The 49375-nt window shown below is 69.8% G+C and carries 37 protein-coding genes; 28 read left to right on the top strand and 9 right to left on the bottom strand.

Annotated features, from left to right (window positions below):
* Positions 1–129 precede the first annotated feature (129 nt).
* From AC07NX_RS18355 to AC07NX_RS18345, 3 genes are all read right to left on the bottom strand, one after another.
* On the bottom strand, positions 130–1509 hold the full coding sequence (locus AC07NX_RS18355; RefSeq protein WP_494643720.1) for a glycoside hydrolase family 28 protein: 1380 nt from the start codon (positions 1507–1509) through the stop codon (positions 130–132).
* 82 nt (positions 1510–1591) lie between these two features.
* Complete coding sequence (locus AC07NX_RS18350; RefSeq protein WP_494643719.1) at positions 1592–4801, bottom strand: alpha-L-rhamnosidase; 3210 nt, start codon at positions 4799–4801, stop codon at positions 1592–1594.
* A 3-nt stretch (positions 4802–4804) separates the two neighbouring features.
* Positions 4805–7069 carry a glycoside hydrolase family 88 protein gene (locus AC07NX_RS18345; protein ID WP_494643718.1) on the bottom strand — a complete coding sequence of 755 codons (2265 nt, stop codon included), beginning with the start codon at positions 7067–7069 and terminating at the stop codon, positions 4805–4807.
* 381 nt (positions 7070–7450) lie between these two features.
* Between AC07NX_RS18345 and AC07NX_RS18340 the strand changes: the two genes are divergently transcribed.
* The 11 genes from AC07NX_RS18340 (at position 7451) to AC07NX_RS18290 (ending at position 24498) form a co-directional block, all read left to right on the top strand.
* On the top strand, positions 7451–10417 hold the full coding sequence (locus AC07NX_RS18340; RefSeq protein WP_494643716.1) for a TonB-dependent receptor: 2967 nt from the start codon (positions 7451–7453) through the stop codon (positions 10415–10417).
* A gap of 54 nt (positions 10418–10471) precedes the next feature.
* On the top strand, positions 10472–11590 hold the full coding sequence (locus AC07NX_RS18335) for a pectinesterase family protein (protein WP_494643715.1): 1119 nt from the start codon (positions 10472–10474) through the stop codon (positions 11588–11590).
* A gap of 214 nt (positions 11591–11804) precedes the next feature.
* A complete protein-coding gene (locus tag AC07NX_RS18330) occupies positions 11805–12515 on the top strand; it encodes a LamG domain-containing protein (protein WP_494643714.1) in 711 nt (236 codons plus the stop codon).
* A 48-nt stretch (positions 12516–12563) separates the two neighbouring features.
* The gene (locus tag AC07NX_RS18325; protein ID WP_494643712.1) at positions 12564–15782 is read left to right on the top strand and encodes a glycosyl hydrolase; all 3219 of its coding nucleotides are present in this window, start codon (positions 12564–12566) and stop codon (positions 15780–15782) included.
* Between the two features lie 1276 nt (positions 15783–17058).
* Positions 17059–18489 (top strand): DUF1593 domain-containing protein, encoded by a 1431-nt coding sequence (locus AC07NX_RS18320; protein WP_494643711.1) that lies wholly within the window; start codon positions 17059–17061, stop codon positions 18487–18489.
* A 153-nt stretch (positions 18490–18642) separates the two neighbouring features.
* The gene (locus AC07NX_RS18315) at positions 18643–20433 is read left to right on the top strand and encodes a thiamine pyrophosphate-binding protein (protein WP_494643710.1); all 1791 of its coding nucleotides are present in this window, start codon (positions 18643–18645) and stop codon (positions 20431–20433) included.
* The gene (locus AC07NX_RS18310; protein ID WP_494643709.1) at positions 20427–21203 is read left to right on the top strand and encodes an SDR family oxidoreductase; all 777 of its coding nucleotides are present in this window, start codon (positions 20427–20429) and stop codon (positions 21201–21203) included. Before AC07NX_RS18315 ends, AC07NX_RS18310 begins: the two co-directional genes overlap by 7 nt.
* Positions 21200–22042: a sugar phosphate isomerase/epimerase family protein gene (locus AC07NX_RS18305; protein WP_494643707.1), complete on the top strand. Its 843-nt coding sequence runs from the start codon at positions 21200–21202 to the stop codon at positions 22040–22042. Before AC07NX_RS18310 ends, AC07NX_RS18305 begins: the two co-directional genes overlap by 4 nt.
* On the top strand, positions 22039–22809 hold the full coding sequence (locus tag AC07NX_RS18300) for an SDR family NAD(P)-dependent oxidoreductase (RefSeq protein WP_494643705.1): 771 nt from the start codon (positions 22039–22041) through the stop codon (positions 22807–22809). Before AC07NX_RS18305 ends, AC07NX_RS18300 begins: the two co-directional genes overlap by 4 nt.
* Before the next feature lie 10 nt (positions 22810–22819).
* The gene (locus AC07NX_RS18295) at positions 22820–23644 is read left to right on the top strand and encodes an SDR family oxidoreductase (protein WP_494643703.1); all 825 of its coding nucleotides are present in this window, start codon (positions 22820–22822) and stop codon (positions 23642–23644) included.
* Positions 23641–24498: a class I SAM-dependent methyltransferase gene (locus tag AC07NX_RS18290; protein ID WP_494643701.1), complete on the top strand. Its 858-nt coding sequence runs from the start codon at positions 23641–23643 to the stop codon at positions 24496–24498. Before AC07NX_RS18295 ends, AC07NX_RS18290 begins: the two co-directional genes overlap by 4 nt.
* Here AC07NX_RS18290 and AC07NX_RS18285 read toward each other — a convergent pair.
* From AC07NX_RS18285 to rfbH, 3 genes are read right to left on the bottom strand one after another with little or no spacing between them, the layout of a single operon-like run.
* A complete protein-coding gene (locus tag AC07NX_RS18285) occupies positions 24495–25592 on the bottom strand; it encodes a class I SAM-dependent methyltransferase (protein ID WP_494643699.1) in 1098 nt (365 codons plus the stop codon). The genes AC07NX_RS18290 and AC07NX_RS18285 overlap by 4 nt on opposite strands.
* A 4-nt stretch (positions 25593–25596) precedes the next feature.
* The gene (locus AC07NX_RS18280; protein WP_494643698.1) at positions 25597–26727 is read right to left on the bottom strand and encodes a glycosyltransferase family 2 protein; all 1131 of its coding nucleotides are present in this window, start codon (positions 26725–26727) and stop codon (positions 25597–25599) included.
* 18 nt (positions 26728–26745) lie between these two features.
* The gene (gene rfbH, locus AC07NX_RS18275) at positions 26746–28014 is read right to left on the bottom strand and encodes a lipopolysaccharide biosynthesis protein RfbH (RefSeq protein WP_494643722.1); all 1269 of its coding nucleotides are present in this window, start codon (positions 28012–28014) and stop codon (positions 26746–26748) included.
* A 221-nt stretch (positions 28015–28235) separates the two neighbouring features.
* Here rfbH and rfbG point away from each other — a divergent pair, with 221 nt between their 5' ends.
* The gene (gene rfbG / locus AC07NX_RS18270) at positions 28236–29324 is read left to right on the top strand and encodes a CDP-glucose 4,6-dehydratase (RefSeq protein WP_494643697.1); all 1089 of its coding nucleotides are present in this window, start codon (positions 28236–28238) and stop codon (positions 29322–29324) included.
* On the opposite strand, the gene AC07NX_RS18265 is transcribed toward rfbG, so the two are convergent.
* Positions 29288–30244, bottom strand: coding sequence for an NAD-dependent epimerase/dehydratase family protein (locus AC07NX_RS18265; RefSeq protein WP_494643696.1), 957 nt, complete (start codon positions 30242–30244; stop codon positions 29288–29290). The two genes, rfbG and AC07NX_RS18265, sit on opposite strands and share 37 nt — an antisense overlap.
* Before the next feature lie 163 nt (positions 30245–30407).
* Between AC07NX_RS18265 and AC07NX_RS18260 the strand changes: the two genes are divergently transcribed.
* Positions 30408–31340 (top strand): N-acetylneuraminate synthase family protein, encoded by a 933-nt coding sequence (locus tag AC07NX_RS18260; protein WP_494643694.1) that lies wholly within the window; start codon positions 30408–30410, stop codon positions 31338–31340.
* A gap of 19 nt (positions 31341–31359) precedes the next feature.
* Here the strand turns inward: AC07NX_RS18260 and rfbF are convergent, their stop codons facing one another.
* On the bottom strand, positions 31360–32142 hold the full coding sequence (rfbF, locus tag AC07NX_RS18255; protein ID WP_494643692.1) for a glucose-1-phosphate cytidylyltransferase: 783 nt from the start codon (positions 32140–32142) through the stop codon (positions 31360–31362).
* A gap of 362 nt (positions 32143–32504) precedes the next feature.
* Between rfbF and AC07NX_RS18250 the strand changes: the two genes are divergently transcribed.
* From AC07NX_RS18250 to AC07NX_RS18180, 15 genes are all read left to right on the top strand, one after another.
* Positions 32505–33341, top strand: coding sequence for a hypothetical protein (locus tag AC07NX_RS18250; protein WP_494643690.1), 837 nt, complete (start codon positions 32505–32507; stop codon positions 33339–33341).
* Positions 33342–33874: 533 nt separating this feature from the next.
* Positions 33875–34558, top strand: a complete 684-nt coding sequence (locus AC07NX_RS18245) for a carboxypeptidase-like regulatory domain-containing protein (RefSeq protein ID WP_494643689.1) — start codon at positions 33875–33877, stop codon at positions 34556–34558.
* 1 nt (position 34559) lies between these two features.
* On the top strand, positions 34560–35783 hold the full coding sequence (locus AC07NX_RS18240) for a phage tail sheath family protein (RefSeq protein WP_494643687.1): 1224 nt from the start codon (positions 34560–34562) through the stop codon (positions 35781–35783).
* Positions 35784–35808: 25 nt separating this feature from the next.
* Positions 35809–36279, top strand: coding sequence for a phage tail protein (locus AC07NX_RS18235; protein ID WP_018062583.1), 471 nt, complete (start codon positions 35809–35811; stop codon positions 36277–36279).
* Between the two features lie 3 nt (positions 36280–36282).
* Positions 36283–37836 (top strand): hypothetical protein, encoded by a 1554-nt coding sequence (locus AC07NX_RS18230; protein ID WP_494643685.1) that lies wholly within the window; start codon positions 36283–36285, stop codon positions 37834–37836.
* Entirely contained in the window at positions 37824–38600 is a 777-nt protein-coding gene (locus AC07NX_RS18225) for a CIS tube protein (RefSeq protein WP_494643683.1), read from the top strand. Before AC07NX_RS18230 ends, AC07NX_RS18225 begins: the two co-directional genes overlap by 13 nt.
* Complete coding sequence (locus AC07NX_RS18220; protein ID WP_494643682.1) at positions 38597–40111, top strand: phage baseplate assembly protein V; 1515 nt, start codon at positions 38597–38599, stop codon at positions 40109–40111. The genes AC07NX_RS18225 and AC07NX_RS18220 overlap by 4 nt, the downstream gene beginning before the upstream one ends.
* 2 nt (positions 40112–40113) lie before the next feature.
* Entirely contained in the window at positions 40114–40458 is a 345-nt protein-coding gene (locus AC07NX_RS18215) for a hypothetical protein (protein ID WP_035081941.1), read from the top strand.
* A 2-nt stretch (positions 40459–40460) separates the two neighbouring features.
* Entirely contained in the window at positions 40461–40898 is a 438-nt protein-coding gene (locus tag AC07NX_RS18210) for a GPW/gp25 family protein (RefSeq protein ID WP_494643681.1), read from the top strand.
* Entirely contained in the window at positions 40898–43429 is a 2532-nt protein-coding gene (locus AC07NX_RS18205; RefSeq protein WP_494643679.1) for a baseplate J/gp47 family protein, read from the top strand. Before AC07NX_RS18210 ends, AC07NX_RS18205 begins: the two co-directional genes overlap by 1 nt.
* 2 nt (positions 43430–43431) lie before the next feature.
* On the top strand, positions 43432–44010 hold the full coding sequence (locus AC07NX_RS18200; RefSeq protein WP_494643678.1) for a hypothetical protein: 579 nt from the start codon (positions 43432–43434) through the stop codon (positions 44008–44010).
* A 24-nt stretch (positions 44011–44034) separates the two neighbouring features.
* Positions 44035–45423 (top strand): PASTA domain-containing protein, encoded by a 1389-nt coding sequence (locus AC07NX_RS18195; protein ID WP_494643677.1) that lies wholly within the window; start codon positions 44035–44037, stop codon positions 45421–45423.
* 60 nt (positions 45424–45483) lie between these two features.
* The gene (locus tag AC07NX_RS18190; protein WP_494643675.1) at positions 45484–46560 is read left to right on the top strand and encodes a PASTA domain-containing protein; all 1077 of its coding nucleotides are present in this window, start codon (positions 45484–45486) and stop codon (positions 46558–46560) included.
* 51 nt (positions 46561–46611) lie between these two features.
* Positions 46612–47589, top strand: a complete 978-nt coding sequence (locus AC07NX_RS18185) for a hypothetical protein (RefSeq protein WP_494643674.1) — start codon at positions 46612–46614, stop codon at positions 47587–47589.
* 9 nt (positions 47590–47598) lie between these two features.
* Positions 47599–48243 (top strand): hypothetical protein, encoded by a 645-nt coding sequence (locus AC07NX_RS18180; RefSeq protein WP_494643673.1) that lies wholly within the window; start codon positions 47599–47601, stop codon positions 48241–48243.
* On the opposite strand, the gene AC07NX_RS18175 is transcribed toward AC07NX_RS18180, so the two are convergent.
* A complete protein-coding gene (locus tag AC07NX_RS18175; RefSeq protein ID WP_494643672.1) occupies positions 48244–48936 on the bottom strand; it encodes a hypothetical protein in 693 nt (230 codons plus the stop codon).
* Positions 48937–49375: the final 439 nt, after the last annotated feature.

Here is a 49375-nt window from a genome sequence, read left to right as displayed (position 1 = left end):
TCAGGTCTAGCCGAAACGCACACACTAAACCTCACGGTCATCCGGGCTCGGCCCGGACCGCTCCGCGCCTCCCCATCCCCTCGCCAGCGAAAGCCCGAGGCCGAGAAATCGTGTCCGCCGGGAACGGCCTCAGGCCGCTGGACGCGCCTCCAGCCCCGCCACGCCCGACGAGTCCACGACCTCCGGCGCCTTGCCGTCCAGGGTGTCGACCAGCGTGCGCTTGAAGGTCCAGTCCCTGGCGTTGGCGATGCGGCCGCCGGTCTGGGCGTCGAGGTCGAGGTTGTCGAAGGCGAAGCGCTCCAGCGGCGCCTCGGGAAAGGCGGCGACCTCGAAGGCGGTCTTGGCGCCGATGGCCTTGATGTCGCTGACCCGCACGTCGCTGAGACGGGCGCGGCCGCGCTCGGGCGGCACCGGCTGGGTCATTACCCGCCAATAGTCCGGCACGCTGGTCATGCCCTCGGGAATAGTCGCGTAGCTGTAGCTGGGGTTCCAGTTCAGGTTGACGCGGAACACCGTGAAGACGTCCTGCAGGCGCAGGTCGCGGATGTCGATGTCGCGGATCACCCCGCCGCGGGTGTGGGCCGACTTGAACAGGATGCCGACCGGCGTGGGGTGCAGCACGGTCAGGCCCGAGACCTTGATATCGTGGAAGCCGCCCGAGGTCTCGCTGCCGAAGGTGATGCCGGCCGAGGCGTCGCGGATCACGCAGTCGCGGATCGAGACGTTGTAGGTCGGCCGCGCCACGCGCAGCCCGTCGGCGTCGCGGCCGGCCTTGAGGCACAGGGCGTCGTCGTTGCAGGCCACGTCGATCCGCTCGACCAGCACGTCGTGCGAGGAGTCGATGTCGACGCCGTCGGTCGAGGGGCCGCGCCCGCCTTCGTTGTTGCGGATCTCGAGGTCGGCGACGTGGATGTCGTGCGAATAGCAGACATGCACGGTCCAGAAGCCGGCGCGGCGCAGGCGGGGGCCGGCCAGCTCGACCTTTTCGGAGTCGAAGATCTGGATCAGGCGCGGCCGCTTGCAGTCGTAGTCGGCGGCCCAGCGCAGGCCCTTGGGGTCGTACTTGCGGCGCAGGGCCCAGTAGCTGTCCCAGAACACCTTGCCGTCGCCGTCGATCGTTCCGTCGCCGACGATGCGGACGTTCTTCTGCCGGTGGACATTGATCAGGGCCGCCGGCCAGGTCAGCTCGATTCCGGCGACCCGGGTCGGCAGTTCGGGATAGTCGGCCAGGTTCTGCGAGCCGAGGATCGTCACGCCCCTGTCCAGCCGCAGGGTGACGCCGGACTTCAGGAACAGCGAACCGGTCCGGTAAACGCCGGGCTTGAAGGCGACGGTCCCACCCGTCTTGGCGGCCTCGTCGATGGCGGCCTGGATGGCCCGGGTGTTCAGGGTCCTGCCGTCGCCGACGGCGCCATGGGCGTTCGCATCGACCGCGCGGTCGGCGGCCAGGGCCAGGGTCGGGGCGGCGGTGGAGACCAGGCCAAGCTGGAGGAGGGCGCGTCTGTGCATCACTGAAATCTTTCAATATCCGATGTCATCCTGGGCGTAGCGAAGACCCGGAATGACAACCTTTTGGGATGGATGGCGCCCGTCATCGCCCCACCGTGAAGCTGTAGGCGCCGGACCCGACCTCGATCACCGCGATCGCGTCCGTCCGCTCGGCAATCCGCGCCGCCCGGCCGCCTTCGCGGATCATGGCGCCGCGCCCGGCCGGCAATTCGACCCGCGCTCTGGTGTTGGCCGGCGCCACCAGGTCCAGCCGCAGGCCGTCCGTCGTGATCTTCCAACCGCAGGAAATCCGACCAACCACGCTGTCATAGTCCGCCGAGGCGCTGGCCACGCGCGGATCGACCAGCGGCCGGACGGCGATGGTCTTGAAGCCGGGCTCCAGGGCGTCGATGCCGATCACCCGCCGCCAGACGAAGCCGCACACCGCGCCGAACGCATAGTGGTTCAGCGAGCCGGTCACCACGCCGTCCTTCATCCCGTCCCAGCGCTCGAACACCGTCGTCGCCCCCTGGCCGACCTGATAACCCCAGGACGGCAGGCCGGTCTGCAGCAACAGGCCATAGGCGAGGTCGGCGTGGTCGTGGTCGGCCAGGGCGTCGAGGATGTAGGGCGTGCCGATGAAGCCGGTCGACAGCTTCACGCCGCGTCGCCGGATGTCGGCGGCCAGCCGGCCGGCCGAGGCCGCGCGCAGGGCCGGCGGGACCAGGCCGAAGCGCAGCGCCAGGACGTGGCTGGTCTGGCTGTCGTTGCCGACCCCGCCGTCCGGCCGCACGAACTCGCGGACGAAGGCCGCGCCGATGGCGGCGCGCAGGGCCTCCAGCCGCGTGGCGTCGCCGGCTCGGGCGCTGGCCCGGGCCATCTGGGCCAGCAGGTCGGTGGACCAGGCCCAGTAGGCGGTCGCGACCAGTTCCTTGGGCGTGGTGACGTCCGACCGGCTCCGGGCGTCGACCGACAGCCAGTCGCCGTAGTCCATGCCCCGGCCGTGGCGCCAGACATGGTCGGGATTGGTCGCCAGCAGCCGGCGGCTCCAGCGGTCCATGGCCGTCCAGTTCTCGTCGATCACGGCGGTGTCGCCATACCGCCGCCAGACCGTCCAGGGCAGGATGACGGCCGCGTCGGCCCAGCCGGGGGTGTTCTGGCCCAGGGCCCAGAACGGCGCGGTGTCGGGCATCTCGCCGGTCGCCGACTGGCCGGCGCGGATGTCGCCCATGAACCGCCGGGTGAAGGCGTCGACATCCATGTTGAAGGCGGCCGCGTCCCAGAAGATCTGGGCGTCGCCAGTCCAGCCCATGCGCTCGTCGCGCTGCGGGCAGTCGGTGGGCACGCCCAGGAAGTTGCCGCGCTGGCTCCACAGGGTGTTGCGCCAGAGGGCCTGGATCAGCGGGTGGTCGATCCGCGCCGCGCCGGTCAGGGCGGCGTCGCTGTGCAGGACCACGCCCTCGACCGCGTCGGCCGAGAACGCGCCAGGCCAGCCGGTGACCTCGACATAGCGGAAGCCGTGGAAGGTGAAGCGCGGCGCGAAGGTCTCGCCGGCCGGGTCGCCGCGCAGGATGTAGGTATCGGTCTGCAGGGCCCGGCGGTTCGAGGTGGTGTTCAATGTCCCGTCCGGGCGCAGGGCCTCGGCGAAGCGCAGCCTGACGGTCGCGCCGGCGGGTCCCTCGACCCTGATCCGGCACCAGCCGGCGAAGTTCTGGCCGAAGTCGAGGACGCGCACCCCGGGCGCGGGCTCGTCGACCTTGCGGACCTTGAGGGTCTGGATCGGCCGGATCGGCGGGGCGACATGAGCCGCCAGGCGGCACGGCGGCGTCTCGCCCAGGCGGGCCGGGGACCAGCCGCCGTCATCGAAACCCGGGGCGTCCCAGCCCGGCTGTTCGAGACGCGCGTCGCAGGTCTCGCCGTCATAGATCTCCGACAGCACGATCGGCGACGGCGCCAGGCGCCAGCCCTGGCCGTCGGTCTGGATCCGTGTGCGCGTCCCGTCCGTATGCTCGATCGCCAGCAGGGCCGAGAAGCGGCGCGGCGGCGGGCCGAAGGCGTAGCGCAGGTCCAGGAAGCCGAACGGACTGGCGAACCAGCCGTCGCCGACGATCGCGCCCAGCACGTTGTCGCCCGTCCGCAGCAGGTCGACGACGTCGTAGGTGCGATAGAGAGCGCGGGTGCGGAAGTCGGTGGATTCCGGCGCCAGCACCCCGTCGCCGACCTTCCTCCCGTTCAACCGCGCCTCGTACCCGCCCAGGGCGGTGGCGTAGAGCCGGGCGCGGGCGACGGGCCTGTCCAGCCGGAAGGCGCGGCGCAGCTGCACCGCCGGTCCGGTCACCCAGGGATGGCAGGGCGGGTCGACCCGCGCCGGGACCGCCTTGGGCCAGGCGGTGTCGTCATAGGCCTTGGCCTTCCAGTCTCCGGGGGCGTCCAGGATCGTGCGCCAGCCGTCCCTGGCGTGGATGCGAACCTCGCGGCCGTCGGCCGGGGTCAGGCGCAGCATGGCCGCCAGGGCGCCGCCGATCACCGGGCGGGGTTCGTCCAGGCGCAGGCCGACCTCGACGGCCAGGACGTGCGGACCCGGCGACAGGTCGGGCAGGGCGAAGCTCGGACCCTGGCCCCAGGCCGTGCGGTCGCCGGGGCGGATCAGCGACACGCCGTCCAGCCACAGGCCCGCCAGGTTGTCCTTGGCCGAGACCGTGACCTGCGCGGCCTTCACCCCTTCGGGCAGGTCGAAACGCCAGCGGAACCGGCGCGGCTCGGCGTCGTCGGTCTGGCCCCAGACCCAGCGGACGCCCTCCAGCCGCGCCTGGCGCATCGCCTCGGGTTCGGCCTCCAGCCAGCCGGCGGTCCAGTCGGCCGGGTCCAGCAGCCCCATCTCCCACCAGGCGGGGGCGCTGGGCCGCGCGGGCCGATCGCCCTGGATCCAGGCCTCCACCTTCCACCATCGGCGTTGGCCGGAGGTCAGGGACGGACCCTCGTAGGCGATGTCGAACGACCGGTCCGAAGCGACCTTGCCGCTGTCCCACAGCAACGGGCCGCCGGCGCGCAGGGCTTCGGGATTGGCCGCCACGGTCACCCGATAGGCGGTCTGGCGGATGTCGCGCGCCGCGCCGGCCTCGAGAGTCCAGGAGAACCGGGGCCTTCGATTGTCCAGGCCCAGCGGGTTTTCCAGATAGTCGACGCGGGGCGTCGCGACCCGAACCCGCGGCGTCGCGGCCCGGGCGGCGGTGATCGACACCCCCGCGCCCAGGCCGGCGGTCGCCAGCACCTGGCGGCGGTCCAGGCCTGACCGGGAGCGAGCGGCGGCCATCGGCTATTTCGCTGGATCGAACGACGGCTTCTGGGCCTGGACATAGGCCTCCCACTCGGCGCGCGAGTGGAAGTCCAGCCCTTTGTCCCAGGCCGCGCCCATGTAGTAGACGAACGGCTTGCCCGGGGTGGCCTTCAGCAGCACCAGCCAGTCGCTGTCGGTCTCGACGACGTCGACGATCTGCTTCGGGTCCAGCAGCAGGGCCAGGCCCATGGTGCCCTTGTCCGGATCGGTGACGTCCCAGAACGTCGCCACGCCCTTGGCCTTGTCGATCGTGAAGGCGCCGGGGGTCTTGGCGGTGGGCTTCTTGGTGATCCCCACCGCCACCGTCAGCGGACCCTTCCGGTCGGACTGGAAGGTCGAGACCAGTCGCGTGAAGTTGGTCCCCATCGGCAGGGTGAAGGTGCGGCTTTCCCAGACCTTGCGATCCGTCCCCACCTGCCAGGGCGCGTAGTCGACCTTGAACGACGCGACGTCCGGCCCGTCCTCGAGGATCCTGTAGGACTTCCAGTTACGCGACACCCACAGCTTGCCGCCATCCCAGACGCCCAGGCCGCCGGCGCCGCGGAAAGTTCCGACGTTGTAATAGTCGATGCCCTCGCCATGATAGGCGTGCTGGTCGCCGGTGCGCAGCTGGCGGGTCATGAACGGCCAGCGGACGCTCTTGCCCCAGGCGTCGACGCCCGAGGTCGAGGGCGGCTCGGCCAGTTCCAGGGCAGGACCGTAGATGCGGTGGGCCGTGCGGTCGTTCTCCCACAGGATGTCGTCCAGGCGCTCGGGCGCGTAGCGGACGGTGGCCCGCGGCTTGTCCTGGCCGGCGGGCGGCGGGGCCATCCGGTAGATCATCTTCGGCGGCGTCGGCTGGCCCGGCGCGGCAGGCGGGACGGTGGCCGGGGCCAGGCCCGGGCCCTCGATGGCCGGATCATAGGCCAGGGCGGCCACGGCCTTCATCTCGGCGGCGTGGCGGGCGGTCTCCTCGGGCGAGCCTTGCACGGTGCGGGGCAGGGCGGGCGTCGGGGTGGTGGCGACGATGAACTCCGGCGCGTCCCGGGCCGGTTCGGCCAGGGGCAGGGCGGCCGCGGGCTTGCCCAGGTTCATGACCTCCAGCCCCGCCAGCAGGAACGCGCCCGTGCCGTAGGGGCCGATGTCGCCGGGAGCGGTGGCGACGGGCTGGTCGCCGGTCTTCTGCACCGCGCCGATCATGCCGTTTGGCAGCACCTGGGCCTCCAGCGCCGCCCAGCCCCTGGTCACGTGGGGGAGGTAGGTCGCCCGGTCGAGCACGCCGTGATTGATCCCCCAGGCCAGGGCGTAGACGAAGAAGGCCGAACCCGAGGTCTCGGCTTCCGGAAACTGGTCCGGCTGCATCAGGCTGGAGGCCCACAGGCCGTCGGCCCGCTGCAGGCCGGCCACCCGCTTGGCCATGGCCTGGAACGTCGTCACGTAGCGCGGGCGCGAGCCGTAGTTGGCGGGCATCGACTCCAGCACCCGCGCCATGCCGGCCATGACCCAGCCATTGCCGCGCGACCAGAACAGCTTGCGGCCCTGGTCGTCACGCCGATCAATGAAGCGTTCGTCGCGGAAATACAGGCTCTCGTCCGGATCGTAGAGGCGGGCGAAGGTGCGCCACCACTGCTTGTCCACGGCGTCCAGATAGGTCCTGTCGCCGGTCTGGGCGCTCATCCGCGCCAGGACGGGCGGGGCCATGAACAGGGCGTCGCTCCACCACCAGACCAGGTGTTGCGGGATCGGCGTGCGGGTCAGGTGCGGGACCGACCAGTCCAGCCGCTGACGCAGCGGCATGATCACGCCGGGCTGCGCGCGGCGGGCGTAGAGCTCCTCGTAGAGGTCGCCGATCGCCCATTCGTCGGCGTTCAGCATCAGCTTGGGCGAGCGCGATCCGCGCAGGCCGTAGTTGAAGTGCTCGGCCGCCTCGCTGAGGAAGACCAGGGTGTCGCGATCGTTGGTCACCCGGGCCAACCGCGCCGCGCCGACATAGTAGGTGGCCGACACCCAGTTGGACGACATCTCGCGCACCGCGCCGCCGGTGGAGACCGGGATCGGCTCGGCGCGCATGGCCTGGATCTGGGCGGCGTTGGCGCGGTTCAGCACCGCCAGCACCGCGTCGGGGGCGGGGATGGCGGCGGACTTGCTGGCGACGGCCGGCCGGGGAGCCGCAATGGCGGCCTGGGCGGCGATTCCCGACCCAAGCGTGACCCCGGTCAGGGTCGCGGCCACCAGGCGGGCCAGGGGCGAAGGGGGCTGGAACATCACGACTTTCCTCCGCGAAACGCCACTGCAACCGGTGTCATTTTCATTATATGGGCTTCTATGCCATAAAATGGTATTTGGCAAAAGCCGATCTGGGGCGCCATGGAGGGCGTCCGTTGGGCCCGGAGGCTCTCGGCCGATCCGTCGCCAACGTCGTTCCGGCGCACCTCTCGGCGAGCGTGATTTATCGAAACTAGACAACAGGCAAACCCACCGCCCGTCGTCGGCGCGTCCGCTGTTCAAGCGTGGTCTGGTAACCTGTTCGCGCAGGTCCGGGCGCATGCCCGTGCTTTCGTCTTGAAAAATATGGAAAGCAATCGCAACATGCGGGAACAATGATACCGGTGTCATAAAGAACGCCAAGCCCTGGGAGGGACGACCATGCGGAAATCATCCGGTTCCTTGCGCGCGCGCCTGTTCGGCGGCGGCGCCAGCCTCGGCCTGCTGCTGGCGATCGGCGGCGCGGCTCAAGCCCAAGCCCAGACCCAGGCCACGCCGCCGCCCGTCGAAGACGACAGCACGGTCGAGGCGGTCGTCGTCACCGGCTTCCGCAACAGCCTGGCCCAGGCGCTGAACGTCAAGCGCACCTCGGCGGCGGCGGTGGACGCCATCTACGCCGAGGACATGGCCAAGTTCCCGGACCTGAACCTGTCGGAATCCATCCAGCGCATCCCGGGCGTGGCGATCACCCGCGACGCCGGGGAGGGTCGACAGATCTCGGTGCGCGGCCTGGGCGCCCAGTTCACCCGCGTGCGGATCAACGGCATGGAGGCGCTGAGCACCTCCGGCGGCACCGACGCCTCGGGCGGCACCAACCGCGGCCGCTCGTTCGACTTCAACGTCTTCGCCTCGGACCTGTTCAACCGCATCACGGTGCAGAAGACCGCCTCGGCCGAGACCGAGGAAGGCTCGCTGGGCGCGACGGTCGACCTGCGCACGGCCCGTCCGTTCGACAAGCGCGGCTTCAACTTCGCGGTCTCGGGCAAGGAGGGCTACAACGACCTGGCCGACAAATATAACCCGCGCGCCGCCGCCCTGATCTCCAATACCTGGCGTGACGACACCCTGGGGGCGCTGTTCTCGATCGCCTATTCCAAGCGCGAACTGCTGGACGAGGGCACGAGCACCGTGCGGTGGCAGACCGGGACGGCGACCGCGCCGGGCTTCCGCAGCGTGAAGGGCGTGACCTGCGCGACCAACGCCGCCGCCTGCGCGGAGGCCAACGCCGCCGTCCACCCGCGCATCCCGCGCTTCGACTGGTACAAGAACAAGCAGGAGCGCCTGGGCGCGACCGGCTCGCTGCAATGGGCGCCCAGCGACAAGACGCTGTTCACGTTCGACATGCTGTACGCCGACTTCAAGGGCCAGCGGAACGAGGACTTCCTGGAGACCTTCACGCCCCAGACCGCCGGCGTCTGCACGGCCAGCTCGCCGGCCTCGTGCGGCATGAACCAGGTCGACGTGGTCGACTACACCATCGCCACGCCGCGCACCGGCTTCCCGGTGATGACCAAGGGCACGTTCAACAATATCGACCTGAAGACCGAGCAGCGGCACGACGAACTGGAGACCGAGTTCAAGCAGTTCACCCTCGACGGCGAGCACCAGCTGACCGACAAGTTCAAGATCCACGGCGTGCTGGGCTACTCCAAGTCCGAGTTCAAGAACCCGGTCCAGAACACCGTCCAGTGGGACCAGTACAACGTCCAGGGCTACAGCTACGACTACAGCCGCGGCGACGAGTATCCGACCATCACCTACGGCACGGGCGACACCGCCAACGCCGACGCCTGGACCCTGGCCGAGATCCGCATGGTCCAGGGCTTCGTCGACAACAGCTACAAGACCGCCCAGTTGGACGGCGCCTACGACTGGAACGACAACCTGAAGATCAAGGGCGGCCTGGCCTACAAGGCCTACCAGACCGACAGCGTCGCCCTGGCCCGCTCGAACGGCACCACCGCCAACGTCAATCCGGTGACCCTGGCGGCGCTGCGCAACATCCCGCGCTCGTCCTACGCCCAGACCATCGACGTCTCGAGCCTGAGCCTGCCGGCCGGCAATGTCAGCTCGTGGATCACGCCCGACCTGAACGCGGCGATCGCCGCGCTGCACATGAACGACCCCACCTACAACAGCGCCGTCACCACGACGCCGGGCACGGTGTGGGTCAGCCCGTTCAAGTCGACCTGCTTCACCACCGGCTGCGGCATGTACAATCTGGGCGTCGAGCCCAGCCTGGGCAGCAACTACACCGTCAACGAGTGGGACACGACGGGCTATCTGCAGGGCGACTTCAACTTCGACGCCTGGGGCGTGCCGGTGCGCGGCGACCTGGGGTTCCGCTACGTCCAGACCCGGCAGAAGTCGCTGGGCTACGGCGTCGTGCCGTCCACGGTCAACGGCGTGAACTACCAGACCATCTCGGCCTCGACCGCCTCGCGCAGCTACAACGACTTCCTGCCGGCCCTGAACCTGGTGATCGAGCCGACCGAGGACTTCCTGATCCGCTTCGGCGCGGCCAAGGTCATGTCGCGACCGAACCTCGGCTCGTTGACCCCGGGCGTCAACATCAGCACGGGCAGCACCAAGACCGTCACCTCGGGCAATCCGTTCCTGGATCCGTATCGCGCCAAGACCTATGACCTGGCGTTCGAATGGTACTTCCAGCCCCAGGCCCTGCTGTCGGCGGCGTTCTTCTACAAGGACATCTCGACCTTCGTGCAGAGCTACACCTCGGCCTTGTCGACCTTCGACAAGAACCCGTTCGGCCTGCCCGACAGCGCCGCGGTCGCCGCCTGCGGCACGACGCCGGGCTGCTCGCCCGACCTGCCAGTCTGGCAGTTCAGCACCTCGATCAACACCCCCGGCGGCCCGCTGAAAGGGATCGAGCTGAACTACCAGCAGCCCTTCACCTTCCTGCCGGCCCCGTTCGACAAGTTCGGCTTCCTGGGCAACATCACGCGGGTCACCTCGGAGGTCACCTACCTGACCTCGACCGGCGCGGTGGCGGCCAAGGGCCAACTGACCAACCTGTCGAAGACCTCGTACAACGCCACGCTCTACTACGAGGACTCCAAGTTCAGCAGCCGGATCTCGGCGGCCTATCGCAGCAAGTACCTGACGCAGATCCCGGGGCGTAACGGCTCGGACGTCGAGGGCACCAAGGCGACGATGAACATCGACGCCTCGGCCACCTACAACTGGACCAAGAACCTGGCCTTCACCTTCGAGGCGGTGAACCTGACCAACGAGATCCAGGACCAGTACTATGACTCCAGCCAGCTGGTGTCGTTCTACCACGAGACCGGCCGCGAGTTCTTCGTCGGCTTCCGCTACACGTTCTGACGACGATCCGGGGCGCGGCCTTGGCCGCGTCCCGACGTCCCCTGGGGACCGCCCATGTCGATGCTTCATGATCGCCGGAGCGTACTTTCGGCCGGCGTGGCCCTGGCGGCCCTGGCCGTCGGGCCGGTCCGCGCCGCGTCCCGGCCGGCCTTCGACGCGGTGCTCGACCGCGAGGAGCAGGGCCGGGGCGGCGCCAAGGGGTTCCGCACCGTGGCGGCGGCGCTCGACGCCGCGCCGGCCGACCGGACGCGGCCGTTCCGCATCCTGGTTCCGGCCGGAACCTGGCGCGAGCAGGTCGCCGTCACCAAGCCCAACGTCCACCTGATCGGCGAGGGGCGGGCGGCCAGCGTCATCGTCTTCGACGAATACGCCGCCGGCCGAAACCGTCCCGGCGGGCCGACCGAGATCGCCACGGTCACCGTCACCGCGCCCGGCTTCCGCGCCGAGCGGCTGACGATCGCCAACGACTTCGACTATCCCGGGCACATGCCGGCCGAGGTCGACTACGACCGCACCGGAGCCAGCGGCGCCCAGGCCACGGCCCTGAAGCTGGGCAAGGGCTCGGACCGGGCCTGTTTCGAGGACGTGGCCCTGACCGGCTGGCAGGACACCCTGTTCACCGACGCCGGCCGCAGCCTGTTCCGGCGCTGCCACGTCAGCGGCTGCGTCGATTTCATCTACGGCGCCGGCCGGGCGGTGTTCGACCGCTGCGAGATCCGCGCCCGCACCCGGCCGGGCAAGCCCTTCCATGGTTTCATCGCCGCCCCCGACACCGACCGGCGCCAGCGGTTCGGCCTGGTGTTCCTGGACTGCCGCCTGACCCGCGACGCCGACATGCCTGACCACACCATGGCCCTGGGCCGCCCCTGGCGCCACACCATGACCTTCCCGGACGGCCGCTACGGCAATCCCGACGCGGTGGGGCAGGCGGCCTTCGTCCGCTGCTGGATGGACGGCCACATCGTGCCGGAGGGCTGGTACCCGATGCACTACAATCTGAAAGGCGGTCGCCGCGCGATGCTGGAGCCCGAGGACGCGCGACTGTTCGAATACGCCAGCCGCGGACCGGGGGCGGGCAAGGCGTCGAAGCGCCGGCGCCAACTGACGACGGCGCAGGCGCGGGCCTACACGATCTCCACGGTGCTCGACGGTTGGACGGGTGGCGGCGCCTAGGCGGATGCCAGTTGAAGACGAGATTCCCACCCAAAACGGTTGTCATCCCGGAAAGCGCGCAGCGCTTGTCCGGGACCCAGGACAGCCGCAACGCATCGACCCAGTCCCCTGGGTCCCGGACAGCCTCTGCGAGGCTTCCGGGATGACAAATAATTGTAGCGTATGAATAATTTCGATCGTCTCAGCACGTAGCCTTCAGACTCAAGAGCTCTCCATGCCCGACACCGCATTGATCCGCCGCGACCTGCTGCTCGGCGCCGCCGCCAGCCTGGCCGCCGGTCCGGCCCTGGCCGCCGCCGGTCCCGCCGCCGTCGTCTGGACCTTCGACCGCCTGGACAGCATCGGCGGCGAGGTCACCCACGTCGAGGGCGCGCCGACCGTGATCGACACGCCCCTGGGCAAGGCGGTGCTGTTCGACGGCGTCGACGACGCCCTGTTCATCGACCGCCATCCCCTGGCCGGCGCGGCGACCTTCACCTTCGAGGCCTTCATCCGGCCGGACGGCGGCGTGTTCGCCCAGCGGTGGTTTCACCTGGCCTCGGACGAGCCGGTCCCCGCGCCCACGGCGCCGTCCAACACCCGGATGCTGTTCGAGCTGCGGGTGGTCGGCGACCAGTGGTACCTCGACGCGTTCGTCAATGGGCCGGGCTACAAGCAGACCCTGGTCGCTCCCGACAAGCTGTTCCCGATCGGCCGCTGGCGCCACGTGGCCCAGACCTATGACGGCGAGACCTACCGCGCCTATGTCGATGGCCAGCTGCAGGGCGAGGCGAAGATCGCCTTCACCCCGCAGGGACCCGGACGGGCCTCGGTGGGCGTGCGGATGAACCGTGTGGACTACTTCAAGGGCGCGATCCGCCAGGCCCGCTTCACGCCCGCCGCGCTGACGCCTGAGGCGTTCCTGAAGTTGCCGGCGGGGGTCTAGGGGCGATGCGCGGGGTCGGCCTCGGACGGAACGGATAGGGACAGACGCATGGCGCGAAGCGGGATCTGTTTCGGCCTGACGGCGACGCTGGCGAGCGCCTGCCTCGCCCCGCCGACCGCCCACGCGGAGGACCCGCTGCGCGCCGGCTTCGAGACGCCGCCCGCCGCCGCCCGGCCCCAGGTCTTCTGGCAGTGGATCAACGGCAACGTCACCCAGGAGGGCGTCCGCCTAGACCTGGAATGGATGAAGCGCGCCGGGATCGGCGGGCCGATCCTGTTCGACATCGGCTTCGGCTCGCCGCCCATCCCGCAATATGTCGAGCGTCGCATCGGCTACGGCACGCCCGAGTGGAAGGCGATGGTGCGCTATTCGGCCGAGCAGTCGCGCCGGCTGGGCCTGGACTTCGGCCTGGCGGCCGGCGGCGGCTGGAGCGAGACCGGCGGACCCTGGGTCACGCCCCAGCAGGCCATGAAGAAGCTGGTCTGGAGCGAGGCGACGCTGTCGGGCGGGGAGCCGCGCCACCTGCCGTCGCCGCCCGGCGTCAGCGGGCCGTTCCAGGACCTGCCGATCAGCGCCCGCTTCGCCGAGCCGCGGCTCTATCGCGACGTCAAGGTCGTGGCCTGGCGACTGCCCGAGGACGGGACGGCCGTTCCGGAGGCGGCTTCGAGCGTCGGCGCGGTCGATCCCGCACGCCTGTCCGACGGGGCCTACGCGGTCCCCGCCCTGGCCGCGCCGCTGGCGGGCGAGGGCTGGGTGACGCTGCGCTTTCCCGAGGCGGTGGTCATGCGGGCGGTGACGGTCGGGGTCGAGGGGCCCGTGCCCAAGGGCGTGGTCGAGGCCAGCGCCGACGGCGTGACGTTCCGCCCGCTGGCCGTCCTGCCCGGCGCGGCGCGCCAGGGCCTGCCGGTCCGCACCTTCGCCTTCCCCGCCACGACCGCCCGCGTCTTCCGCCTGCGCCTGGAGGGCGTCGACAAGCCGGTGGCCGTCACCGAGTTCGCCCTGCACGCCGACCCCCGCGTCAACCGCTTCGAGGACAAGGCCGGCTGGGGCGTGCTGGACGACTACGAGGCGGTGGCCACGCCGGAGGCGGGGGCGGGGATCCCGACCTCGGGCGTGCTGGACCTGACCGACCGCCTGCGGGCCGACGGGACGCTGGACTGGTCGCCGCCGCCAGGCCGCTGGCGCGTGCTGCGCCTGGGCTGGTCCCTGACCGGCCGCCGCGACACGCCCGCCTCCGCCGAAAGCCTGGGCCTGGAGGTCGACAAGCTGAACGCCGACCATGTGCGGGCCCACATGCGCGGCCTGCTGGATCCGCTGAAGGCGGAGTTGGGCGATCTCTACGGCAAGGGCGGGCTGGGCCTGGTGATCACCGACAGCTGGGAGGCGGGCCAGGCCAACTGGACCGAGGCCATGCCGGCCGAGTTCGCCAGGCGGCGCGGCTACGACCTGACGCCCTGGCTGCCGGCGCTGACGGGGCGCGTGGTGGGCGACGCGGGCGCCACCGAGCGGTTCCTGTGGGACTATCGGCGCACCCTGGCCGACCTGCTGACCGAGCATCACTTCGAAGAGATCGCCAGGGTGCTGCACGGCGAGGGGCTAGCCTACGCCGCCGAGGCGCCGGGCGTCGACCTGCCGACCACCGCCGACGGCCTGCAGGCCAAGGGCCGCGCCGACCTGCCGATGGGCGAGTTCTGGGTCTATCCCAAGGACAAGCCGCCGCCGGCCGCGCACCTGGCCGACATCCGTGAGGCCGCCTCGGCCGCCCACGTCTACGGCAAGCCGCTGGTCGGGGCCGAGGCCCTGACCACCCTGGGCGAGGAGCCCTGGCGGACCGGTCCCCGACAGGCCAAGCGCATCGTCGACCGCTACATGGCCGAGGGGGTCAATCACTTCGTCCTGCACACCTCGGCCCACCAGCCGTTCCTGGACCGCAGGCCGGGCATGACCCTGCGCCAGTACGGCCAGCACCTGTCGCGCAACGAGACCTGGGCCGGGGGTGAGATGCGCGCCTGGACCGACTACCTGTCCCGCAGCGCCTGGATGCTGCGCCAGGGCAAGCCGGGCGCCGACATCGCCTATTTCTATGGGGAGGGCGCGGCCGCCGGCCTGCCGCTGCTGGAGGGCGGGAAGGCGAACCTGCCGGCGGGCTACGACTTCGACTATCTGGACGCCGAGAGCCTGGTCCGGCGGATGTCGGTGGCGGACGGCCGGCTGGTCCTGCCATCGGGCGTGAGCTATCGCGCCCTGGTCATCCCGCGTCGCATCGACCGGCTGAGCCTGCCAGTGCTGCGCAAGCTGGAGGCCCTGGTCGCGGCCGGCGCCCTGGTGGTCGGCGAACGGCCGCTCGGCTCGCCCAGCCTGTCGGGCGGCGCGGCCGCCGACGCCGCGTGGCGGGCGCTGGCCGACCGGCTGTGGGACGAGGGACGGGTGCGGTCGGGCGAGGTCGGCCAGGTCCTGGCGAGCGCCGGGATCGCACCGGCCGTGCTGCCGTCGAACGGCGCGCTGGTCTGGACCCGCCGGATCCTCGACGACGGCGAACTCTATTTCGTCGCCAACCCCTCGGACCGGCCCGTCGAGGCCGAACTGAGCTTCCGCCTCGCGGGCAAGGCCCCCGAGATCTGGCGGGCGGACACCGGCGGGGCGACGCCGGCCGGCTATGCGATCGATGGCGGACGCACCCGGGTCCCGCTGGCCCTGGCCCCGAGCGACGCGGTGTTCGTGGTGTTCCGCCGGCCCGCGCCAGCCGCCAGCCGCCCCGCGCCCGTCTGGACCACCACGACCCTGGCGCGGATCGAGGGGCCCTGGACCGTCCGGTTCGCGCCCGGCCTCGACGCGCCGGCGGCGATCACCCTGGACGCGCTGGGCTCCTGGACGGAGCAGCCCGACCCCGGCGTCCGCTACTTCTCCGGCGCGGCGACCTACGAGAAGACCCTGAGCGTCCCCAAGGCCTGGCTCCGTCCGGGCGGGCGCGTCCTGCTGGACCTGGGCGAGGTGCGCGAGTTCGCGACCGTCACCCTGAACGGCAAGACCCTGCCGGTGCTGTGGAAGCCGCCGTTCGCGGTCGACGTCACCGACCAGATCCGGCCCGGCGAGAACCGGCTCGGCGTGCGGGTGGTGAACTTCTGGGCCAACCGGATGATCGGCGACCTCCAGCCCGGCGCGCGCAAGCACACCTTCGCGCCGATCCAGCCCTTCGAGCCGGCCTCGCCCCTGTCGCCCTCGGGACTGCTGGGGCCGGTGACGCTGCAGCGCCAGGAAAGCCGGTAACCGGTTTCCGTCCATCCTTGCCAGGCGTACTTATGGCCCTGGGCGGCGTCGCCCGGGCCGAAGAGGCGATGTTTGACGAGGTGGGGGACGGCTACGCCTACGAGCGGGGGGCACCGTCGCGATGCGCTGGAACGACGCCGCGCGGCGGCTGGCGTTGGCGGCGCGTCCGTCGGGATCCGGCATCGGGCCGGAATGAGCGGCGATCATGGGGATGGACGCGGTTCAATCCCCGTCGGCGCCGACGGAAACTCCAGCACGCTCAAGGTCCTGCAAAATAAGCAGCGTCACGACCGCCGCCGTGCCTGGACCCGCCCCATAATGGTCCCACCTGAAGGCATGGGGAGGGCGCACGTACGGCGACCGATGCGGCTTTTAGGGGTGGACGAGCGGGAAGGCTTGTCCGCCGTGTCTCCTCGGAGACATCCCGGGTCGGTCCGCGGCAGGTTCGCCTCAGTCGCGACGAAGCTTCGGCGCCCGGGACAGGCGGATCGAGCCAGCAGGCCCGGGCTGAAATCGCCCGGGCGGTCCGGAGAGGTCGTCAACTCTCCGCCCGTCGGGGGCCTCCATCGGAGCGGGTTAAAAATCCGCGACCCGAAGGCTTCCGGATAACGGTTCCACGCGAAGCGCTCGGACTTCGTCGAAACGGTAACAACATCAAAGCTACTCCGGGCGAGGCCCGGGCGCTTCGCACCCTTCCCATCCCATCGCAGCTTCGGCGCGTGAGCGTGAAACCGCGCGTGCGAAAGGCCCCCTCAGTCGGCTTCGCCGACAGCTCCCCCAGAGGGGGAGCATCTGCGTCGTGTTAGATCCTCCCCCTCTGGGGGGCGAAGGGCCGGAGGGGGCCTCGGGCGCCGGCGGCTAAGCCAGGGTCGGCCCGCGCACCTACGCGGTGTCGAATTACGAGTAATATTTTCGAATTCTAACGTTTTCTCTGCCGGGCGCGGTGATGTCGGCGGGGATGGCGAACCTCAAGGGAAATCGCCGACAATCACCGTCTGTTTCGCCAACATATGAAGCATGTATCTTCAATATGGGACCTGTGATTGACAGCGAAATGTCGCCGTGACACCGTCCGGGTGAAATTCGAAATCATTCGAAAGCAAGCGCCGCAGAGCGCGTTGACGGGAGGCGGCGTCTTGGCGGACCGGAGCGGGGGCTCGCGAAATGGTCCGCTGGTCGACACCGCTTCGGCCTGGCGCCGGCGCGCCCCGCCGTGCCCGGTGCGCATGCCGGGCGGCCAAGACAAGGCGCCGACCTGTCCAGGAGCATCCGCACCATGAAGCGCCCCCGCCTGATCGCCGCCGCCGTCGCGGTCGTGCTGGGTCTCGGCGCCCTATCGGCCCAGGCCAGGCCCGCTCAGAAGGCCGCCACGCCGGCGCCGGCGCCGGCCGCGGCCAAGAGCCGGGTGATGATGCTGACCGACATCGGCGGCGATCCGGACGACCAGGAATCGATGGTCCGCTTTCTGCTCTACGCCAACGCGTTCGACGTCGAGGGCCTGCTGGCGGTCAGCTCGCGCCACCTGCGCACCGGTGTCCAGCCGGAGCAGATCCGCGCCCGCGTCGCCGCCTACGGCCAGGTGCTGCCCAACCTGAGGGCCCACTCCAAGGACTATCCGGACGCGCAATTCCTGATGGACCGGGTCAAGGCCGGCAGCGGCGCGTTCGGCATGGCCGGGGTCGGGGAGGGCAAGGACACCGAGGCCTCGCGCTGGATCATCGCGGTGGTCGACAAGCCGGACCCGCGTCCGGTCTACCTGTCGCTGTGGGGCGGCGCGGTCGACCTGGCCCAGGCGCTGTGGACGGTCCGCGACACCCGTTCCGAGGCCGAGACGGCGGCCTTCGTCAAGAAGCTGCGGGTCTATTCGATCTCCGACCAGGACAACGCCGGCGGCTGGATCCGCCGCTACTTCCCCGACCTGTTCTGGATCACCAGCATCCACGCCCACCGACACTACAATCTGTCGACTTGGGGCGGGATGTCGGGCGATCGGTTCTACTATTTCGACGGCCCGGACTTTGGCCTGGTGTCGCGGGAATGGGCGCGGGAGAACGTGCGCAAGGGACCGCTGGGCGCGCTGTATCCGCTGCCCGAATTCATCATGGAAGGCGACACGCCCAGCTTCCTCTACCTGGTCCCCAACGGTCTGGGTTCGCCCGAGCACCCCGACTACGGAAGCTGGGGCGGCCGCTATGGGAAGGTGTCGGAATGGGACGGGCTGTGGACCGACACCAGTGACTTCGTGGTCGACGCCCAGGGCAAGCCGCACCAGGACAACAAGGCCACCATCTGGCGCTGGCGCGAAGCCTACCAGAACGACTTCGCCGCCCGCATCCAGTGGACGCTGCAGGAGTCCTACAAGGGCGCGAACCACAATCCGCGGCTGGTGCTGAACGGCGTGGACGGTCGCGAGCCGGTCGAGATCACCGCCCGGCCGGGCGACCGGGTCGAGCTGAACGCCGAGGGCTCACGCGATCCCGACGGCGACAAGGTCGTCTACAGCTGGTGGCAGTATCGGGAATCCGAGGCGGTGAACCGTTCGCCCGAGCTGGCCCTGCAGCGCGGCGACCCGATGCACACCCGCTTCACGGTTCCCCAGGTCAGCGAGCCCACCCGCTTCCACGTGATCCTCGAGGCCAAGGACGCCGGAACGCCGGCGCTCTACGCCTATCGGCGGGCGATCATCACCGTGGCGCCCAAGACATGAGCGCCCGGCCTGGCCCTGGCGGCGCTCCTGCGCGACCTCGATCGACGGGACGCCTGAGGGCGCGCTTCGGGCGAAGTCGTCCGGCTTTGAAACGGCGACCTTGATCGCGCCGCCGTCCCCCGCCTATGCAGGTGTTTTCGGCGTGGTTGCATCATGAGTCCCTCTCGTCCTCCGATCCGGCCAGCGGCCGAGCGCAACATCGCCTCGTACGCGGTGGACCTGGCCGCGGCGCTGGGCGCCCGCGCGGCCTTCACCCTGACGGGCGGCATGGCGATGTACCTGAACCGGGCGGTCTCGACCCATCCCGGGCTGACGGCGGTCTACAATCAGCACGAACAGGCCTGCGCCGCCGGCGCCGAGGGCTACGCCAAGGCCACGGACTACCGGGGCGCGGGCCTGGCGGTGGTCACGGCGGGGCCGGGCGTGACCAACACCATCACCAGCCTGTGCTCGGCCTATGGCGACAGCGCGCCCGTCATCGTGCTGGCCGGCCAGGTCAAGACGGCCGACATCGACAGCTTCGGAACGCGCACCCACGGCGCTCAGGAAGTCCGTTCCCGCGACCTGGTCAGCCCCTGCGTCAAGCGCTTCGTCCGCGTCTCCGCGGAAGGGTTCCGCGACGAACTGGTCGAGACCTTCGCCGAGGCCTTCACCGGCCGGCCGGGGCCGGTGTTCCTCGAGTTGCCGCTCGACGTCCAGAACCTGGTGATCGACTACGCGCCCGAGGACGTGCTGGCGGCGGTCGAGGCCGTGCGAGCCCGAGCAGCCGGCGCCGCCGACCCGTCCGACGCCGCCTCGCTGGCCGACGCCCTGACCTGGCTGCTGGGCGCCCAGCGGCCGCTGGTCTATGTCGGCAACGGCTGCCGCGTGGCCGGGGTCGGCGCGGCCGTGCGGGCGTTCCTGGAAAGCCACGGCGTGCCGGCGGTGTTCTCGTGGCTGTCGACCGACCAGCTGCCGGCGGATCATCCGCTGAACTTCGGCGCCCCGGGCGGCCTGGCGCCGCTGTCGGCCAACCAGATTCTCTACCAGGCCGATCGCGTGCTGTTCCTGGGCGCGCGGCTGGACCTGGGCACCACGGCCTTCCAGCGGCACGACTTCGGCGCCCAGGCGGAGCGGGTGATGGTGGACGTCGACGCCGGCGAACTGGCCAAGTTCGCGGGCCTGCCCAACACCCGGGCGCTGAAGGCCGACCTTTCCGCCCTGCCGGCCGCCGTCCAGGCGACCCGGGCCGCCTCCAGCGCCATGGCCGCCGACTGGCGCGCCTGGTGCGAGGCCCGCCGCGCCGAGTACCTGGCGGACGAGCTCCAACGCCTGACCGTCGACAGCCTGAACGTCTTCGGCGTGGCCCAGCGCCTGTCGGCCTGGTCAGCGGGCAAGGTCTTCGTGCCCACCGGCTCCGGTTCGGCGATCGAGGCCTTCATCCGCTTCTTCGCCCCGGGCGGGGACAGTCGCTGCTTCTTCGGCGCCTCGCTGGGCGCCATGGGCCTGGGCCTGCCTCAAGCGGTGGGCGCCGCCTTCGCCACCGACCGGCGGGTGATCTGCGTCGAGGCCGACGGCGGGCTGATGCTGAACGTCCAGGAACTGGCGACGCTCAGCCACTATGCGCCCAAGGGCTTCGTGCTCTTCGTCCTGAACAACGACGGCTACACCTCGATCCATGCCTCGCAGAACCGCCACTTCGGCGCCGTGGGCGGGGCGGGGCGCGAGTCCGGCGTGTTTATTCCCGACTACGGCCAGGTCGCCCCGGCCTTCGGCCTGCGTTACGTCCGTGTCGAGAGCCTGGCGGCCCTGGATGCGCTGCTGCCGACCCTGGACGCCGACGCCCCGCCGATCTTCGTGGACCTGATCATCGATCGCGCCGAGTCCCGGGGCCCCACCGTCAAGACGGTGATCTCGCCCGACGGCAAGCTGTCCTCGACCCCGCTGTCCGACATCCAATGGTAGCCGCGCTCCTGACCCGGCTGTTCTCGCTGGAGGGCAAGGTCGCCCTGGTCACCGGCGCGTCGCGGGGCATCGGCGCGGCCTTGGCCGACGGCCTGGCCGGGGTGGGGGCCAATGTCGTCGCCGTGGCCCGCTCGCCGGCGCCGCGCGACCGCTTCCGCCATCCGGTTCGCTATGTCGCCGCCGACGTGGCCGCGGGGCTGGACGCCCTGGTCGCCGAGATCGTCGCCGAGCACGGCCGCATCGACGTGCTGGTCAACGCCGCCGGGGTCAGCGTCTCGGCCGCGCCGGGCGAGGCCCTGGCCGCGTTCGACGCGACCCTCGACGTCAACCTGCGCGCCGCCTACGCGGCCTGCCTGGCGGTCGCGCCGCACATGGCGGCCAAGGGGGCGACCCGGGGCGAAGGCGGGGGCGGTTCGATCATCAACGTCACCAGCATCAACAGCCTGGTCGGCTTTCCCGGCAATCCGGGCTATGTGGCGGCCAAGGGCGGGCTGCGGCTGCTGACCAAGGCCCTGGCGGTCGACCTGGGGCCGAGCGGCGTCCGGGTCAACGCCCTGGCCCCGGGCTACATCCACACCGACATGACCGCCGCCAGCTTCGCCGATCCCGAACGCCACGCCGCCCGGGCGCGCCACACCTGCCTGGGCCGCTGGGGCGAGGTCGAGGACCTGGTCGGGGCGGCGATCTTCCTGGCGTCGGACGCGTCGTGCTACATGACCGGCCAGGACCTGGTGATCGACGGCGGCTGGACCGCCAAGGGGCTGACATGAGCGACCTGGCCCGCCGCATCGGCTTTATGCAGGGTCGGCTGTCGCCGCAGATCGACGGCAAGATCCAGGCCTTCCCCTGGCCCTATTGGCGCGACGAGTTTCCACTGGCCCAGGACCTGGGTTTCGCGCGGCTGGAATGGACGCTGGACCACGACGACCTGGCCGCCAACCCGCTGATGACCGCCGAAGGCCAGGCCGAGATCCTGGCTCTGTCGGCCGCGCACGGCGTGGCGGTTTCGTCGATCACCGGCGACTGCTTCATGCAGGCGCCGTTCTGGAAGGCCACGGGCGCGGGCCGCGCGGCCCTGGTCGAGGAGATGGCGACGGTAATTCGGGCCGGGGCGGCGGTCGGCGCGTCGATCGTGGTCGTGCCGCTGGTCGACAACGGCTCGGTGGCGACCCCGGCGGAGGAAGCGGCCCTGGCCGAGGGCCTGGCCGAGCTGACCCCGCTGCTGCGCCGGACCGGGGTGCGGATCGCCTTCGAATGCGACTATCCGCCGACCCAGTTGGCCCGGTTCATCGCGGCCTTTCCCGCCGACGCCTTCGGGATCAATTTCGATATCGGCAACAGCGCCAGCCTGGGTTGGGCGCCGGACGAGGAGATCCCCCTGATCGCGCCGCGCCTGGTCAATGTTCACGTCAAGGACCGGGTGCTGGGCGGCACAACCGTGCCCCTGGGCCAGGGTAACGCGGACCTGCCGACGGTGTTCAAGCTGCTGGCCAAGGTCGGCTACGACGGTTTTCTCATCCTGCAGACCGCCCGGGCCGCCGATGGGAACCACCTGGGCGCGGCGCGGGCCTATCGCGGCCTTGTCCTGGACCTGGCGGGCGGATCATGAACCTGGAGCTGGACGGCAAGGTCGCCCTGGTCGGCGGCGCCAGTCGGGGCATCGGCCTGGCGATCGCCAAGGCCCTGGCGGCCGAGGGCTGTACGGTGGTCCTGTCGGCGCGGGGCCGCGAGGGCCTCGACGCCGCCGTGGTCGAGGTGGGCGGCGCGGCCTGGGGGCAGGTCGCCGATCTGGCCAATCCGAAGGATTGCGAACGTCTGATCGCGGCCGTCGAAGCGCGATTTGGGCGGCTGGACATCTTGGTCGCCAATGCCGGCTCCGGCGCGTCGGTCGCGCCGGGCCGCGAGACGCCGGACGAATGGCGGCGGGTGATCGAGCTGAACCTGTTCACGGCCACCAACCTGGTCGGCGCGGCGCGGCCGCTGCTGGCCCGCGCCAAGGACGGGCATGGCGGCGGGGCGATCGTCTGCGTCTCGTCGATCTGCGGTCGCGAGGCCCTTGGCGCGCCGGTGACCTATTCGGCCGCCAAGGCCGCGCTGGACGCCACGATCAACGGCCTGTCGCGCCCGTTCGCCGCCGACGGGATCCGCATCAACGGCGTCGCGCCGGGCAACATCCTGTTCCCGGGCGGGACCTGGGATCGCAAGCAGGCCGACAATCCCGAGGCGGTCGCCGCCATGCTGGCGCGCGACGTGCCCCAGGGCGTCCTGGGCCGTCCGGAGGACGTGGCCGACGCCGTGCTCTTTCTGGCTTCGTCGCGCGCCGCCTTCGTCACGGGCGCGGTGCTGGTGGTCGATGGCGGCCAGACACGGACGTGAGGAGGTTTCGATGACCCATCCCGTTGGCGTCGCCGCCTTCGACCTGACCGGCCGGACCGCCCTGGTCACCGGCGCGGCCGGCCTGCTGGGCCGCGAGCACGTGGCCGCCCTGGCCGAGATCGGCGCCAGGGTGATCCTGACCGACCTCGACCTGGCGGCGGCGCAGGCCGCCGTTGAGTCGCTCCGCCAAGCCCATGGCGACCGGGTGGTGGCCGCCGCCCTGGATGTCACCTCCGAAGCCTCGATCCGCGCCGTTCTCGAGACGCATGGCCCGATCGACGTGCTGGTCAACAACGCCGCCGTCGATCCCAAGGTCACCGCCGCCGGCGGGCCGGAACTGAGCCGCCTGGAGCATTTTCCGCTGGAGAGCTGGGACTTCCAGATCGCCGTCGGCCTGACCGGCGCCTTCCTGTGCGCCCGGGTGCTGGGCGCGGAGATGGCCCGGCGGGGCGCGGGCGTGATCCTCAACATCGCCTCGGACCTGTCGGTGATCGCGCCCGACCAGCGCCTGTACCGCAAGGACGGCGTCGCGGACGAAGACCAGCCGGTCAAGCCGGTGACCTATTCGGTGGTCAAGGCCGGTCTGGTGGGCCTGACCCGCTATCTGGCCGGCTACTGGGCGGGGCAGGGGGTGCGGGTCAACGCCCTGTCGCCGGGCGGGGTGTTCAACGACCATCCCGACGCCTTCGTCGACCGGCTCAGCCAGCTGATCCCGATGGGCCGCATGGCCGGGGTCTCGGAGTACCGTTCGGCGGTGCAGTTCCTGTGCTCGCCCGCCTCCAGCTACATGACCGGCCAGAATATCCTGATCGATGGCGGGCGGACCGTGTTGTGAACATCGCCGAGCGCTGCATCTGCTGCGACGGCGACCGCCTGCGCAGCTCGCCGGCGGTGCTGATGCCGTTCGTCGCCTATCGGGTGTTTGGCTGGGAGCCGGTCGAGATCACCCCGGCCTGGGGCATGCAGACCCTGAGCCTGGGCATGGCCTATCCGCTGTGCAACTCGCTGCAGTGCGAGGCCTGCGGGGCGCTGTTCCTCGACATGCGGTTCAGCGACGCCGAGATGGGCCGACTCTACGGCGGCTATCGCGGCGCGGATTACACCGCCGTGCGCGAACGGTTCGAACCGGGCTATGCCGCGCGCAACAGCCTGCTGATGGAACGGGCGGCCTATCTTCCCCAGGTCGAGGCGATCATCGCGCCCCATCTGACGAGGGCGCCGCGCGTGCTGGACTGGGGTGGCGACACGGGCCTGAATACGCCGTTCCGTGACCGCGCCGCCAGCGTGTCGGTGTTCGACATCTCGGGCCTGTCCATGGCCGAAGGCGTTACCGCGGTGGATCGGGCCGACCTGACGCGGGCGGACTTCGACCTGGTGGTCTGCAGCAACGTCCTGGAGCACGTGCCGAGCCCGGCTAGCCTGCTGGACGAGATCGGCGCCGTGATGACCTCCCGGACGCTGCTTTACCTGGAGGTTCCGTTGGAGGCCTATGTGGCCGAGAACTCAGGGGTCGAGGATCTGGCCGCCGGCAAGAAGCATTGGCACGAGCACGTCAACTTCTTCACCGAACCCGCCCTTCGAGCTCTGATCGCCCGCAGTGGTCTGGCCGTGGTTCATCTCGAAGTGATCGAAACCGAAATCTACGGACGGTTGGGGCGGCAGTTCTGCGTGCTCTGTCGCCAGGCCTAGAGATAGCGGATCTCACTGTTGGGATAGGTCCGCCGGAAGAAGTCCGCCAGGTTCGAAAACTGCGACACGGTGCAGACGACCAGGGCGCCGTCGATCTCGGCGGTCTGTCCGGGCTCGACGAACCGGAACCGCGCCGGGCCGGCCCGCGACAGGGCCGCCGCGTTGCGGTCGATCACCGCCAGGATGTTGCCTTCCAGGCCGTGCAGAGGCCCCCCCGCCGCCAGGCTGCGATGGAAGTTGTCGCCGAAGCCGTAGACGAAGAACCGGCGGTCGCGGAGCTGGGCGTGGAGATCCGCCCAGTTTCGCGCCTCGGATCGCAGATACGCGTCGATCGCGACGGGGACGGCCTGTTCGCGGCGCCGGTTCCGCAGGACGACATATTGGGCGGGATAGACGTCACCCAGGGCATAGGGCATCCGGTACGTCCCACCAGCCACGACGTCGAACCCCTGCGGCGCGATCTTCAGGAGCGCGCGCTGCGAGAAGTGGTTGATGTGCAGCCGGTCGACATAGTAGCCGAAATGGGGTTGCGGGAAGCTCGTATAGAGTTTGGGATCCGGGGCCTCGATGTGGACCAGGCCGCCTTCGCCGACCAGGTCGAACAAACTCCTGATCTGGTCGATGTCGACCATGTGTTCCACCACGTGGCTGAGGATCACCAGATCGTGGCCGGCGTCGGGAAACTGGTTGCTGAACCGCAGGTTCGGCAGGTCCGAGGGGAAATCGGCGTTGACATCGAAACCCAGGAACTGGACCTGGGGAAAGCGTTCGGCCAGGACGTGCAGCAGGCCGCCGCCGCCGCAGCCGAAGTCCAGCACCGAGCGGACCGGCTGCGAGAGGATCAGGCCGGCCAGGATCTCGGTCTGGGGCAGGTTGCGGTACTGGCCATGTCGCTGAGCGGTGTCGTTGGCGACCGCGGCGTAATGGTCCTGGTAGCCGATCGGGTCGCGCGGCCAAGTGAAGGCGAAGTCGCAGTTCGCGCAGCCATGCAAGGTGACGGCGCCTGGCAGGTTCGGCTTTTCACCAAAGCGCAGTTCGACGATCGGGGCGCCGGCGTCCAGGCCGCAGATCGGGCAGGGCGGCTTGAGCGTCATGGCCTCAGGGCGCCGTCGGTCGCGTGAACACGTCCGAGGCGGTCAGCGCCGCCTGGCGAGCTTCGGCCAGGGCCTGGGTCGCCTGTGTTTCGCGCTTCGCCAGTTGCCGGAGCGTATTGTTGTAGGTCCAGAGTTCGGCGAACTGCGCCGGTCGGTCCGGCCGGCAATGGGGCAGGATGGCCTCCAGGGCGCGGCGATGGCCCAGGGTCAGGTAGTATCCCGAATAGAGCGCCCGCAATATGTTCTCGAAGACGGTGTCGACGAGGGTGACGTCCGGCCGGTCGTAGGACTTTACCCGCCGGTGGCCGTTGGTGCGTTCGAACAGGTCGGCCGGCGCCCCGACCTTGGCCATGACCTCGATCAGCAAGCGCGGCAGGTCGCCGGCGTAGTCGAAGAAGTTGCCGCCGTTGTAGTCGATGGTCTGGGAGTTATCGACCCGGTGCACCAGGTGGTTGGCCGCGCTGTAATAGGCCGGGGCGTGGGCGTGCTTTTCCAGGAAGGCGACCACATGGGGGTGGCGCGTGTCGGTCCGCAGATAGGGTTCGGCGTCCAGGGTCCGGGCGGTTTCGGTATTCTCGATCTGGGCGCTGATGAAGGCCAGCTGGTTGATCCCGAATGCGCTGAACAGATCGATGAAGGTGTCGAAGCGCTTGTCCGGCACGGCGTTGAGTTCGGTGTAGAAGACCTGGGTCAGGTCGGCGTTGGCCGCGCGCTTGTTCAGGGTCAGGAAGCTGGGCGCTTCGCGCTCGAGGATCCGGACGACGCTGGCGACACCGCCGTCCAGCAGCACGTCGTCCGATCCGAAGGTCCAGGTGTAGCGGCCTTGAGCGCGCCAGGGCGCGGCGAACAGATTGAAAAATCCCCCCTCGTCGCGGGCGTTGATCATGTAGCCCAGGCATGGGTAGTGCTCGGCCAGGGCCTTGATCATGGTGTTGGTTTCAGGGCCCGAGGCGTTGTCGCTGATCAGCAGCTCGACCTTGTTCTCCAGGCCGTCCTTCAACTGTTCGGCGATGCTCTGCACCGTGAATTGCAGTTCGGCCGCTCGCTCGTAGGTCGGAATGACGATGCTGAGCACCGGCGGCTGGGTGAACGGCCGGACCTGGCTGTCGGCGAGGGCGCATTCGAGTTTGGACATGGGCTCTCTCGCTGAGGATCAGGCGGACGCCGCGGCGCGGGCGCGGCAGAAGGCGTGGAGGGTGTCGAGCATGTAGGCGACATGGTCGGCGCCGAGGCCGGGATAGACCCCGATCCAGAACGTCCGCTCCATGATCGCGTCGGCCACGGTCAACTCGCCGGCGATCCGGAAGTTGCGGCCGGCCATGTAGGGCTGGCGCACGAGGTTGCCGCCGAACAGTAGGCGGGTGCCGATGCGGGCGTCCTCCAGGTGGCGGGTCAGCGCGTTGCGGGTGAAGGGCGCGTCGGGCCGGACGGTGATCGGGAAGCCGAACCAGGCCGGGTCGCTGTTCGGCGTGGCCTCGGGCAGCACCAGGAATTCCTGCAGGTCGGCCAGGCCCTCCTTCAGGGCGGCGAAGTTGCGCCTGCGCGCGGCGATGAAGCCGTCCAGGTGGTCCAACTGCGTCAGGCCCACCGAGGCCTGCATGTCGGTCATCTTCAGGTTATAGCCCAGGTGGCCATAGGTATACTTGTGGTCATAGCCGCGCGGTAGGTCGCCCATCTTCCAGCCGAACCGCTTGCCGCAGGTGTTGTCCATGCCCGGCGCGCAGAAGCAGTCGCGACCCCAGTCGCGGAACGACTCCGCCAGGCGGCGCAGGAATTCGTCATTGGTGAACACCGCCCCGCCTTCGCCCGTCGTGATGTGGTGGGCGGGATAGAAGCTGAGGGTGGCGATGTCGCCGAACGTGCCGACCTGCCGGCCATCATAGGTCGAGCCCAGGGCGTCGCAGCAGTCCTCGACCAGCCACAGGCCATGCTCGTCGCAGAGCTTGCGGATGGCGGCCAGGTCGAACGGGTTGCCCAGGGTGTGGGCCGCCATGATCGCCCTGGTCTTGGGGCCGACGGCGGCGGCGACCTTGTCGGGATCGAAGTTGTAGGTGGTCGGCAGCATGTCGACGAACACCGGGACCAGGCCCGCGCCGAGCAGCGGGTTGACCGTGGTCGGGAATCCGGTAGCGGCGGTGATCACCTCGTCGCCGGGCTTGAGCTGACGGGCCTTCAGCTTGGGCGAGGTCAGGGCCGACAGCGCCACCAGGTTGGCCGATGAGCCGGAATTGACGGTCATGGCGAACCGGGCGCCCAGGCGCTGGGCCAGCTTCGCCTCGAAGGCGTCGTTGAAGCGGCCGGTCGTCAGCCAGAAGTCCAGAGCGGAATCGACCAGGCTGCGCATGTCCGAGGCGTCGTACATCCGGCCGGACACCGGGACCGGCGATGCGCCGGCCTCGAACGCCTTCGGCGCATGGGCCAGCGTGTGGTATTCCTCGACCAGGGCGAGAATCCTGCCCCGCAGCGCCGCGGTCTCCTCCGAAGGTTCCTGAAACGAAATGACGCGCTCCCCCGATGCGCCGCCGATCGACGACCTTGCCGCTCCGCACAGGCGGAGATCATGATTATCGCCGATTCGGCGCTCAGGCGGCGCGTCAAACGGCCGCGTACGCCTGGCGGCGTCCTCGTCGACTTCAGGGACCCATGACCATCGGCATTGACGAGGACTTCTGGCGCGGGCGGCGGGTGCTGCTGACGGGTCATACTGGCTTCAAGGGCGGCTGGATGAGCCTGTGGCTGGAACGGCTGGGGGCGACGGTGCGCGGCGTGGCGCTGCCTCCGGACAGCCAGCCAAGCCTGTTCGAGGCGGCGCGCGTTGCGGAGGGACTGGACAGCCTGATCGCCGACGTGCGCGATCCTGGCGCCATGGACGCCGCCGTGCTGGACTTCGCGCCCTCGGTGGTGATCCACATGGCGGCCCAGCCTCTGGTGCGGCGCGCCTACGACACGCCGCGGGAGACCTTCGCCACCAATCTGATGGGCACGGTCAACCTGCTGGACGCCGTGCGTCGCCAGCCGCGTCCGGCCACGACCCTGATCGTCACCACCGACAAGGTCTATGAGAACCTTGAGCATGGCCAAGCCTATCGGGAAGGCGACCGCCTGGGCGGCCGAGATCCCTACAGCGCCAGCAAGGCCTGCGCCGAATTGGCGGTGAAGGCCTATTTCGCTTCCTATCTGGAAGGCGCTGGCGCCGCGGTGGGAGTCGCGCGGGCGGGAAACGTGATCGGCGGCGGCGACTGGTCGCGCGACCGGCTGCTGCCCGACCTGCTGTCGGCCTTCGCGCGCGGCGAGGCGGCGGCGCTGCGCAATCCCGCGGCCGTACGTCCCTGGCAGCACGTTCTGGAGCCGTTGCACGGCTATCTCCTGGCCGTCCAGGCCTTGGCCGCCTTATCCGCGGGCGGGCTGCGAGCCTGGAACTTCGGTCCTGACGCGGATGGCGCCCGGTCGGTGGGCGAGGTGGCGAGGATCGCGGCGCAGGCCTGGGGCGGGGACGCGCGGCTGGTCGAGCGGAGCGACCCGTCCGCGCCCCATGAGGCCGGCTTGCTGACCTTGAATTCCGACTTGGCCAAGGCCGAACTGGGCTGGAGGCCGCGCTTGGGCCTGGAGCAATCGGTGGCGCTGACGGTGGACTGGTGGCGTGACGCCCTGGCCGGTCGCGATCTGCGCGCGACCACCCTGGCGCAGATCGATCGCTACGCCTCGTCCAGCGCGCCTGTCGCCGCCAGGTAGGCGACCGTGTCGGCCACCGTCCGCGCCAGCGGCGTCGGGGACTCGCCACGCCGGAAGAGGGCGCTCTGATACCGTCGGCCGTCGCCGACATACCAGTCGCCTGGACCGTCACCAGGCTCTGGACGATCGATCGGCGGATCGCTTCGACCCAGGGCCTGGCCGACCGTCCTGGCCAGCGCGCCCAGTTCGACGACCTCGGCGCCGCCGACATCGAACGGTTCGGCCGACTGGGTCCCGTCCACCGCCATGCCGAGGATCACCCGGGCCATTTCCGAGACGTGGACGAAGCTTCTGAACACCGGATCAGCGGCTTTGATGGCGATCCGGCCACGCCGTGCGAGGGCCAGGATGAAGGCGCCGAGGGCGTAGGCCTCGGTGTGGTTGATGAACGGGCCGCCCAGGTTGAACACGCGTGGAATCAGCACGGGCCTGCCGGTCCGGCGGGCCCATTCGGCGATGGCGGCCTCATGGTCGCGTTTCATGGCTGCATAGGCCATGCGCTCCGGCGAGCCGATGTCGGGACGGCCGACGGCGCCCGACGAGAATGCGACCAGTCGTCGCGTTTCGCCCGTGTCAGCCAGGGCCAGAACCTGGTCCAGCAGGGCGTCGTTGCGACGTCGCACCTCCAGGAGATCGCCGCCTTCGACCCGGTCGCCGCCGACGATCGCGGCGTGCAGGATCAGCCACTCGCCGTTTCCCAGGCGCGGCAAGGCGTCCAGCGGCTCGATCAAGGGTTGGTGATCGCCAAGGTCCAGGGAGCGACGGGAAGAGCCGAACAGTCTCAGACGACCGGGTGGAAGGTCGGGGCGCGTCGCCAGCACCTGGTCGGCCAGCGCCATGCCGACCCAGCCGGACGCCCCGACGATCGCCACGCAACTGGAGGGGCGCGCTAACCATGCGGCGAACTTGCACCTAGGCATTATCGCCGACTCCATTCTAGACAAGGAAACGCAAATCACGGCCGTAGCAGGCGGTCGCGATAGATATACCAGCCCACGCTGGAGCCAAGAGCCCTCGCGGCGGCTTCCGCGCCCCGGCGGGCGATGTCTCCGACCTCGCTCGCCGTACAACAGGACCCGGACCATGCAGACCGTCGACGCCTCGATCAACAAGGCGCTTTCCGTGGAGAACATGGCCACCGAGCGTCTGGCTTCGATCCCGTGGCCGCTGGCCGATCGTCCTTTCGTGATCGCCGAGATCGGCATCAATCACAACGGCGACCTGGAGATCGCCAAGTCGCTGATCCGGGCCGCCAGCGACGCGGGCTGCGACGCGGTGAAGTTCCAGAAGCGGACGATCGATATCGTCTACACGCCCGAGGTGCTGGCCGCGCCCCGCCAGAGCCCGTGGGGCGAAACCCAGCGTGCCCAGAAGGAGGGCCTGGAGTTCGGCGAGGCCGAGTACGACGCCATCGACGCCTTTTGCCGTGAACTGGGCCTGGCCTGGTTCGCCTCGGCCTGGGACGTGCCCAGCCAGTCGTTCCTGGCCAAGTACGACCTGCCCTACAACAAGCTGGCCTCCGCCATGCTGACCCATCGCCCGCTGGTCGAAGCGGTCGCCGCCGAGGGCAAGCTGGTGTTCGCCTCCACCGGCATGTGCACGTTCGAACAGATTGACGCCGCGGTGGAGATCCTGCGCGCGGCGGCCTGTCCGTTCGTGCTGATGCACACGGTGTCGACCTATCCGACCCCGCCCGCCGACCTGAACCTGATGACGATCGACACCCTGCGCCGCCGCTATGGCGCGCCGGTCGGCTACAGCGGCCACGAGGCTTCGGTGGAGCCCAGCCTGGTGGCCGCCATGCTGGGGGCCGTGGCCATCGAACGCCACATCACGCTGGATCGGTCGATGTACGGCTCGGACCAGTCGGCCTCGCTGGAGCCGGACGAGCTGAAGGTGTTGGTCTCGCGCCTGCGCGACCTTCGCGAGTGGCTGGGCGACGGCGAGAAGCGCGTCACGCCCGGCGAGGCCTCGGTCGCCGAAAAGCTGCGCTACTGGCCGGGCGACGCGACCTAGAGACCCGTCAGCCGGGCGCCTACCAGGACTTCCAGGGCGCGCCCTTGGCCCACAGATCTTCGAGGTGGAGTTTTTCGCGCAGCGTATCCATCGGCTGCCAGAAGCCGTCGTGGCGGAAGGCCCGTAGCTGCCCGCTCTTGGCCAGCCGCTCCAGCGGGGCCTGTTCGAACACCGTCTCGTCGCCTTCGATCAGGTCCAGGACCTTGGGTGACAGCACGAAGAAGCCGCCATTGATCCGTCCGCCCTCGGCTGAGGGCTTCTCGACGAACCGCTCGACGGTGTCGCCCTTTATCTTCAGGGCGCCGAACCGAGCGAGGGGGCTGACGGCCGTGATCGTCGCCTGGGCGCCGTGGGCCTCATGGAAGCGGACCAGCGCGCCGATGTCGACGTCGGACAGGCCGTCGCCATAGGTCAGGCAAAAATAGGGATCGTCGGCGATGTAGCGGCCCACCCGCTTGATCCGCCCTCCGGTCATGGTCTCGTCGCCGGTGTCGACCAGGGTGACCGTCCAGGGCTCGGCATGGCGCTGGTGGACCTCGACCTGGCCGTTCGGCGAGATCGTCAGGTCGGCGTTCTGGTAGGCGTAGTTGAGGAAGTATTCGCGGACCTTGTCGCCCAGGTAGCCGCAACAGATGACGAAGTCGTTCAGGCCGTGGGCGCTGTAGCACTTCATGATGTGCCAGATGATCGGCCGGCCGCCGATCTCGACCATCGGCTTGGGACGGACCTGGGTCTCCTCGGCGATCCTTGTGCCCTTGCCGCCGGCGAGGATGACGACCTTGGTCTTGTTGTTCTGCGCCATGCGACCGCTTCCGACGGGGAATCTCCGCGCGACTCTACCGAAGTCGGAGGCGGGAAACACCACCGTTCGCGGACGGTCGCTCCGCGCCGCGGTTCGGAGAAATGGCGTCTGGACGGATCGCGAAGGCCTGTTAAGCTCCACCTATGAGTTCAGTTGGCGAATTGATCCCTCAATCCGCGTAACCTTGACTGTAGGCCGTCAGGGTCCGGGGGATCGGGCGTCAAGCCACGGCGTCTCGCCAGGCTGCGCCGGCTTGAGGGGCTGTCGTCCTCGATTCCGGCTGGCGTCGACCGTTTGCCGACCTGCGTACCCGAATTGTCCGGGAAGAGTTCCGTGTCCACCCGAGTTTTCGAGGAGGGATCATGAGCGCTTATCGCGGTTTCATCGTGTTGGGGGCCGGGGTCGTCCTGGTCTTGCTGCCGTTCCTGATCTTCGTCGCCGCCGGTTGGCCGGGTAGTCCCGACAGCTGCATGAACACAACGCCCAACACCTGCTTCTGCGAGGCCTTCGATCCGGCCGACGTGATCGCGCACGCCAAAGGCGTCCGGCAGCCGGTCAACACCTGGTTCAACCTCTATTCGATCCTGACCGCCGGCCTGGTGGCCTTCGTGATCTACCTGGACCGCAAGGACGGCGCGCGCGGCGAGAACGTCATGCGGTCCGACAACCTCATCGCCGATCTGTACGTCTTCGCCGTGCTGTTCCTGGGCTTGGGCAGCATGTGGTTTCACGCCTCGATCGTCGGCTGGGCGGGAAACTTCGACGGTCTGTCGATGTACATCTATGCGGCTTTCCTGGTGTTCTACACCTTGCGCCGCCTGGTTCCCGCCGATTGGGTGTTCTGGGTCTTCTATCCCATCACGGTCGTGGTGTTCGTGATCATCCACGCCATCTGGCAGTGGGAGTTCAAGTCGCTGATCCTGATCGTCACCCTGGTGGCGGCCTATCTGGCGCTCGAGATCGTCGCCTGCGTGCGGGACGGCAAGCCCTGGCAGGGCAAATGGCTGACCATCCTGCTCTGGTGGCTGGCCGTGGGCTGCATCATCACCGCGACCGTGTTCTGGGCGCTTTCCCAGACGGGCGAACCGATGTGCCACCCCACGGAGTTCTTCCAGCCGCACGGCATGCTCTGGCATCCGTTGGCCGGCGCCATGGCGGTGCTGCTCTATTTCTATTGGCGAGAGGAGAATCGAGCGTGACGGCGGCTCGGGTCGCGAGGGCGAGGGCTCCGCCAATGCCCGGCGGTCACGGCGCATTGTCCCTTGCGATGGGGTCCTGGTGAGGTGACTAGGCTTGGCCGGGGGCGGGCGACGCACCGGCCCACCCGACCTGCCCGCTCGGCCGGCGCCTGGGTCACGCTCATGCACAACTATCGCGTTTGTTCTTGATTTTCATAACTACAATATAGTTGCATCTCAAAGCTGCACTTGTTGGTCATTATCGAAATAAAAATGGAAATTTTAGTACCTAGTATTGAATGATGGGCTTTTTAATCTGAGTAAATAATAGTTGTCTATGGCGAAAGGTGCCAAGTAATTGGCGCTTAATGATCCGCCATGTCTTATTCAAAGTGCGACGTCGTGCGGCCGGCATGCGTTAGCTTGCGCCTGTAAATTTCATTCACGAGTAAATCGAGTTCGAAAAACGATGAAATCCGAGCTTTTCATTTGCTCGAAATTCGGCGTAAGTATGTCCTGACGTCTTTGGGTTGTACCTGGGGAGTGATCAGAAAATGGCCGAGGGGCTGGAGGAGACGACGCGAGAGCTGGTCGGCTGGACCCAGGAGATCCTGCCGGGGCGAGCCGTCGTCGCCCGGTCCTTGGGCGATCGCGACTGCGGGGAGGGGGTTGATCTTCGCCTGGTCGGCCTGGCGCCCTGCGCGACGCCGCGCGCGGCCGCGCCGCCGCTGACCCTGACCGCCGACTACCTGGTCACCGTCCGCGCCGCGGACCCGATCGTCGAGCAAACCGGCGCCATGGCGCTGCTGTTCGCGGCCATGGAGCATGACGAGGCCGAGGTGGTGCTGGACCGCGACGCGCTGAAGCTCTGCGCCGACCTCGACCTGCCGCCAGGGCCCGGCTTCGTGCTGCGGGCCACGGTGTCGATCGCGCGCCGTCGGGCGGCCGCCCGGGCGGCTCTGGTCCGCTTTCCGCTCAAGATCGACTCCGGCGAACTGGGCCTGCTCCAGGGCTCCGTCCTGGGCCCCGGCGACACGCCGGTCGCCGGGGCCGTGGTGCGCGTCGAGGGCGTGGACCACGCCGCTCGGACCGACGCGTCCGGCCGCTTCCGCCTTCCCGGACCCATTGGCCGCAAGGGCGCCCCGGTGCGCCTCAACGTTCGCGCCCGCGGGGTCGAGATCGACCGTGAGGTCGAGAGCGAAACCCCCCTGATCCTTCGTCTACCGCTGGAGATTTGACATGCCGTCCTATTTGAGCCCCGGCGTCTACGTCGAGGAGATCGACTCTGGAACCCGCCCGATCGAGGCGGTCGGAACATCGACGGCCGGCTTCGTCGGAACCGCGCCGAACCCCGACGCCTTCATCGACGAGGCCGTGGCGATCAACAATTGGAGCGAGTTTCGGCGACGCTACGTGCGCGACGGCGACAAGGGCACCGACCTGGCCAACGCCGTCTACGGCTTTTTCCTGAACGGCGGTTCGCGCTGCTACGTCGTCAACACCAAGGCCGACGGCGCGATTGCTGGCAAGGGGCGGGGGCTGGACGCCCTGGCGGCGATCGACGAGATCGCCATTATCGCCGCTCCGGGCCGCACGGACCCGGCCTCTCATGGTGCGCTGCTGGACGCGGCGGAGTCTCTGAAGGACCGCGTGGCGATCCTGGACGCCCCGCCGCGCGTCGACGACGTCGAGGTGCTGACCCGCGCCGCCGACGGAAGCGCAACCCCGTCGCCGACGCCAGCCGCCGAGGGCGACACCGCCTCGCCGCCGGCTCGCGGGCGCGGCCCCAAGCCGGGCCTGCGCCCCCGGGACTCTGACGGCGGCTACGGGGCTTGCTACTTTCCATGGCTGCGGGGTCGCGACGCGGTCGATCCGGACAGCCTGGCCCAGATCCCGCCCTCGGGCCACATGGCCGGCATCTATGCCCGCACCGACAGCGAGCGTGGCGTGCACAAGGCCCCGGCCAACGTCACGATCCGCGGCGCCGAAGGCCTGACCCAGATGTTGTCGCGGGCCGAGCAGGACGTGCTCAATCCGGTCGGGGTCAATTGCATCCGCTTCTTCACCCGCGAGGGCGTGCGCGTCTGGGGCGCCCGGACCCTGGCGCCCAGCGCCAGCAACTGGCGCTATCTGAATGTCCGGCGCCTGTTCAACATGATCGAGGAGTCGATCGCCATCAGCACCCGCTGGGTGGTGTTCGAGCCTAATGCTGGCCCGCTGTGGAAGGACATCCAGCGTGACGTCGGCGCCTTCCTGACCCTGCTCTGGCGGCAGGGCGCCCTGGCCGGGGCGCGGCCCGAGGACGCCTTCTTCGTCAAGTGCGACGCCGAGACCAATCCGCCCGAAGTAGTCGACGCCGGCCAGGTGGTGGTGGTGATCGGCATCGCCCCGGTGAAGCCCGCCGAGTTCGTCATCTTCCGCATCGGCCAGACGGCGGTCGGATCCACCGTCGAGACCGCCTGACCCCCAACCTTGAAGAGGATCCGTCATGGCCACCAAGCCCGAAGAAGCAGCGGCGGCGCCCAAGGTCGGCGCTCTCCCCGATGTCTATCGCAACTACAACTTCATGCTCTCGTCCCGCGAGATGGGCGATGTCCGGTTCACCGAGTGCTTCGGCCTTGGCGTGCGGATCCATCCGATCCGCTATCGCGAGTCCGGCAGCGGCCAGATCGTGCGAACCCTGCCCGGGCCGGTCGAGTATGCCGAGGTCACGCTGCGCTATGGCCTGACCAAGACGCCGGCCCTGTGGGACTGGCTCAAGGAGGTCCTGGCGGGCGGAACGCCGCGCCGCAACATCTCGATCGCGATGATGGACGTGAAGGGCACGGCCGAGGTCCTGCGCTGGAACCTGGACAACGCCTGGCCCTGCGAGTGGAGCGGGGTGTCGTTCGATGCGCTTGGCCGCGAGGTGGCGATCGAGGAACTCAAACTGTCCTTCGACACCCTGACCCGAGCCTAAGCCATGGTCCTTCGCCGCCTGTTTTCGGGTTGGCTGATCGCCATGGCCGCCCTGGCCCGCTCCGTGGCCCAGGCCCTGGAGCGCGCCTCCGAGGATCGATCCGTACCGGCGCCCGACCCGGTCATGGCCGCCCTGGCCGAACGATATCCGGGCGCGCCGGCCCATTGGCTGGCGCACCTCGCCGAGCGGACGTCCCAATTGGCGCAGGCGGGCGAGGTTCCGTTGTCGCTGAACAGCGATCCGGCGACCTGGCCGCCGCCGCGGCCGGAGGCTTCGCCGTCGCCGGTCGAAGCGATGGAGCGCGTCGCCGTTCCGCGCGATCCGCCTTCGGCCCGGCCGGCGCCGCGCTACGAGGCGACCGTCCCCACCCTGGCCGCGCTGCGTGAACGACCGTCCGAGGTATGGCGTCGGCCCGAGGTCACATCGAAGCGGCGGTCAAGGCCGGTGTTCGCATCCTCGGCCTCCGCGCCCGGGCCTGCGACCCTTGCGCCGTCCGCGCCGAGCGCCGGGGCCTTGGCGCGTCGCCCGCGCTCACCGCTGTCGGTCAAGGCGGACACGCCGTCCTCGGCGAGGCCGCGGGTCATCCCGCCCTCCGAAGCGGAAGGGCGTCCTGAATCGACCGAGCCGGAAGCGCCATGGCCGGGCGTCGAAACGCCGGATGTGGTCGAACTCCGGTCCCTCCGCCGGCCGTCGACGGAAGGCGCGCCGCCCGACCGAGCGCCCGCCCAGAAGGGCCCGGCGTGCGAACCGGAACTCCGGTCGGATGGGATCGAGGCGGCGACCGTCGCCCGTGGCCGCAAGTCCTGGTTGGTCGAGGCGCTCATCGAGAAGCCGGCGCGCGTCGTCCGGTCCCTTGCGCCCCGGATCGGGCCGCCGCGACGCACAGGACCCATTGGCGAAGCCCGGGCCGCCACGGACAGGGCCGGCGCCGTCGAACTCGCGCTCGCCGCTCTTGCCGGTGGCGAGACCGGGGGCGTCCGGCGCCCAGGGTCGAGCCGATCGACCGACGCGCCGATCCAGCCCGCGCCGGCCGCGCGAGGCGCGATCTTCCGAGCGCTTGCCGGCTTGGGCGCCCGTTCCGAGCGCCGTCCAGCCGCCGGTCCGGCGATCGCGGAGCGCGCGTCATCGGGCGACCGGACATCGGGGGATGCGCCCCCGCGCGCACTGGCGCCGAGCCCCGCGCCGCGGAAGGGGACGTTTTCGACGCACGCGCCGTCGGTCGTTTCGCGGTCCGGCCTTGACTGGAACCCAGCTCCGGCCGCGACCCGCCCCCCCGAACCCCTGGCGTGGGGGCAGGAGCGCGGGGCTTCGACCCTCGGGCGGACCGTGTACGCGCCGGACGACGAAGCCCGCGATCACGCCAGGCGGCCGACCTTCACGGCGCCCGGCGCGGTCACCTCGCGGACCGCTGTGCATCCGTTCGCCGGGGCGGCGACGGACGATCGCTGGCCGGCTTTGCCGCCGGCGACCTTCGCGTCACCGCAGGGCGCCGAAGCGCCGCTCCCGCGTTGGGACGAACTGGCTCGTGAACAGGAGGAGGGCCGATGGAGCGTGTAGCCTTCCTGCTGGAAAGGTCCGGCGAGCGGATCTCGTGCCTGCTCAATCCCGAGAACCTCGAGGCGCGGCGCACCGCCGGAGTGCGGACGCGGCTGGCCGGCGGCGGCTTCCTGACGGGCGTGGCGCGTTCCGAGGATCCGCTGATCGCCACCGGCGGAGGGGTCACCGAGTATGATCTGAAGCTGTTGTTCGATGTCGAGGTCTCTCGCGAGGGGCGTCCGCCGAGGACGCCGGAAGACGGCCAGGGACCGGCCGAGGACGACGATGTTCGCGCCCTGACCCGTCCGTTGTGGGACTTGACCGAGAACGCCGTCGCGGCCGACGGCTTCGCCGCCCCGCCCACGGTCAGGTTCATCTGGGGCAAGTCCTGGAACATCCCGGGCGTCGTGCTGCACGTGTCCGAACGTCTCGAGCGGTTCAACGCCGATGGCGCGCCCCGGCGCTCCTGGCTCAGCCTGCGCCTGCGCCGTGTCGAGGATTCCGAGCCGCGCCCGGCCCCCAGCCGGCCCGTCACTCCGCAATATGAAGCCCCCTCCAACCTCGACGGCGGTTCGGGCGACCAGGCCCCGGCGGTCGACATGCCGGTCGACAACGACGGCTTGCCGTTGAAGCGCTTCGACCAGATCGCCGACGATGGCTACGGCGACCCGACCCTGTGGGCCGATCTCGCCGCCTATAACGGCGTCGACGACCCCCTGAACGTCCCCGAAGGCACGACCGTCGTGCTGCCGCCGCTGTCGATCCTGTTGGAGGCGCGAGCGTGACCTCGATCTTCGCCAATCGCCCGCTGCGGGTCCGCCTCGAGGACGCCCCCCTGGATCCTGACCTGGGACGCTACGCCGTCTCGGCCTTCGTGCGCCAAGCCCTCAATGCGCCGGCCATGGCCGAACTGGTCTTCGCCGACGCGCCGGCGGACGCCTTGACCGACCTGCGCCTGGGCGCCGGCCTGGCCTTCGCCGTCGACGGTTCGGGCGATCTGTTCGAAGGCGAGATCACGGCCGTCGAATACCAGCAGGACGCCGCCCAGGGACGGGTCGTGCGACTGCGGGCGCTCGACAAGCTCCACAGGACGCGGCTGCGCCAGCGGGCCCGGGCCCTGACCGACATGACCGTCGCCGACGTCGCGGGGCAGATGGCGGGCGAGCTGGGCCTGACCTTCCGTTGCGTCGAGCATCCGCCGACCCGGGCCCTGATCGTCCAGCACGACCAGAACGACTTCGACCTGGTGGTCGACCTGGCGCGCGACGCCGGCCTGTACCTGCTGCTGGAGGCCGGGCAATTGCAGCTGGTCAGCCTGGCGGGGGAGGGCGAGCCGATCCCGCTGCGGATGCGCCGCGAGATCATCCAGGCCCGGGCCACGGCGGGCGCCGACTCCCTGCGGCCCTGGACCGGCGCCCAGTCGTGGGACCCTTCCCGCGCCGTTGCGGCCAACGCCCGCGCCGGCCTGGCCCGCCAGGACGCCGAGGAATTGCGGGATGGCGGGCTGGCGGCCTTTCCGGACCTGGGCGGCCGAACCTTGTTCAACCGCCTGGCCGCCGGCGCCGCCGAGGCCGAAAGCCTGGCCCAGGCCGATCTCGACCGCGCCGTGGCCCGCGCCGTCCTGCTGGAGGCGGTGGTCGAGGGCGACACCCGCCTGCGTCCCGGGCGACCGGTGAACCTGGAGGGCGTCGGCGACCTGGTCGATGGTCGCTGCGTGGTGACGCGCGCCCTGCATCGCTTCGAGGAGGCGCGCGGCTACGTGGTCGAGATCTCGACCGAGCCGCCAGCCCGGCCCGATCGTCCGCGCGTTCCGGCTTTCACCTTGGGCAAGGTGACGGACGCCGACGATCCTGACGGCCTGGCGCGGGTGCGGGCCCGCCTGCCGGTGCTGGGCGACGTCGAGACCGGCTGGATGTCGGTACTGCTGCTGGGCGCGGGGGCCGAGAAGGGCGTGGCCATCCTGCCCGAGCCCGACGACGACGTGCTGGTGCTGTTTCCGGACGGCGATCCGGCGCGCGGCGTCGTCCTGGGCGGGCTCTACGGCGAGCGCGCCGCCCCGGGGCCGCGGGGCGCGGGGACGGCCGGCGCGCGGGCCTTCACCGTGCGGACGCCGGGCGGCCAGGTCCTGACCCTGGACAGCGTCGACGCCCTGGCGCGGCTGGAGACCCGCGCCGGCGGGCTGTTCGAGTTCGGCCCCAACGGCTCGCGCCTGCGGGCCAGCGGCGACCTGGTCATCGAGGCCCCGGGCCGTCGACTGACGATCCGCGCCGCCGCCGTCGCGTTCGAGGAGGGCTGAGCATGCTGTGGCTGACCCAGGACGCGACGCTGGTCTGCGATCACGGCGGCCGGGTGGGCATCGCCCCGACCCAGACCCTGGTGCGCATCAAGAACCGATTGGCGCTGGTCAACCCCAATCCCCAGTCGCGGCCGATCTCGGCCTGTCCGAACGCCAATCCGGTCATTGGCCTGCGGCCTTGCCTGACGACGCTGGCGGTCAAGCAGGGCTACTCGACCTTCGTCACCATCGGCGGCCGGGCGGTGTGCCTCGATACGGTCACCGGCCTTACCGACGGCTCGCCGCCGGGAACGGTCAATTATCGCGTGGTCGACCCTGGCCAGCGTCTCGTGGCGGCCGGGAGTTGAGCATGAAGACCGTTCGGGGCATCCGGTTCGAAGGCGCGGAGCTGGGCGGGGCGACGTCCGAGCTGCGGCGGCCGGCGGGGCTGATCCTGTCGCCGGCGGGGCGGCTGGCCGAGGTCAGCGGTCACGACGCCGTGCGCCAGGCCATCATCCTGTTGCTGACCACCATACCGGGCGAGCGGGTCATGCGACCCAGCTATGGCTGCCCCCTGCACCGACTGATGTTCGCGCCCAACGACGCTACGACCGCCGGCCTGGCCATCCACTATGTGCGTCAGTCGATCAAGCGCTGGGAGCCGAGGATCGAAATCTTGCGGCTGGACGCTGGCGTCGATCCCGCCGCGCCCAGCCAACTGACCGTCTCGCTGGACTACCGGGTGCGTAGCAGCAACCAGGCGGGCCAACTGCAGTTCGGCCTCGACCTGCATGGGGAGGCCGCCTGATGCCGCTGCCCACCCCCAAGCTGGACGACCGCTCCTTCGCGGACCTCATGGCCGACGCCATCAAGGTCATCGATCGCTCCTGTCCGGAATGGACCGATCGCAATCCCAGTGATCCCGGCATCACCCTGCTGGAGACTTTCGCCTATCTGACCGACACCATGCTGTACCGGCTCAATCGCGTGCCGGAGAAGCTGTATGTCAGCCTGCTGAACCTGGTCGGCGCCCAGATCCGGCCGCCCGCCGCGGCGGCGGTCACGCTGACGTTCACCCGCACCAGCGGCAATGCGCGGATCGCCGTCCCCGCGGGCGCGCGCATCGCCACCAGCGACGGCTCGGTGACCTTCGTCGTCACCCAGGCCGTGGTCCTGGCCGCCGGCCAGAAGAGCGTCGAGGCGCCGGCCCTGCACTGCGACATGACCGAGGCCGAGGCGGTGGGATTGGGGACCGGCGCGTCCGGCCAGAGCGTGCAGATCAAGCGGCCGCCGATCATCGCTCCGTCCGGCGATGGACTTGACCTGATCGTCGGCGTGGAGGCCGACAGCGCCGAACTGGCCGACGGGGCGGTGTCGCGCACCCTGGGCGACAAGAGCTATCGGATCTGGCGGGAGGTCGTCAGCTTCGCCGACGCCGCGCCGACCGACTGCGTCTATCGCGTCGACCGCGCCATGGGCCGCATCCAGTTCGCCCCGGCCCTGGCCGGGGAGGGATCCACGCCGGTGTCGGCCGTGCCGGCCCTCGGCCGGGACATCCGGGTCTGGTACCGCGGCGGCGGGGGCCGGGCCGGCAACGTGGTTCCCGGCGCCCTCACGGTGTTCAAGACCCCGATCCCCGACCTGGCGGTGACCAACCTGGCGCGAGCGGCGGGCGGGGCCGAGGCCGAGACGGTGCCGGCGGCGATGAGGCGCGGGCCGCTGGAACTGACCTCCATGCGTTGCGCGGTCACCGCCCGCGACTTCGAACGCGTCGCCCTGAGCGTCGGGGCGGTGGCGCGGGCCAAGGCCTACGCCCAGTCCCAGGTCTGGGCCCATGCCGCCCCGGGGGTGGTCGAGATCCTGCTGGTGCCGGCGGTCGACGCCGAAAAGTTGCCCGACGCGGGGGTGACCGCCCAGGTCGTGGTCGAGCGTCGAAGCGAGGAGCTGCGGGCGCGCGTCCAGAAGGCCGTCGACCAGCGACGGCCGCTCGGCGTGCAGACGGCGGTGGGCTGGGCCAGGGTGCGGCCGGTGTCGGTGGCGGCGCGGGTCGTGGTCAGCCGCGAGGAGGATGCGCCGGCCGTCGAGGCGCGCCTGCGCACCCGCCTCAACCGGCTGTTCTCGCCCCTGCGCGACGAACCGTTCGGCCAGGTCCTTCGGGCCTCCGACGTCTATGAAGCCATGCTGGCCGATCCCAGCGTGCGCTATGCCGACCAACTTCGCCTGACCATCGGCGAGGCGCCGGACCGCGACGTGTCGGACCTGCTGCGCGATCCGCACCAGGCGCGCACCTGGTTCGCCGCCACCAACCAGGGCCTGCACCGCAGCCTGGACGACGGCGGCACCTGGTCGGTGGTGTTCAAGGCCGACGGCGATCGCCCGCTGTTCGTGCGCCGCCACCGCGATCGCCCCGGCCTGGTGGCCCTGGGCGTGGTTCGCAAGGCCGGAGGCGCCATCCACGTGTCGCGCGACTGCGGCGAGACCTGGAAGACCGAGGCGGCGGTCTTCAACAGCGAGGTGTCCGACGCCGACTGGGTCGACCGGGAGGGCTCGCCCCTGCTGCTGATCGCCACGGCGGAGGGCCTGCGCCAGCTCAAGCCGTTCGGCGACGCCGGTCCGGCCCCGGTGGTCGTCGACAAGGCCCGCGACACCAAGGGCTTCTACGCCGTGACGACCTCGGTGTCGTCGGCCGGGGTGGTCCAGGTCGCGGTGGCCGCCCGGGTCAAGGGCGGAGTCTATCTGTCGGCCTTGGGCGGGGTGTCCGACAGCTTCCATCCGATCGGCCTGTCGGGCCAGGACATCCGCAGCCTGACGGTGCAGCGCTTCAACGCCCGCGACTTCCTCTGGGCGGCGGCTGCGGCCGAGGCCGGCCAGCAGGGCTCCGGCGCCTTCCGGGTGGAGCTGCGTTCGGGCGGGGCCGACGATCCCGAGGGCTTCAAGCCGTTCAACGTCGGCTGGCAGGGCGGGTCCTGCGAGGGCCTGGCCTTCGCCGACCAATGGGTGTTCGCCGGTTCCAACCGCGGCGGCGTTCTGGCCTTGGACACCACCGTGGCGGCTCCGGCCTGGCGCGCCGCGCCCCTCGACGCGGGCCTGCCGATCCGCGACACCGAGCGCCTGCTGCACGTGGTGTCCTGCGTGGCGGCCGCGCCGGCGCCGGGCGGCGCGCCGTTGGTGTTCGCGGGCGGTCCGATGGGCGTCCATCGCAGCCTCGACGGGGCCCTGCGCTTCGCCACGGCCTCGGCCACGGTGTTCACCGACCGGATCCCTCTGCCGCCCAACTGGCTCTACTGCGCCGACCAGCACCACCTTTCCGTGGTGATCGATGACGATACGGGAGGCTGACCATGGATCGCGCCCGCATCGCCCGCCTGCTGCCGGAAACCTACCAGGCCGCCATCCCGCTGGAGAAACCGTCCGGCGATCCCGTCGTCGTCCCGCCGAAGAAGCCCCTGGCCGCGGTGCTGGAGGTGATGGAGGTGCTGCAGGCGCCGGCCGAGAGCGCCCTGGCGTCGCTCGACGCCCATCTCGACCCGATGCGCGCGCCGCCCGACTTCGCCCTGATGCTGGCGCGCTGGCTGGACCTGGACCGCTACCTGGATTGGACCGGCGGGCGTCCTGGCGAAGGGGCGCCGCGCTACGCCGCCGGCCTGGGCCGGTTGCGGCTGCTGTGCCTGGAGGCGGCCGAACTGGCGCGCTGGCGCGGCACGCGCCGGACCCTCGAACGCATCCTGACCGTGGCCACGGGCCTGTCCGGCTATGCCGTGGAAGAGAACCCGCCAGGACCGAAGGGCGTCGCCCGAAGCTTCCATCTCCGCGTCGTCGCCCCGGCGGCGGCCCAGCCCCTGGCCGACCTGGTGCGTCGCATCGTCGACGAAGAGCGGCCCGCCTACACGACCTACGAAATCGAGTTTTCCGCAGCCTGATCGCGAGCACGAGGACGAACGCCCATGCCGAGTTTCGAGATTCCGGACGGCCCCACGACCGTGGCCCTGAAGACGGAGGCCGGATTCCACAAGGGAAACGCCGTGTTCGGCGTGACCAACAAGACCGGGGAGGGGCTGACCGCCCGGTTCAGCGTGCAGGTCCAGGGCAGCGGCAAGGCCGAATGGTACTCAATCCAGGGCGAGCCGGAGCGGCCGGTCGCGACCGGCGAAACCCAGACGGTGACGGTGGTGGCGAAGATCCCCGCCGCGACGCCGGCCGGACAGCATCGCATCAAGCTGCGCGCGACCAACGTCAACGACCCGGACAATGACACCACCGACAGCGCCGTGGCGACCGTCACGATCCCCGCGGTGGCCAAGCCGCCCGTCAAGAAGAAGCCCTTCCCGTGGTGGATCCTGGCCGTGGCCGGCGGCGTGCTGGTGCTGGTGATCGGGGTGATCATCGCCGTCGTCATGCTGACCGGCGGTCCGAAGGTGCCGAAGGTCATCGGATTGGACTACGCCGCCGCCGTCGCCGAGCTGAAGGAGAAGGGCTACGCGGCCGCGCCGGAGATCAAGGAGCCGGCCCCCGACAAGCCCTTGGGCAAGGTGTTCAAGCAGGATCCGGAAGCCGGCCAAAAGGCCGATCCCAAGACGGTCCAGGTCAAGCTGACCGTCGCGGGCGTGCCGACGGTCGCCGTGCCGAGCGTGACCGGACTGGACTATCCGACGGCCGTCGCCGCCCTGGAAAAGAGCGGCTTCAAGGCGGGACCGGCGATCGAGGAGGTCTCGCCCGAGAACGGCCTGGGCCTGGTGTTCAAGCAGGAGCCCGCGGCCGACGTCCAGGCCGACCCCAAGGCGGTCGAGGTCAAGCTGACGGTGGCCGTCGGCGAGACGGTGGCGGTGCCGACCGTCACCGGCAAGCCGTTCATCGCCGCCCAGGCGCTGCTGGAGGATCGCGGCTTCACCGTCGCCTCGCCTGTGATTGGAAAGGCTTCGGGTCAGCAGCCGGACGTCGTCCTGGTCCAGAACCCGGCCGGGGACGTCAGGGCCCCAAAGGGCGGGGTCGTGAAGTTGACCGTCGATCCCGGGGTGGTGGTTCCCAACCTGCTCAGCCCGAAGGTCAATGGCATCGCGGGGATCCAAGCCCTGAAGAACGCTGGCCTGGACATCGGATCCATCGGCTCCAGCTGCACCGGGACGCCCAACATGATCGTCAGGCAGAGCATCGAGCCCAAGACCAAGGTCGCGCTCGGCACGCGGGTGAACATCACGATCGCCAGCGCCACGGCGAACATCACCGCCACCAGGTTCTGCCAGGCGACCGTGGACAGCAAGGTCGTCAACTTCAGCAACCAGGTGCGAGGGGTCAACACGCTCGCACCGAACACGAGGGCCCTGCAGCCGAAGTGACAGCGTATCGCGTCGCGAGCGCGGGGCTCGCGACGCCCTGGCGAACACGAGGATCGACATATGCCGAGTTTTGAGATTCCGGACGGGCCGACGACCATCGCCCTGAAGAAGGAGGGCGCCTTTCACAAGGGCAGCGCCGTCTTCGGCGTCACCAACAAGACGGGGGAGGGGCTGACCGCGCGCTTCAGCGTCCAGGTCCAGGGTGACGCCAAGGCCGAGTGGTATCAGGTCCAGGGGGAACCGGAACGGCCGGTCGCGGCGGGTGAGAACCAGACCGTGACCGTGGTCGGCAAGATCCCGGCCGCGACGCCGCCGGGCCAGCACCGGATCAAGCTGCGGGTCATCAATGTCAACGATCCCGACAACGACAGCACCGACAGCGCGGCGGCGACGGTCACGGTTCCCGCCGCCGCCGCTGCCGCCGCGCCGCCGCCCAAGAAGCCGTTTCCCTGGTGGATCCTGGCGGTGGTCGGCGCGGTGCTGGTGCTGGTGATCGGTGCGATCATCGCGATCGTGGTGATGAGCGGGGGCTCCAAGGTTCCGAACGTGGCGGGCCAGCCCTATGCCGAAGCCGTCAAGGCGCTGGACAAGGCCGGCTACAAGGTCGTCAAGCGGGCCGACAAGGAGACCGGCGAGAAGCCGCCGGAGACCGTGCTGGACCAGACCCCGGCGGCGGAGGCCAAGGCCAAGAAGACCGATCCGGTCCAACTGACGGTCGCCGTGCCCCTGCCGGTGGTCGCGCCGGACGAGCCCAAGGAAGAGCCGCCGATCGAGCAGCCGGCGGAGGCCAATTGCGATCCGGCGGTCGGCGCCTGCATCGAGGGCTTCGTCTGGCGGGAGGCCTGGGCCGGCGATCGGGTCTGCGTCACGCCCGAGTCCCGCTATCTGGCCGCCCAGGAAAACGCCAATGCGGCCGCGCGCCGCAGCCCCTACGGCGGCGCCTACGGCCCGGACACCTGCCTGCAGGGCTATGTCTGGCGTGATGGTTTCGTCGGCGACCACGTTTGCGTGAGCGGCGAGCGGCGTTCGGTCGTGGCGCAGGAGAACGCGGCGGGTCCGTCCCGCTACCGGGCCTGCCGGCCGAAGATTCTCATCCCACGACCGACCACGCGACCGACCATCCCGGGGCGCCTGTAGTTCGAACCAACGGGCCCGCCGCACGGCGGGCCCCGCAAGGAGCACAAGATCATGGAGCGGATTTTCTCCCTGGAGGCCATCCTCGGCTCTCTGGCGTTCGGCGTCCTCGGGGCGGTTTTGGCCCTGATCGTCCGCCTGGCCAAGGGTGACGGCTCGTCCTCGCTCTGGCGGGCGCTCGAGACCTTCCTGACCGCGATGTTCGGGGCCTTCCTGGCGCGGACCTTCATCAGCATCATGCTGAGTGTCGGCGGGGACTCGGACGCCGCGGTCACGGTGACCAGTCTGCTGTTCTTCATCTGGCCAGGCGTGGTGAACCTGATCTCGCTGGGGTTCGGACACCCGGTGATCGGCGTCGAGGCCCTGTTGTGGATCGCCTTGGTGGTCGGCGGGCTGGTCGGCCTGTTCGATGGCCTGTGGGCCACCCACAAGTGGCTGGGTCTGGGTGTCCCGGCGTTCCTGCTGGATGTCACCTGGGGGCTGGGCGGCAACACCAACGGCGTGCTGATGCACCTGATCAACTTCGCATGGGGCGACCATGGCGACGGTCCCGCCGAGAACCGTCACGACGCCCACCGCTACGTCCAGGGCTTTGCCGTGCGCTCGGGCTTCGCCTTCACCCAGGGCGCGGTGATGAGCAACACGGGCAATTGGAATCCGACCTCCGACCTGTTCAAGCACGAGACGATTCACATCTGGCAAAACCGCGTGCTGGGACCGTTCTTCTGGTTCTCCTATGTCGGCTGGATGGCGCTGACCATCATCCCCGCCCTGATCGCCGGCCTGATCGATTCCGGTCGCCGGATCGGCGACGCCATCACCTGGTGGACCTATTTCGACAATCCCTGGGAAGTGATGGCCTACGGCATCGCCAATCCGTCGGACCGGACGGGCCAGGTGTTCATGAGCGGCGGCGGCACGGTGACGGGGTGGGTCTGCTGGCCCTGGCCCTTGGCCATTGTGCTTTCGGCGGTCGGCGTGGTGGGCCTGGGCGCGGCGTTCGTGGCGATCCTGGTGGCCGGCTATGGCTGAGCCGCGTCGATGAAGGCCGTTATCATCATCCTGGTCCTGGTCGTCATCGGCTTCGCCGTGGCGATCGGCGTGGCGGTCTATCGGGCCACCACGCCACCGGCCCCACCGGCGGCCCACGGACCGCCCACGACCAGCAGCGGCGAGATCGACGAGGACGCGCTGGCCACGTGGGAGCCTCCGCCGATGGCCTCGGTCATGGCGGGGCTGTCACGCCCGTTCGCGCCGAAACTGCTGAAGAAGGCGGTCGACCTCACCGGTCAGCCCGGCTCGGGCCTGGCGGGCGACAAGCCTGGTGAATTGCCGATCGGTCGGTCGGACAAAAAGATGCGCATCGCTCGTCTTCGCCTGGTCGAGGGCCGCGGCGCGGTCGCGACCTATCGGTGCGGAGCCGAGGTCGAGACGGGGGAAGCCGAGGACGAGAAGGCGGGTGAGAACTGCCCTCAGGTCGTGTGCCTGTGTCATGAAGATGCGGTCCTGGAAGAGGATGAGGTCGAGGCTTGCGAGGAGCCCTGGCGGAAGGCGCGGGCGATCGGCGACGACAAGTTCCGTTGCCGCAAGAAGGATGACGACGTCGCGGCCGTCATCTACCGGCGAGGCGGGGTGATCCAGGTCGCGCCGATGGGGGAAGGCGCCGCCACCGTGTCGATCCGGTAATCAGATCCTGACGGTCCGGACCGCCGAGATCATCGCCAGCAGCGACCCGATCAGCAGCACCAGCAGCCAGATCGCTCCGACGATGGCGATGACCAGCGCGCCTATGGCGTCGGTGATGCTGGCCAGGAAGCCCGGCGGAAAGTCGATCAGGAACGCCAGCAGCAGGGTGGCGCCGATCGAGACCGCGCTGAGGATGACGATGCCCTTGTTCTGCAGGAACCGCTGGTGGGCGAGGAGCAGCAGGATGCAGAAGGCGATCTTCAGGATCAGGATCAGGCCCAGGGTGGCGGTCGCCGCCCCGGTCGGAAAATCGGCGAAGGCGGCGAAATAGGCGATCGTGCCGAACGGCACGGCCACAAGCAGGGTGATCATCAGGATCAGCAGACCCAGGGCCGCCAGCGCCATGACGATGGCGCCCAGCAGGCCGAAAAAGGCGATCACCAGGGTGACGATCCCCTGAACGCGCCCGATCACGCTGCGCGACAGCACAATCCCGAGGCCCATCAGCAGGACGGTGTAGAGGAGCAGGCCGTCGAGCACGGGCAGGTAGCGAATGCCCAGGCCGGGCGTCGAAGCCTCGAAACCGGCCTGATGCACGGCGTCCAGAACGAAGGCCGAAGCGCATTCCACGAGCAGGGCCACCAGCAGGACGAAGCCGGCCAACCAGAAGAACGGTGCGCGCAAACGGTCCATGGGACTGCCCCGGTGTTGAAACCTGAAGTCTGCCCGATCTCTACCTTAGCGACAAGAAATGTTGACCTGTCCCGCAGGGTTGCGCTTCCGGGGCGAGGCCTGAGAACAGTCGGGCCTGTTGTTTTTTCGGACCGGCGGGGCGCCGTTCATCCAGCCGCCGATCGCCCTGCGAAGCCCCGACGCCGGGGGTTGAGGGAAGGCGCCCGGGTTTGAACCGGCAGGGCGCTTCCGTACCCGGATGACATCCAATAGGTGCATCAGACCTTGCTTAGCTTTCCCAGGCGCCTACATGCCTGACGCCGGGACCCGGCAGGAGGCTGGAATGAACGGCGCGCCAAGCAGAACTTCGACGAACACGCCGCGCTCGCGCGCGGGGACCATCGGCCTGATCGCCGCGGGCGTTTTGGGCGTAAGCGCGGCGAGCGCTCACGCCCAAAAC

Source organism: Caulobacter sp. GW821-FHT09A05, from assembly GCF_059418465.1.
This window is presented reverse-complemented; position numbering and strand designations above follow the sequence as displayed.

Bases quoted from the DNA above. Each gene is read 5' to 3' on its own strand.
- AC07NX_RS18350 (WP_494643719.1), bottom strand. From the start codon at position 4,801: ATGGCCGCCGCTCGCTCCCGGTCAGGCCTGGACCGCCGCCAGGTGCTG.
- AC07NX_RS18355 (WP_494643720.1), bottom strand. From the start codon at position 1,509: ATGCACAGACGCGCCCTCCTCCAGCTTGGCCTGGTCTCCACCGCCGCC.
- AC07NX_RS18260 (WP_494643694.1), top strand. From the start codon at position 30,408: ATGCAGACCGTCGACGCCTCGATCAACAAGGCGCTTTCCGTGGAGAAC.
- AC07NX_RS18295 (WP_494643703.1), top strand. From the start codon at position 22,820: ATGACCCATCCCGTTGGCGTCGCCGCCTTCGACCTGACCGGCCGGACC.
- AC07NX_RS18250 (WP_494643690.1), top strand. From the start codon at position 32,505: ATGAGCGCTTATCGCGGTTTCATCGTGTTGGGGGCCGGGGTCGTCCTG.
- AC07NX_RS18310 (WP_494643709.1), top strand. From the start codon at position 20,427: ATGGTAGCCGCGCTCCTGACCCGGCTGTTCTCGCTGGAGGGCAAGGTC.
- AC07NX_RS18235 (WP_018062583.1), top strand. From the start codon at position 35,809: ATGGCCACCAAGCCCGAAGAAGCAGCGGCGGCGCCCAAGGTCGGCGCT.
- AC07NX_RS18330 (WP_494643714.1), top strand. From the start codon at position 11,805: ATGCCCGACACCGCATTGATCCGCCGCGACCTGCTGCTCGGCGCCGCC.
- AC07NX_RS18195 (WP_494643677.1), top strand. From the start codon at position 44,035: ATGCCGAGTTTCGAGATTCCGGACGGCCCCACGACCGTGGCCCTGAAG.
- AC07NX_RS18190 (WP_494643675.1), top strand. From the start codon at position 45,484: ATGCCGAGTTTTGAGATTCCGGACGGGCCGACGACCATCGCCCTGAAG.
- AC07NX_RS18265 (WP_494643696.1), bottom strand. From the start codon at position 30,244: ATGCCTAGGTGCAAGTTCGCCGCATGGTTAGCGCGCCCCTCCAGTTGC.
- AC07NX_RS18300 (WP_494643705.1), top strand. From the start codon at position 22,039: ATGAACCTGGAGCTGGACGGCAAGGTCGCCCTGGTCGGCGGCGCCAGT.
- AC07NX_RS18315 (WP_494643710.1), top strand. From the start codon at position 18,643: ATGAGTCCCTCTCGTCCTCCGATCCGGCCAGCGGCCGAGCGCAACATC.
- AC07NX_RS18280 (WP_494643698.1), bottom strand. From the start codon at position 26,727: ATGTCCAAACTCGAATGCGCCCTCGCCGACAGCCAGGTCCGGCCGTTC.
- rfbF (WP_494643692.1), bottom strand. From the start codon at position 32,142: ATGGCGCAGAACAACAAGACCAAGGTCGTCATCCTCGCCGGCGGCAAG.
- AC07NX_RS18340 (WP_494643716.1), top strand. From the start codon at position 7,451: ATGCGGAAATCATCCGGTTCCTTGCGCGCGCGCCTGTTCGGCGGCGGC.
- AC07NX_RS18200 (WP_494643678.1), top strand. From the start codon at position 43,432: ATGGATCGCGCCCGCATCGCCCGCCTGCTGCCGGAAACCTACCAGGCC.
- AC07NX_RS18215 (WP_035081941.1), top strand. From the start codon at position 40,114: ATGCTGTGGCTGACCCAGGACGCGACGCTGGTCTGCGATCACGGCGGC.
- AC07NX_RS18175 (WP_494643672.1), bottom strand. From the start codon at position 48,936: ATGGACCGTTTGCGCGCACCGTTCTTCTGGTTGGCCGGCTTCGTCCTG.
- AC07NX_RS18345 (WP_494643718.1), bottom strand. From the start codon at position 7,069: ATGTTCCAGCCCCCTTCGCCCCTGGCCCGCCTGGTGGCCGCGACCCTG.
- AC07NX_RS18245 (WP_494643689.1), top strand. From the start codon at position 33,875: ATGGCCGAGGGGCTGGAGGAGACGACGCGAGAGCTGGTCGGCTGGACC.
- AC07NX_RS18285 (WP_494643699.1), bottom strand. From the start codon at position 25,592: ATGACGCTCAAGCCGCCCTGCCCGATCTGCGGCCTGGACGCCGGCGCC.
- AC07NX_RS18305 (WP_494643707.1), top strand. From the start codon at position 21,200: ATGAGCGACCTGGCCCGCCGCATCGGCTTTATGCAGGGTCGGCTGTCG.
- AC07NX_RS18210 (WP_494643681.1), top strand. From the start codon at position 40,461: ATGAAGACCGTTCGGGGCATCCGGTTCGAAGGCGCGGAGCTGGGCGGG.
- rfbG (WP_494643697.1), top strand. From the start codon at position 28,236: ATGACCATCGGCATTGACGAGGACTTCTGGCGCGGGCGGCGGGTGCTG.
- AC07NX_RS18185 (WP_494643674.1), top strand. From the start codon at position 46,612: ATGGAGCGGATTTTCTCCCTGGAGGCCATCCTCGGCTCTCTGGCGTTC.
- AC07NX_RS18205 (WP_494643679.1), top strand. From the start codon at position 40,898: ATGCCGCTGCCCACCCCCAAGCTGGACGACCGCTCCTTCGCGGACCTC.
- AC07NX_RS18320 (WP_494643711.1), top strand. From the start codon at position 17,059: ATGAAGCGCCCCCGCCTGATCGCCGCCGCCGTCGCGGTCGTGCTGGGT.
- AC07NX_RS18225 (WP_494643683.1), top strand. From the start codon at position 37,824: ATGGAGCGTGTAGCCTTCCTGCTGGAAAGGTCCGGCGAGCGGATCTCG.
- AC07NX_RS18230 (WP_494643685.1), top strand. From the start codon at position 36,283: ATGGTCCTTCGCCGCCTGTTTTCGGGTTGGCTGATCGCCATGGCCGCC.
- AC07NX_RS18240 (WP_494643687.1), top strand. From the start codon at position 34,560: ATGCCGTCCTATTTGAGCCCCGGCGTCTACGTCGAGGAGATCGACTCT.
- AC07NX_RS18325 (WP_494643712.1), top strand. From the start codon at position 12,564: ATGGCGCGAAGCGGGATCTGTTTCGGCCTGACGGCGACGCTGGCGAGC.
- AC07NX_RS18180 (WP_494643673.1), top strand. From the start codon at position 47,599: ATGAAGGCCGTTATCATCATCCTGGTCCTGGTCGTCATCGGCTTCGCC.
- AC07NX_RS18335 (WP_494643715.1), top strand. From the start codon at position 10,472: ATGTCGATGCTTCATGATCGCCGGAGCGTACTTTCGGCCGGCGTGGCC.